Origin of the sequence: Bacillus thermotolerans (assembly GCF_000812025.2) — a bacterium.
In the GTDB taxonomy this organism is placed as follows: Bacteria; Bacillota; Bacilli; order Bacillales; family Domibacillaceae; genus Quasibacillus; species Quasibacillus thermotolerans.
Genome location: NZ_JWJE02000035.1, coordinates 1 through 40,597, shown reverse-complemented (window position 1 = coordinate 40,597; position 40,597 = coordinate 1). Strand labels below are relative to the sequence as shown.

Genomic DNA, 40,597 nt, shown 5'->3' with positions numbered 1-40,597 from the left:
TGGATTGATAATAAACTCAGCACCGTCTTCCTGTATGGTTCCGCCTTGAATATTGATTTTTTCCTCTGTATCAAATGTTCTTTTTAGTAAGGCATAAATATTCATAATTTCCCCTCCTGTTTATTAATTTAAAATATTCGGAATGTTTTTTACAAAAAATTTACTGTCCAATGAACTTTGGCTTGCGCTTTTCTACAAACGCGCCAATCCCTTCTTTGGCATCCTGTGATTCAAACACCTCTCCAAAAAGCTGTGCTTCCCTGTCTGCTCCTTTATAATACTCGGCTGATTTGGCAAACCCGAGCAGTTCAATGGCTGCTTTCATACTGACCGGGCTCTTCTCGGCAATCTTATCAGCCAGCTCGCGGGCTTTCGAAAATAGTTCTTCTTCCGGATAAGCATGGTTAGCCAGCCCCCATCGAACAGCTTCCTCACCCGTTAGCGGCTCGCTAGTCAGCAATAGCTCTGCCGCTTTTGCTGTACCTACATAGCGGGGCAGCCTTTGTGAGCCCGCAAACCCTGGCACCAGTCCGAGAGAAAGCTCAGGAAGGCCTAGTTTGGCGCGCTCTGAGACAAGACGGATATGACAGCTCATTGCCAGCTCCAATCCTCCGCCTAGTGCCGCACCATGTATCGCTGCGATAATAGGCTTGGAAAATGATTCAATTCGTTCAAACACCTGCTGGCCTCGCACGGCAAGCTTTGAGAACTCCTCTCCTGTCTTCACGGTTGTAAATTCTTTAATATCAGCTCCGGCAGAGAAAAACTTCCCCTCTCCTCTTAGCAAAACGACCCTTATCTCTCTATCCTGCTCTAATTGATTGAGCGCTTGCTCAATGTCAGTGATCAAAGAGCTGGAAAGAGCGTTAGCAGGGGGCCGCTGGATAACCATTTCAGCCACCCGGCCTCTTCTTTCCAAAGATATGTATTCCAATTTACCATCCTCCTTCTACCACAATTACACTAGTGTGCTGAAAACCCATTAAGCAGCATGTTCCCCACCTCAGGAGCCATAGCTGTAAGATCATACTTCTGATCATTCATCACCCACGTAGTGGCGGTTTCATCCATCGTTCCAAAGATCATTTGCCTGGCCAGCAAAAGGTTAAGAGATGCGCGGAATTCGCCATTTTCTATCCCGCTTCTAAGAATTTCGTCAATTAGCTTCAAATAGTTTTTTAATACGTTATTAATCTTTAGACGAAGCTCTTTATTCGACTGACGAAGCTCCAGCTGAGTTACCACTGCTAGATGGCGGTCGGCAGACAGCATATTAAAATGGCTTTCTACCAATACCAATAACTTCTCCGAAGCTGTCTTTTTTCCTGCCAGAATTTTTTGAGTTTTTTCGACAAAGCTTCCCATTTTCTCTTCGAATAGAGAAATTAAAATATCCTCTTTGCTTTTAAAATATAAATAGATGGTGCCGTCAGCAACACCTGCCTGCTTGGCAATTTTTGATACTTGTGCATGGTGGTAGCCATTTTCTGCAATTACCACTACAGCTGCATTGATAATTTGATGATATTTTGGTTTGTCTCTTTTCAATGATGCCCCTCCTGACTACACTGCGCAAAGATGAATGACTATTCATTCATAACTTTATATTATCTTTTTTTATAAAAGGAGTCAAGAGGTGCACCGTTGTTTAGATCAGCTTGTTTTTTCTATATTTTTCTTTTCTTCATCCACTAGTACCCGTCTTAAGATCTTTCCCACAGCTGTCTTCGGAAGCTCATCCCGAAACTCATATATTTTTGGTACTTTGTAAACGGCCAAATTCTCTCGCATATACTGATCAAGCTCTTCTTCCGTAACGATGTGGCCCTCTTTTCGGACAATAAAAGCTTTAACCGTTTCCCCGCGGTAAGGGTCAGGTACCCCAATGACCGCTGCTTCCTGGACTGCCTCGTGCTCGTATAATACCTCCTCTACTTCACGAGGGTAAATATTATATCCTCCCGCAAGGATGACATCTTTCTTTCTATCGACAACGAAGAAATAACCATTTTCATCCATGTATCCAACATCTCCTGTTAAAAGCCATCCATCTTTAAAAGTTCGCTCTGTTTCTTCAGGTCTGTTCCAGTAACCTTTCATCACCTGTGGCCCTTTAATGGCAATTTCCCCCACCTCACCTGGAGGTAAAGCTTTGCCTGTTTCCAAGGACAAAATTACTGCATCCGTATCGGGCCAAGGAACACCTACACTTCCTTTTACACGCTCTTCACCCCAGAGGAAATTAGAATGAGTGACCGGAGATGTTTCCGATAATCCATACCCTTCTACGAGCCTCCCCCCTGTCACTTTCTCAAACCTTTGCTGAATCTCGGCCGGCAAAGGAGCTGAACCACTGATACAGCACTGAATGGAAGATAAATCGTATTTCTGTAAAGATGGCTCATTTAATAAAGCAATATAGATGGTTGGAGCTCCCGGAAATAGAGTGGGACGCTGTTTCTGAATGGCCTTTAAAGTCATCTTCACATCAAACTTGGGAAGAAGGACCATCTTGTAGCCTTGCATAATAGATAAAACCATGACAGCCGTCATGCCGTATACATGGAAAAACGGGAGTACGCCTAAAATAATCTCTTCTCCCTTTTTGCATTTATACATCCAGGCCGCACACATAGAAGTGTTAGCTATTAAGTTCTTGTGCGTAAGCATCACTCCTTTAGGGAAGCCTGTTGTTCCTCCTGTATATTGAAGCAGAGCTAGGTCTTCTTCTGAATGAACAGTCACATCGACTGCTTCAGGGGCTTCCGTCTTCATAATAGTTAGGAAATCATGGTTTGTTCCATGCTCTTCTACATGCACTTTTAAACCAGTTTGTTTTTGTTGTATAAATGGATAAATAATATTCTTTGGGAAAGGTAAATAATCTTTGACAGCGGTTACAATAATATGCTGGAGGTCGGTGTTTTTCATTACTGAGCGGACCCGGGGGTATAGGATGTCTAAGGTGATAATGGCTTTGGCACCAGAATCTTTCATTTGATATTCGATTTCTCTCTCTGTATACAGGGGATTCGTTTGAACAACAATTCCGCCTGCATATAGTGTTCCAAAGTAACTAATAACTGCCTGAGGACTGTTTGGAAGCATAATTGCTACTCTATCACCTTTTTCAATACCAAGCTTTCTCAAATAGCGCCCTATCTTCAAAGCGGACTCGTACACTTCCTGAAAAGAAAGGTCTTTTCCCATAAAGTGAATAGCCGTCTTCTCGCCATATAACTCAGCAGCATGGGTTAAATAGGAATGCAGCGGCTGCTCATCATATGAGAGGTGGGTTGGTATCTCCTTTGGATAGCAGGAAAGCCAAGGCCTTACGCTCATCTCCATTCTCCTCCTCTTTATTTTAGAATATTTTAAATATTATAATCAATTATAAGCTAATTGCTTGCTAATGCCAATATCAATCATATGTATGCACAAAATAACCGGCTCATTCCTGAAAAAACAATGAGCCGGCTTTTGCTTTAGTCTTTTGCTAAGGTAACATATAAGGTTGTCCTTTGATTGCTGTCGTTTCTAAACGACAATGTTTCCTCTCCTCGGCAATGTACAACCGTTCCCTTTTCTGCCTGAAAGCTCTCTTTGTTAATCATAAAAACTCCGCTCCCTTCCCAGACAACAGCATACACGTCGGCATTAGGGTGCGGGTGTGGAGGGAGCGATTGTCCGGGCTCAAAGTTCAGCAAAAACACTGTGGACTTTTCCCCCTTCATTATTATCTTTTTCGAAAATGTTTCCTCTGAGAAAGCAATAAACTCTTCAAGCGACTGCTTATTCATTAGCACATCTCTCCTTGGATTGTTTTTTATTTTCCTCGTCCAGAAGCATACAGTAAGAGAAAGGCCGCTTCCCATGCCCATCCGCTCTTTCAGCCTCTATGAAATCTTTTTCCCCAATCCATCATCAAGTACAATTGGCTTCTTCCCGCTTTCAGCTGCCGCCAGCTTTTTCTTAAGTCCTGCAAAGAAGCCGACAATAATAACTGCCGTAATCACTGCAGCTCCGATATAAGAGGTGTTCAGTGACAAGCCGAACCCGATTTGTGCATTCAAAATATAAGTAAAGGTGGCCATCGTGATAAAGGCGGCCGGAACAGCTGCAATCCAGAAGTTTTTACGCTGCAGTGCAAGGTACATAGCTCCTACCCACAACGCAATCATCGCAGTGGACTGGTTCGCCCAAGAAAAGTAACGCCATAAAATGTTGAAATCCACTTGAGTTAATACAATAGAGATAACAAACATCGGGATAGCAATCCACAGGCGGTTGCTGATCTTCTTCTGAGCAGCGCCAATATAATCAGCAATAATCATACGTGCACTCCGGAAAGCTGTGTCACCTGATGTAATCGGTAATACAATCACTCCGAGAACAGCAAACGTACCAAACAGCGCACCTAAAGTAGTAACAGATACTTCCTTAACGACACCTGCTGGTCCTGCCGTAGCCAGAATTTCATTAAGCGTCGCTCCATCAAATATAGACATAGCGGCAGCTGCCCAAATCATGGCGATAATCCCTTCAGCAATCATCATACCGTAAAAAATGAAACGTCCTTGTGACTCTTGTTCTGTCGTTCTTGAAATAATTGGGGACTGTGTGGCATGGAAACCCGATAAAGCCCCACAGGAAATCGTTAAGAATAATAGCGGAAAAATAGGAAGATTATCCGGGTGCATATTTGTAAATGACAGCTCTGGAATTGGCTGTCTTTGAATAATCAATGCAGCACCAATTCCTACGGCGCTGATAAGCAGAAGCGCACCAAAGAACGGATAAAGCCGGCCAATGATTTTATCTACAGGCAGCAAAGTAGCAAGCAAATAGTAAGCAAAGATAATAGCAACCCATACACCTACCGTCAGACTATTCGGTGTCAAATCAGCTAAAAGCGCAGCTGGAGATGTCACAAAGACCGTACCAACAAGTATAAGCAGCAAAATAGCAAAAGCATTGACAACATGCTTAAACGCTTTTCCAAGAAAGTTCCCTGCAAGCTCAGGCAAGTGGGCTCCCCTGTTCCTCAGGGAGATCATCCCTGTTAAATAATCATGCACGGCACCGGCGAAGATAGCTCCAAAGACAATCCACACAAAAGCAACCGGCCCATAAAGAGCTCCCATAATAGGCCCAAAAATAGGTCCTACACCAGCAATATTTAGAAGCTGAATAAGCGAGTTGCGCTTTTTATCCATCGGCACATAGTCAACTCCATCAGCTAATGTATAGGCCGGTGTCTTTCGGTCCTCCTTCATGCCGAATACTTTTTCTACATACTTTCCATACGTAAAATACCCCACAATTAACAATACAATAGAAGCAGTGAATGTAATCATTTCTTCTCCCCCCTCGAAAGAAAATAAATAACAGTAGTTGCATTATAACAAATATTTTTAATTTTTTGTTGTAACACAATTTTTATTCTCTCCTCTATTTATCCGCATTCAAGGCTCTTGTATATATACAAATAAAAAAGCCTTCCCCGAAAACCGGGAAGGCCTTCCTCAAGAGGCAAGTGATAAGTAAATAATGCCAACTAAAAGAAAAACACCGCACAATACAAGCAAAACCTTTGCTAATGTTTCCATATTTTTAAGCTCCTTCTTACATTAAAGCTGCGCCAATCACATACGACAGGCCAACCGAGATCACCATCGAAATGAAGCCGACAGCACGATTGTCTTCTTCGATTTCTTTGTCAATTTTAAAGCGGGGAGTAAGAAATTCAAATATGAAGTAACCAATCAATAGCAAAATAAAGCCAAATGCTCCCCAGCCCACCATCGTCAAAACACTGTCATTGTGAGCAATCGAGTGACGAAAAATATTAGAAAGACCAAATATCTTCCCGCCTGTTGCCATCGCTACCGCCATGTTACCCTTCTTTATCTCTTCCCAATTGCGGTAGCGCGTTACAAGCTCAAACACGGCTAGTGCCAAAATCATGCAGATAATAACTACACTATAATAACCAGCCAAATGTACGAAATCATTTTCCCAAAACTCATTCATGACAAAAAGCGCCTCTTTTCCCCTGCATGCTTATTACTGAAGTTCAACAACCGTTACACCGAGTCCTCCTTCGCCAGCTTCACCAGGACGTGTCCGCTTAACAGCACGATGGGATTTCAAATAATCCTGTACTCCTTTTCTAAGCGCGCCTGTGCCTTTTCCGTGAATGATTGATACACGCGGATAGCCAGCAAGCAATGCGTCGTCAATGTACTTTTCTACCCTCGCAATCGCCTCTTCGTAACGCTCACCTCGCAAGTCCAGCTCAAGGCTTACGTGATAATCCTTGCCCCGTACAGTTGCGAGCGGTTTTGCTTCAGCTTTCTTCTCTGATTTAATCCATTCCAGATTGCTTTCGTCGACTTTCATTTTCAAGATGCCAATCTGTACGTTCCACTCATGATCTCCAGCTTTTTCAAGCAGTGTACCTTTTTGTCCGAAGCTGAGCACCTTGACCTCGTCCCCCGGTCGGAGCGCTCGCTTAGAAGGAGCTGCTTTTTTCTTTGGCGCTTTCTTTCCTTCTGGTGCTGCTTCTGATAAGCGCCGCTTTGCCTCAATCAGCTCATGTTCTTTTACATCCGCTTGCTTTTCCAGCCTCATTGTCCGAAGATCCCGAATGATCTGCTCAGCTTCTGATTTTGCTTTTTCAACAATTTCTTCTGCTTTTTGGCGAGCTTTCTCATTCAGCTCTTCCTCACGTGCATAGTACGTCTGCATCTGCTTTTGCAGGTCTTTATGAAGCTGTTCAGCATGCTTCAGAAGCTCACGTGCTTCCTGTTCTTCTTCTTCTGCTCGTTTGCGAGCCTGCTCTAGTGAGGCAATCATTTGATCGACTTCGTTCGTGTCCGCGCCAATCAGCTGACGGGCCTGTTCGATAATTGTTTGATTAAGTCCAAGCCGGCTTGAGATTTCAAACGCATTGCTTCGTCCTGGGACCCCAATAAGCAGCCGATAAGTCGGGCTTAGTGTTTCCACGTCAAACTCTACACTTGCATTAATGACTCCTTCACGGTTATAGCCGTATGCTTTCAATTCAGGATAGTGGGTTGTAGCAATGACACGCGCTCCCCGGTTATGCACATCATCCAAAATAGCCATAGCTAACGCCGCACCCTCCTGAGGATCCGTTCCCGCTCCAAGCTCATCAAAGAGAACAAGGCTTTGCTCATCGACCCCTTTTAAAATATCAATGATATTTACCATGTGGGAAGAAAACGTACTTAAGCTTTGTTCAATTGATTGCTCGTCGCCGATATCAGCAAATACTGAACCGAATACTGCTGTTTCCGAGCCGTCAAGCGCAGGAATCGGCAAGCCAGCTTGTGCCATCAAAGTGATGAGACCTACCGTTTTCAGAGCAACTGTCTTCCCGCCTGTATTAGGACCTGTAATAAGGATAGTAGTATAGTCCTTGCCGATCTCTACATCATTTGCCACTGCCTCATCCACCGGGAGCAGCGGGTGACGAGCCTTATTTAGCTGAACATACCCCTGGTTGTTCACAATTGGCTTAGAGCCTTTAAACGAGCGGCCAAACTTTGCCTTGGTGAACATAAAGTCAAATTCACCGAGCAAAACAGTTAAATACCTTACATCTTCACCGTTTTCCGCTACTTCCGCCGTTAATGAAGTGAAGATGCGCTCGATCTCCGTTTGTTCTTTAAGCTTTAATTCGCGGATCTGGTTATTCATTTGCACAATGGATTCTGGTTCAATGAATAAGGTCTGACCAGAGGAAGACTGATCATGGACAATACCGCCATAGTGTCCTCTGTATTCTTGCTTAACAGGAATGACATATCGGTCATTCCTGATAGTAATGATAGCGTCAGAAAGCATCTTCTGGGCATTTTTCCCACGAATCAAGCTTTCAAGTTTTCCTCTTATCCGGCTTTCATTTGTACGTAGCTGCTGACGGATGTGCCGCAGCACATCACTCGCTGAATCGAGCACACCGCCATGCTCATCTACCGTATGTTTGATCTGATGCTCCAGCGCTGTAAGCACCGGCAGATGTTCAGCCTTTTCAGATAGAATGGGCAGTTCCTCTTCTTCTTCTACCAAATCGGCAATAAACTGTTTCAGCAGACGGCCGGCATGAATCGTACTTGCAATTTGAACAAACTCCAACCCGTTCAGCATGCCGCCAATCTGAGCCCGCTTCACTTGCGGCCGTACATTGAATATACCGTCAAGCGGAACATGCCCCTTCACACGCAGTACCTTCATAGCTTCGTCAGTTTCCTCCTGAAGACGCACCACTTCTTCAAACGAAACAGAAGGGGATAGCTGCTCTGCCTGTTCCCGTCCTAAACTGGAAGCGGCATATTCAGCTAACCGCTGCTTAATTTTGTCAAATTCAAGCGTTCTTAATACTTTGTTATTCACGTAACAGGAATCCCCCTATTTTTTCTTATTTCGGTTAACAAACGCCAGGAACTCTTCGATTCCATACGTATTGATCACTGTCTCAGGACGGAGCCAGCCTTTCCTTGCTGCCTTTGTGCCTACTTCCATAAATTCTAAGTGTTCCGTCGCATGTGCGTCGGTATTAATGAATATTTTCACACCAGCCTCCTGCGCCTTTCTTAAGTTCTCTGCTGATAAATCAAGACGATGAGGGTTCGCATTCAGCTCAAGTGCTGTATTTGTTTGCTTAGCTAGCGTAATTAATTCATCCATATCTACTTCATACCCTTCACGGCGGCCAAGCAGGCGACCGGTGGGATGAGCAATTAAGTGGACATACGGATTCTCAAGCGCTGTTCTCAAACGATCCATAATGGTTTCCTTAGGCTGTGAAAAACTTGAGTGGATGGAAGCAATCACGAAGTCCAACTGACTTAATACATCATCATCGTAATCAAGCGTGCCATCAGGAAGAATATCCATTTCAATTCCCGAAAGAATTTCAATATCGTTATATCGTTCATTTAGACGGCGTATTTCTTCATTCTGCTTAAGAAGCCGTTCAACGGACAGCCCATTGGCAACCTTCAAAAAGCGCGAATGATCGGTAATTGCCATGTATTCATATCCCTTCGCCCGGCAAGCTTCAATCATCTCTTCCAGCGAATAAGCTCCGTCCGACCAGGTTGTATGCATATGAAGATCTCCACGTATATCACTCAGCTTAAGTAAGCTGCCCTCATCAGTAAACGCTTCTACTTCGCTGCCATCTTCCCGGATCTCGGGCGGTATCCACGGCAAACCAAAGTAATGATAGAATGCCTCCTCCGTTTGAAAGGTTTTCACTTCCCCGGTTTCAGTCGATTCCACCCCATATTCACTGATTTTCTCTCCCCGTTCTTTCGCCAGCTGTCTCATGCGGACATTGTGGTCCTTAGAGCCGGTAAAATGATGAAGAGTAGATGCAAACTCCTCCTTCGAAACAATGCGGAAATCTACTCCTACATCCCATTCACCTTCAAGTACGAGAGAAACCTTCGTTTCACCTGACGCAATAACCTCTTTAATGCGAGGCAAAGCCAGTAACTGCTCTTTAACAAGCAACGGGTCGCCTGCAGCTATAATAAAGTCTAAGTCCTTAATCGTTTCCCTCAGACGGCGAAGGCTGCCCGCACGCGAGAACTTATGAATCCCTTCCATACGAGAAAGCTCTTCTTCAATCCACTCAGCCAGCGGCAGCATATAAGAGACCGGCAGACGCTCCGGACGCGTACCTGCTTCCTGGATAGCAGCAAGAATCTTCTCTTCTGTCTTCGCACCAAATCCAGCGAGTTCACGAACCTTGTTCATTTCACACACAGCTTTTAAGTCGTCCATGTTTTGGACACCCAGCTCCTTATACAGCTTCGCAATCTTCTTGCCGCCAAGCCCTGGCAGCTTTAATAGCGGAATCAGCCCTTCCGGAACACCCTGCTGAAGCTCCTGCAGAACAGCTGATTCTCCTGTTTCCTGATATTCCTTAATGACTGCGCTCGTCCCCTTTCCGATCCCAGGAAGCTTTGTTACATCGTCTATTTCTGACAAACTGCGATCATCTGCTTCAAGGGCAGCAGCCGCTTTTCGAAACGCGGACACTTTAAATGCATTCTCTCCCTTTAACTCCATATATAAAGCAATTCTTTCTAGTAAACGAATAATATCTTTTTTATTGATCATGTCTATCACCATGCCTTTTGAGTCGGTCCATTTCTCTTTTTAATAGTAACAGAAAAGCCAGGCAAAACAAAAACTTCCCTTTCAGAAAGAGAAGCGATCTAACTGGTCCAGTAAATTGAAATTTTTGAGCGTCTCCGATAAATAAGGAGTTCGGTGAATCATGTAATCAGCTACAAAAGAATCAGCTATCGCTGTTGAGATTCCATTCGGCAAGAGCGCTACAAGATAAAGCAGGACGAACAAGACAAGGTATACTTCAACAAAGCCCAGAAGTCCGCCTCCGATCTTATTTACCTCTCTTAAAATAGGAATACCCGCCAAGCCATTCAGAAAAGAAGCAAGAATCGACAAAGCCACCTTTACAATAATAAAAATAAGAATAAAAGCGAGCGCTCCGTAATAAAACGACTCAAAACCTGAAGATAAGAAGATGAGCCGTGACTGCTCATCAATCGGCGGGGCCGGGATCCATTGTTCAAGCAAAGGGGCTACTTGCCCTCGAAGAGCAAGGGCCGCAATAATAGCAATGAGGGAACCGCCTATGTGGAAAAACTGCAGAACAAATCCGCGCCGTAATCCCACAACGATCCCCATAAACAAAAAGAAAAGCAACACGATGTCTACCATATATGTCAATCCTTTAATTTCATTAATTCTTCTTTTAATAGTTCATTTTCTTCCTTCAGCTTTACACAATCATTGACTGCGTTGACAGCAGTTAACACTGCAATCTTATTTAAATCAAGTACAGGGTTCAATTGTTTAATCTCATTCATTCTTTCATCCACTAAACGAGCGACACGGCGCATATGGCTTTTCGATTCCGTGCCGATCATTGTATAATGATGACCGTATATCTCAACCGTAATTCGGTTCTTCTGTTCATTCGACATGGAAAGCCCCCGTTCGTAAAAATCTTTTTTTATCATATCACGAAAAGTTGCAACCATAAAGGAGAATGCCCAATGAGCCACACTGTATTAAAGGTCAATTCTAGTACGCTGTCGGAAATGATTCGACATTATGCACCGCACGCTAAAGACAAGCTTCCACCCGGAACTGCATTCACAGCAAAGACACCCACCTGTGCTATTACCGGCTACCGATCAGGAAAGGTACTCTTTCAAGGAAAAGGCGCGGAACAAGAAGCCGCTAAATGGGAAGGCACGGCCGCTAAGTCCTCTCCCTCTTTAAAGAAGCCCCCCTCTTCCGTTGCTTTGCCGCCCCATTTCTCCCAAATGTCTGTCATCGGAAGCGATGAAGTCGGCACCGGTGACTTTTTCGGACCGATCACCGTTGTCAGTGCCTATGTGCGCAAAAGTCATCTGCAGGAGCTTCAAGCATTAGGTGTACGCGATTCGAAAAATTTAACCGACGTTCAAATTGCAAGCATCGCAAAGAGAATATCGAAAATAATTCCATACAGTCTGCTCATTTTAAGAAATGAGAAATACAATACCCTTCAGCAGAAGGGAATGTCCCAAGGAAAAATAAAAGCCTTGCTTCATAATCAGGCATTGCTCAACTTGCATAAGAAAATATCTCCCGAAAAGCCAGAAGCTGTGCTTATTGACCAATTCGCCGAAAAAAATACTTATTACCGCTATTTAAAGGATGAAGCTAGCGTTTTTAACGAAAATGTCTTTTTTAGCACAAAAGGCGAGAGCGTTCACCTATCAGTAGCTGCGGCTTCTATTATCGCCCGTTACGCTTTCGTGAAAGAGATGGAGGCATTAAGCCGAGAAGCCGGCTTCATTCTCCCTAAAGGAGCTGGCAGTCAGGTAGATGCGGCTGCGGCCCGGTTGATCCGTGAAAAAGGCGAAGCCGTTCTCCCGCACTTTACAAAAGTGCATTTTGCGAATACAGAAAAAGCTAAAAAACTTGCTTATAAGCATTGATACCCTCTTTATTGTGTATCTCGAACTTCTTTTTTAACGAAAAAAACAGATTTTGGTAATAGAAAAAGCTGTTCCTAAAACCTCGGTTAACCGGGCTCTGGAACAGCTTTTCCTGCTTCTTTAGCTTCTTAATTCAGCACCTGCTTGATCTCTTAATGCTTCTAGCACATGATCATGTACTTTCACTACCTCTTCATCTGTTAACGTTTTGTTCGGATCAAAGTATTTCAGCGAGAAGGCAATTGATTTCTTGCCTGCTTCTACGTGCTCGCCCTCATACACGTCGAATACGTGAACTTCCTTCAGCAAGCTGCCGCCAGCCTCCCGGATAATCTGCTGGAGTGCCCCTGCTTGTACATCAGCATTCACAACAAGGGCAATATCACGTGTAATAGACGGGAAGCGCGGAATTGGTTCGTAGGTAACTCCTTCTGTTTTAGCAGCGAATACTGGACCGAGCTTCACCTCGAATACATAGGTTTCTTTTACATCTAGCTCCTTCGCTTTCTGAGGATGCACCTGGCCGACGAGGCCGATGCGTTCTCCGTCTAATACGACAGCTGCTGTCCGGCCTGGATGCATGCCGTCTGCTTGAGCCCTCTCAAAGCTGATTCGCTCTGCAAGACCAAGCTTAGCAAATAATCCTTCCAGTATGCCTTTTGCCACGAAGAAATCAACAGCTTTCTTCTCACCTTGCCATTGGTTTTCTTCCCATACACCTGTTAATGCTCCAGCTAAGTGCTCTTCCTCTCTCGGCAGTTGTTCACCAGCTTCTTTCAAGAACACACTGCCTACTTCATACAAACCAAGTGAGTCAATTTGACGGGCATTATTATAAGAAATGGCCTCCAGCAGCTGAGGGAGAATGCTTAGGCGCAAGTAAGCTCGCTCTTCACTCATTGGCATGGCCAGCTTGATTAGCTCACGTGTCTCAAGCGCATACTCCTTCGCTTTTTTCTCACTTGTTAACGTATACGTAATCGCCTGGTTTAAACCTGCTCCCTCTAAAAAGCGGCGAACGGCCCGGCGTTTTTTCTGATAGTCTGTTAATCCCCCTGGATATGTAGCCCCTTCCGGCACGGTTGTCGGCAAATTATCATACCCGTAAAGGCGTGCCACTTCTTCCACAAGATCTTCCGGAATAGTAATATCGCCGCGGCGTGTTGGTACTGTAACGATAAATTGATCATTATCTGTTTTTACGCCAAACTGCAAACGACGGAAAATATCTTCTACTTCTTCTTTCTGCAGCTCCATTCCCAACACACGGTTCAGCTTTTCCAGCGTTAAAGTAACTACTTTCGGCTCCAGGTCAATGTCACCGGCAATAACACTTCCTGCCAGCACTTCACCGCCAGCATACTTCGCCATCAGCTCGGCTGCTCGGTCCGCTGCTGCCTGGAGACGATTTGGATCTACACCTTTTTCAAAACGGGCACTCGCCTCTGAACGCAGACCGTGATCCTTGGATGCTTGACGTACACGCTGGCCGTCAAAATAAGCAGACTCAATTAATACATTTGTTGTGTCCTCGACTACCTCAGAGTTTGCGCCGCCCATCACACCGGCTAGTGCGACCCCTTCTTTGCCGTTCGTGATCAGCAAATGTTCGGAAGAAAGTGTTCGTTCCGTATCATCGAGAGTGACAAAGGTTTCTCCGTCTTGAGCACGGCGAACAACAATTTCCTTCGTACCTAGACGATCGTAGTCAAACGCATGAAGCGGCTGACCGTACTCCAGCAGCACGTAGTTTGTAATATCAACCACGTTGTTATGCGGACGAATGCCTTCTGCCATAAGGCGTGTTTGCATCCAAAGCGGAGACGGACCAATTTTTACGTTCTTTACTACACGGGCTATGTAAATTGGATTATCCTCTTTGGCTTCGATGCTGACTTTAATCCAGTCCTCCGCACGCTCGCCAGCTTCCTCAAATTCAATGTTCGGCAGCTTTACATCTGTATCGAGAATGGCTGCTACCTCATACGCGACTCCAAGCATGCTTAATGCATCTGAGCGGTTTGGCGTTAACCCCAACTCAAGCACTTCATCATCTAGATTCAACTGTGCCAGAGCATCCTCTCCCGGTGTCACATCATTTGGGAATACAAAGATACCTTCCGCATACTCTTTTGCTACCAGCTTGCTCTCAATGCCAAGCTCCTGTAATGAGCAGATCATGCCGTTTGAGGCTTCGCCGCGCAGCTTAGCCTTCTTGATTTTGAAATTTCCCGGAAGGACTGCTCCTACCTTTGCTACTGCTACTTTCTGATCTTTATCGACATTAGGGGCACCGCAAATAATCTGCACCGGCTCTTCTTCCCCGATGTCTACTTGACATACATTCAACTTATCTGCATTCGGGTGCTTTTCCTTTTCAAGAACGTGACCAATCACGACACCTTTTACGCCCTCGCCAAGCACCTCTATTCCTTCTACTTCAATGCCGCTTCTCGTAATCTTTTCAGCCAGCTCCTTCGCCGGCATGCCGCCGAGGTTCACATACTCACTCAGCCATTTATATGAAACAAACATTCGTTAAACCTCCTCTAAATTATTCATGCTCCGCAAATTGCCTTAAGAATCGTACATCATCTGTGTAGAAGTGACGGATGTCATCAATGCCATACTTCAGCATAGCAATCCGGTCCGGTCCCATACCAAAGGCAAAGCCTGTGTATTTCTTTGAATCAAATCCAGCCATCTCCAGTACATTTGGATGCACCATGCCGGCTCCCAATACCTCAATCCAGCCAGTATGCTTGCAGATGCGGCAGCCTTCGCCTTTACACATACAAGATACGTCTACCTCTACAGACGGCTCTGTAAATGGGAAAAAGCTAGGTCGTAGCCGGATTTCACGGTCTTCACCGAATAGCTTCTTAGCAAAAACTTCTAGAGTACCCTTTAAATCACTCATGCTGATGTTCTCGTCCACAACCAGCCCTTCAATTTGTGTAAATTGATGTGAATGAGTCGCGTCATCATTATCGCGGCGATATACTTTACCAGGGCAAATAATCTTTACAGGCCCTTGACCTTTATACTTTTCCATCGTGCGCGCCTGCACAGGAGATGTATGGGTGCGCAGCAACAGCTCCTCAGTAATATAGAAAGAATCCTGCATATCACGTGCCGGGTGTCCCTTTGGCAGGTTCAACGCTTCAAAATTATAATAATCTGTCTCTACTTCTGGACCTTCTGCTATGGAATACCCCATCGCAATAAATAAGTCTTCAATTTCTTCGATGACTTTCGTCAATGGATGTGCATTGCCCATTTCCACCTGGCGGCCCGGCAGTGTGACATCTACGGTCTCTTTTGCCAGCTGCTCTTCAATGGCCTTTTGCTCCAGTTCAGCCTGCTTTGTCTCAATAGCCGAAGACACGGCGGCTCTTACTTCATTCGCTAATGCTCCCATTTTTGGACGCTCTTCCGGAGAGAGCTTTCCCATGCCTTTTAATACTTCTGTAATTGGTCCTTTCTTTCCTAAATAAGCAACGCGGATGTCATTCAGCTGCTTTAAATCTTCTGCTGACTCCACCTTCGCGAGCGCTTCTGTTTGTAGCTCTTTTAATTGCTGCTCCACGTGTAAATCCTCCTTTATATTGGCAATAAAAAAAGCCCCGTCTCCCGGAAAGGGACGAGGCTTTGGTCGCGGTACCACCCTTTTTAACATGCTTGTTCATGTTCGCTTCATTGTGTTAACGGTTCTTCACCGGGGCATCTTTACACCTTTTAGGCGGTCCTGATGCCGGCTCGAGAGGTGAACGCTGCTCACTGCTTCCTAAAAGTGCTTTCAGTCTAGGGCACTTTTTCCCTGAAAGAAACTCCATGCGAGTAGCTCTTCTCTGTCCTTGCCTTTCCATCTATGCAATTATCGTTATTATAGTAAAGGTTTGTCGAAAATTCAAACGTTTTTCAACGTGTGTTTAAAATGATAAAGCAAAATACCTGCAGCGACAGCTACATTCAATGATTCACTCTCTCCGTAAATGGGGATGAAGACATTACTATCCGTTTCTTTCAACAGCTCTGGATTGACTCCGCTTCCTTCATTTCCGACAAGGAGAGCGAAAGAATCCGTAATGGCTGCTTGCCGATAATCAGCGGCCTGCTGCAGAGCTGTGCCGAGAATAGGCACCTGTTGTTCCTTCAGCTGCTGAATGGCTTCTGTAAGGGGCATGGATACAACCGGTAAATGAAAATGGCTGCCTTGAGCAGAGCGCAGCACCTTTGGGTTGTACAAGTCGGCACAGCCTTCCCCGAGTATCACTCCGTCTATCCCTGCTGCATCTGCCGTGCGGATCATCGTCCCTATGTTTCCAGGATCCTGGACAGCATCAATCAATAAATATGCATGGCCTGTAAGGGACTCTTCCGTCTCCCTTTTGCGACATACTGCAAATACTCCTTGAACAGTTTCCGTATCACCTAACGCTTTGGCTACATCATGCGTGATGACGGTCATATCTACACCGTCCATATTCCAGTGAGCTGGCAGCACAACCTCTTCAGAAACGATGACTTCTACAATATGCTCTTTTTGAGATAGAGCCATCTCGACTAAATGGAAGCCTTCAATGAGATATTGTCCTGTTTTTTCTCGTTCTTTTTTCGTAAGCAGCTTTTTCCATTGCTTGACTTTCGGGTTCTTCACTGATTGAATAAATTTCACATTAATTGGCTCCTCTTTTCATTTTCCATGATTATTATAGCCTAATTTTTTCGCATAATAAATCCACAGCTGGAGAACATAAGCATGATTACTGCGAAAAGGAGCGAGTCATATGAATTTCAACTTGCGTAATGCGGTATTATCCAACGTTTCCGGAAGCTCTCAGGAGCAATTGGAGAATACAATCGTGGACGCTATCCAGCGCAATGAAGAAAAAATGCTGCCGGGCCTAGGCGTCTTGTTTGAAGTATTGTGGAAAAATGCCGATGAACAGGAAAAGCAGCATGTCCTGCAGACATTAGAAAAAGGATTAAAATAAACAAAAAAACCCGGGAGTGGCCCCGGGTTTTTTTGTTTATTCTAGTCTTCCCAATCCTCCCACTGCTGCCACGGGCGCTGCTGATACTGCCATCCGTAACGAGGGCCTGGATAATATGGGGCAGGATAATACGGGTATGGAAAGTACGGGTATGGATAATATGGGGAATGATACCTTGGTCTTCTCGGCCTTCTTGGTCTTGAGTACGGGAAAGGGTAGTAGTGTGGAGGCTGCTGTCTCTCATCCATCATTGTTCCTTGATTCAACTCCTCATGTTCTAAAAGCTGTTCAGTTTCAAACGGACTATCTTGATAATACAAAACGAAAAACCTCCTTTGTTTTCCTTACCCTTTACCTTATGCAAAACCCCTTTTCCTCGTGTTTCCTCTGTTCAAATTAGGCTGTTGACCTAATGCTTGAATGTACTACAACAACATATAGGCAGCTGCTCTGTGACAAGCTTCCTAACATGCTAAGCTGAGGATACCTTATTCATGTAGTTTCTACTTTCTAATCCCACCTGCCCTTCGTCTGAGACTTAAAATGCTCGTATGGCCGACCGGTTCATCGTATTATTCTATCAACTGGGCAAGCACTGATTGCTTACAAGGTACTTAGCGGTCTAAAAAGCCGAAAAATACAAAGCCTCCCACCTGTACAAAAGCGGGAGGCTTTGTATTCATCAACTGTGAGACAAGAATGCAGTTGGTTTATGCATTACTTTCATTTCTTCCTTCCTCATCATAAGCAATCAACACAATATTTTCCCCTATTTCTTGTCTTAGTTCCTTCTCTAAAGATTGTATTTTATCCAGTTGCTTACCTTGCAAATCAGCAACCGGAAAACGTTCATAGACACTCATCTGACTGGTCTCCTTTCATTTATAGGTGCCTGTTATTATGTCCTCTCCTCCCCCGTTTATACAAGAGAATACTCTATTGTATAGACGGCTGCCTGTTTATATATTTCGACAAAAATAGAAGTTTTCTCTCGGCAAATAAAGGGAAAAAGATACAACCTGTAGTATAGATTTAATGAAGAGGAAAAGTCGCACACCGAATAAATCGTAAAACATTGTCTATAATGGACAATATTCAAATTGATAATCAGGGGGTGTCACGTCTGTGAAAGAAGAGTTAGACGCTTTTCACCAGATTTTTACAACCACAAAAGAAGCCATCGAGCGTTTCATGGCTATGCTTACTCCAGTTATCGAAAATGCGGAGGATGACCACGAACGGCTGTATTACCATCACATCTATGAAGAAGAAGAACAACGGTTATCCCGCCTCGACGTATTAATTCCACTCATTGAGAAATTCCAGGATGAAACCGATGAGGGACTTTTCTCTCCAAGCAACAATGCTTTTAACCGCCTGCTTCAGGAATTGAACCTTGAGAAATTCGGATTGCATAACTTTATTGAGCATGTCGATTTGGCTTTGTTTTCTTTTACTGATGAGGAACGTCAAACATTGCTGAAGGAACTGCGGAAAGATGCCTATGAAGGTTATCAGTATGTAAAGGAAAAGCTTGCGGAGATCAACGCCCGCTTTGATCACGATTATGCTGACCCTCATGCTCATCACGACGAACATCGCGACCATTTGGCTGACATGCCTTCAGCCGGTTCTTCACATGAGGAAGTTCAACCCGTGGCTCACAAAAAGAAAGGCTTTACCGTTGGCAGCTTAATTCAATGAATTCCGCTTAAATATTACCGCTAGCTCAAAAAGGAGGAAAAGTGAATGAATAAATCGCAGCTTTATCCAGATTCTCCATTAACAGACCAGGATTTCAACCAGCTTGATCAGACCGTCATTGAAGCAGCCCGCCGTCAGTTAGTCGGCCGCCGCTTTATCGAGTTATATGGACCGCTTGGAAGAGGAATGCAAAGTGTATTTAATGATATCTTTATGGAGAGCCATGAAGCAAAAATGGACTTTCAAGGCTCTTTTGATACGGAAGTAGAATCCAGCAGACGCGTCAACTATACTATTCCTATGCTTTACAAGGATTTTGTACTGTATTGGCGCGACTTGGAGCAGTCTAAAGCACTAGACATACCGATTGACTTTTCCGTTGCTGCCAATGCAGCTCGTGATGTGGCTTTTCTAGAGGATCAGATGATTTTTCACGGTTCCAAGGAATTCGATATTCCTGGATTAATGAATGTCAAAGGCCGCTTGACTCATTTAATTGGCAATTGGTACGAGTCTGGAAACGCCTTTCAAGACATCGTTGAAGCAAGAAACAAATTACTTGAAATGAACCATAACGGCCCCTATGCACTTGTATTATCCCCAGAGCTGTACTCTCTTCTACACCGTGTACATAAAGATACAAATGTACTAGAGATCGAGCATGTACGCGAGCTGATTACAGCCGGTGTGTTCCAGTCACCTGTACTGAAAGGAAAGTCTGGGGTGATCGTCAATACAGGGCGCAACAACCTTGATTTAGCTATTTCAGAAGATTTTGAAACAGCTTATCTAGGAGAAGAAGGAATGAACCACCCCTTCCGAGTGTATGAAACTGTCGTCCTTCGAATTAAACGCCCAGCGGCTATTTGCACGCTGATTGATCCGGAAGAATAAAGGGTGCCGAGGGATGAGTCACGATAGAAGACTGACTGTTGGTTCTCTCCTGCCCAATCAGCCAAGGCCTGTTGCTGTCCCTAAGGCACCAAGTGTTGTACAGCCATCTAAACAGCCACTACCTGAAAAAGCAATTATCCGTCTGGAGCAAAACGGCCGCTCTTTCTCTGTTCGACATGTGAAAGGAAACTTATTGACCGAGGGGTTAAGCCAAGGTCTTCCTCTTCAGTATAAATGCCGAAAGGGAACATGCGGTGTCTGTACAGTGAAGGTGACGGATGGAGCTTCCCGGCTTTCTCTGCCTAATCAGCAGGAACATAAAAAGCTTCAGGGCAATATAAAATCCGGCTTCCGCCTGGCATGCCAGGCAAATATGGAATAAATGAAAAAGACTGAATGAGAAGGACTAGTTCACAACTAGCCTCTCCTCATTCAGCCTCTTAAGCGTGCATGCGGTCACTTAAGTGGACCAGCTTTTCTTCCACCTGGAAAGGAAGCGTCACACCGCACCGCTTTAATTCTTTTACACTGATGTCCCTCACAATTTGCAGGGCTTCTTTTTTGAATGTATGAGTCACAAAACCTTCATTGACTTCACAAAGCTTTTGTAAATATTGAATAGATTCACTGAGCAACATTCTTTGAACATATATGTTGTCCATTTGGCAGATCAGCTTATGAGCTAATCCTTTAATAACAGCAATTTGGTTAACATGTGTCATAATATTCTGCCCTTTTTCATCAATGAAAGAGAGAGACACATATTGCCCTTTTGATAGATCAATATTCGTAAATACAGGATACTGATAAACCTCACCGGACGACAACTGAATGGAATCTGCTTCTGCTACTCCGCCCACCTTGCGCTTGTTCGAAACAACTGTATGAATGTCTTTTAAACCATGCAGCATATTCAACATCTTCTTCCCCCCGTTGCTCATTCTTTGGTTATTTCCTCATTTACTACGTTATTTATATTACCTTCATTTTAAAGAAAATGAAAATCATTGTCAATTAGTTTCTTTTTAAAAACCTGCCTTTTATCGGAATATATAAATAGTTCGCATCACGAACTTTTTTAGTGTAAAAACCGCCAGCCTATGGTAAACTCTATAAAGTGTGACTGAACGGTCAAAAAGAAAACTCATTAGTTAGGAGAGAATAATGAACGAGAAAAAACAAAAAATACTACTCACAGCTATGAAGCTTTTCTCGAAGCAAAGCTTCCATCAAACGTCCATGCAGCAAATAGCAGAAGCCTGCAGCATGTCTAAGGGAAGCTTATATACTCATTTCAAGTCAAAGGAAAAATTGCTGTTCCATATCTTTTCCTATTACTATCAGTTACTCGACGAGCGTCTCGCTATGGCTAAGGAAGAGGACGACACACCACGTGAAGCCTTTGTACGGGAGATTGCTGTTCATATTCAGCACCATTGTGAGTTTCAGGAGTTTTTCATCATGCAAATGAATGAAGTAAGGGGGTTAGAGGACGGTTCGTTAAATCGATATATCTATGAAGAGAATACTCGACTTCTGCAAAGGACAGAAAAACGAATGATCGATGTCTTCGGTGAAAAAGCAGTTCCCTATGCTTTAGATTTAACGGTTTCGTTAAAAGGATTGCTCACCTCATATATGCGAAGTGTGTGGGAAGAAGGATCGTCCTGTAATTTTCATACGCTCGCTGATTTTTTATTTATTCAGCTCGAGGCTGCCGCGCATTCCTTAATTAAGAAGAAGGCTAAGCCCTTCTTTACAAGCACACCATCACGGGAATATGCTAACTGGCGGGAAAAAACACCCCACCCTTTACACACTGTTCGGAAAATGAAGGAAGCAGCCATCGCGGCACAGGAGGGTGACCTGATAATAGAATCTATTAATATCTTAGAGACCGAGCTAAGGCAGATTAAGCCGCGTCCTGCTCTTATAGAGGGAATGATACGTAATTTAAAGGAAAGTGAGAACATCTCTGCTTTAGCGGGTAAACTAGAAGAAACGATCGGCAAGTATTCTAAACGGCTTTAATTTAATTAAACTTAATAGAAGGAGGCAGAGAAATATATGTCATCAAAGAAAGTACAAAGATTTCCTCTTCTGATTTTAATGATTAATATGTTTATCGTCATGACGGGCATAGGGCTTGTTATTCCTATTATGCCAACTATTATCCACAATTTTGATGCCGGTGGTCAGGTTTATGGATTGCTGATTGCTACATTTGCTTTTGCTCAATTTATCTTCTCGCCTCTCGCTGGTGATTTATCTGACCGGGTTGGACGAAAAAAGGCAATCATACTCGGTTTAATTTTGTTTTCGTTTTCCCAATTTCTATTCGGATTTGCGACGCAGCTTTGGCTGTTATTTGTCTCTCGTATAATTGGGGGGGTTGGCGCAGCCTTTATGATCCCTGCCATGATGGCATTTGTTGCGGACGTCACTACATTGGAAACACGCGCAAAAGGAATGGGTCGCCTGGGAGCTTCCATGTCATTTGGTTTCGTGGTAGGTCCTGGGATTGGTGGGTTCCTTGCTGCATATGGGTTGCATGTTCCCCTCCTTGTCGCTGGAGTGGTATCGGCTCTTGCAGCTGCTCTGTCCACCTTCTTCCTTAAGGAACCTGAACGCCCAGCTATGGCTCTTCCATCCAAAAGACGTGATCCGCTTCTAAAACAAATGGCTCTTTCCGTGAAAAAGCCTTACTTTGTTTTGCTGGTCATGATGTTTACTCTTTCCTTCGGTTTAGCCAATTATCAATCGACGATTAGCCTGTTTGCAGATATTAAATTCAACTTTAGCCCCGCCGATATTTCTGTATTGATGATCATCGGCGGATTAATCGGCGTTATTATTCAGGCGTTTGTGCTTGACCGGGCATTAACAAAGTTTGGCGAAGTACGGGTAATGGTCACCATGCTCATTATCGCCACCGTCTCAATGCTTTCTATACTGCTGGCAACCGGCTTCACATCGGTGTTAGCTATTTCAGCGGTATTCTTTACTGCTGCTTCACTGCTTCGTCCATCGATTAATACGACAATCTCAAAAATGGCCGGTGACGAGCAAGGGTTTGCCGCTGGTATGAACAATGCCTATATGAGTATCGGAAATATGGTTGGCCCCGCTCTTGCCGGTGTATTGTTTGACATGAATATGGCTCTTCCTTACATCTTCGGTGCCATTATTATCTTTATCACGCTGCTCATTTGCATAAAGTGGTCAAAAGGTTTAAAGAATAAACAAAGAGTACAAACCAGTTCTCAGCCAGAAACTACACGGCTGTAATATAGAAAATGGCGGACAGATAGTACCTGTCCGCCATTTTTTATTTCGCTACGTTGTAAAGAGCGTCTACTTCATAACCTTTTGCATTATAGTAATCAATGATGCCGTAATAAATTGCTTTTGCAACAGCTGTACGCCAATACTCAGACTTTAGCTTCTGGTTATCGCTCTCTTGATCAATAAAACCAAGTTCAGCAAGGGCAGCCGGCATATCATTGTACTTGAGCACATACAGTTTGCTTGTTTGCTTAACCCCTCGATCCTGCAAATTCCAAGCCATCAACATGCGCCGCTGAATCTTTTCTGCCAGGAGCTTGCTGTCAGATACATATTGATTCGTCGCTGAGCTTGAATAGTAAAAGGTTTCCGTTCCGTTTGCTGATCCATTAAAAGCATTAGCATGGATACTTAAAAACAAGTCTCCGCCTTTACTTTTGGCGAAATTTGTCCGGTCTGATAAAGATGGAAACGTATCACCTGTGCGGGTCATGTGAACCTGCAGAGGCGTTTTCTTCAACAGTTCATTCACCTTTAAGCCTGTATCAAGCACGACATCCTTTTCCTTCAGCCCAAAACCGACCGCACCGGGATCTTTTCCTCCATGTCCTGGGTCGAGAATAACCACCTGACTGGCAAGCCGCGGATCAACCTTATTCGTTACGCTTGGAGCTACTTGAGTATAGCTCGATGTGCTCTTTACCCGGAAGGCAGGATTCATAGTACGTGCCAAGAATACAGCAAAGTCAACACGAAGAATACTTTGACCAGCTCCAAATGTGCCGTCTTCCATGCCATTGGCAATACCTCTTGACATAAGAGCACTTGCTGCTCCTGTTAAAGTTCCCCCGTATGGGTATCCGAAAGCCTTTGAAATCATCACAGCCATTTCCCCGCGGGTCACTTTCTGTTCTGGCCGGAAATACCCTCCATCATACCCCGATAAAACTCCCCTTTCTACTGCTGACTGGATATAGCCGGAAGCAAAATTGCCAGAGGATACATCCTTAAAACTTGTGGAACGCTTTGTGCCGTTTAGCTGCAGCGCACGGCCGATGAATGCAGCTGCCTCTGCTCGAGTAACCGCTTGTTCTGCTCCAAATACAGAAGGAGATAATCCATTAGCAATCTTTCTTTCAGCTAAATAATTGACTTCCTTTGCTGCTCGGCTGGGAACATCCGCAAAGCCGCTCGCCTCTGCGGACGTATAAAAACTAAATGAAGAAATCACAAGAGAAAAGATCAGCATGACAATCGTGACGTTTTTTTTCATACACCTTCTCCTTCGTCTGTTATATTTTCATATGAAAAGCTACCTTCATTAGCAGCTTAAAAACATTTATCTTTTTACTAATTATTTCTTCGTCACTAATCGACTGCTTTTGCACCCTTTTTCTCTTTTGTCATACTTATTAAATATTTGTAACATAAATGAAATAAAAATAGGCAGAGAGTGATCTGCTCTCTGCCTATTCTTCTCTCTATTAACTATTTCGGCTTCTTCGGCGGTAAGACTCTTCATAGGCAAACCGTCGAAATTGCAAAATTTGGTCTTCAGAGCATTTAATTCCTTCTGGCAAAACAGTGGGATCGAAAAGCAACTCTTCACCCGCAGCACGTTCCTTTTGAATAGAAAGACGGCCAATCATCAATACTCTTCTCTCTTTTGGCCATTCTTTTGTTGGATCATCTGTTGGGTCCGTTTCCTTTCCAAGTTGAACCTTTAACCGGAAATGAACCATATCAGACGCCAGCCTGTTCTCCAGCTCTTGTTCAAAATAATCTTCCGGCTTCCCTGCCGCCTCTAGGTTTGACATGGCTGCTTCTCCTGCCTCCGGTTCGAGTATATACTTAACGGCTTGGCGGTGACCCTCCTGGTTGACAAAATAAAAGGCGTGAATGGAGTGATAGCGGCCCTGCGCAAAGCTGAGCGGTGGTTTTAGCTCCTTCCATATCCTGAATACCGAGCGGCTTTCTGGATATTTCGTTAGCCATTTCACTAAAGCTCGAAGGTTCGGCCGTCCGTTCTTGCCTGACCTTAACGCCTTGAGGAAAGAAACAAAAGACTCTGGCGTTTTTGAAATAAAAAAAGGCACCGTGGTGGCAACAATATTCGTTATTTCACCGTTTGGAAGCTGGAATTGAACCGCCAACCCTTTAGCTGGCGACAAAGCATCTGATAAAGTCGGATCTGGTGCTACATTGGAAAAGCGAACAATGGCCGGTATTTGTGCCGTTTGTAAATGAGGAGCTGTCGTGAGAGAAGAGGCTTGGCCATTTGGTGTGAAGACAGCCTTGTAGGATACCCCTTTAGCGTGCGCTCTTCTATACCCTGGGAAGGCTCCCATGATCCCTTCAATGGCATTCACTGACTCAGCTGCTAGTTGTGTTTTCTCGTATTCACTATTCATAGCGGCCTCCTTTTTAGCATCATACCCCTTTTTCTCTTGCTCATGCTCATGCTCCTTCCATTATACTTAGTGCCTCATGTAGAAGGCATTCTTCTAGAACCTTGAGAAAGAGGTTTAGCTCATAATTCTCTTTACTCGGCACATCCTATAAACGAAAAGGAGGGATCATGACCATGAGCAAACCGAAACAAAGCAGAAACCATTATGCTTCAAATCATACTGGATCACCGCCAACTAACTTTGAGGGAAATAAGGGAAAGAAAATGCAGGACAAGTCTGGTCAGCACGCACAAGTGATTCAAACAAAAGGAGAGTAGCTTCCCTCCTTATGACACCTTCCGTTCATATACTATGCCTGCAAAAAAACAAAAAAGCCGGTCGCCCGGCTTTTTTGTTCATGGTTCCCTGCTTAATAAGCTCGACTGAACCGCACATGAAAGGTTGTTCCCTTTTCACTTGTCGTAAAGTCTAGTTTAGCATTATGCCGCTCAGCCACACTGTAACAAATAGCTAGGCCAAGTCCGGTTCCCGTATCCTTTGTAGTAAAAAATGGTGTACCAATAGTATCCTTGTGTTCCGGTTTAATCCCTTTCCCTTCATCTTCAATTTCTAATATGACTTCTTCTTTTTCCATATAGGTTTTGACTGTTAATGTGCCCCCAGATTTCATTGCTTCCAGGCCATTTAATGATAAATTTAAAATCAACTGGCTGATTTCCTTTTCATCCAAATATAATTCTGCACAATCTTCTAATTCCAGTAAGACTGTTTTTCCCGTTCGCAAGGCTTCTGCTTGTATCAGTGGATGGAGCATTTCAATGATGGAGTTTAATGGCTGTAGTTTTTTATGGCTAACCTTATTTTTAGCCAAATTGAGAAATTCTGTGATGATGGAATTGGCTCTATCTAGTTCACCTATCATTAAACTAATAAATTTGGGAGTTAAGTTCGCCGGGTCGCTTTTGGATAATTCCAAAAATCCTCTAACTGTGGTCATGGGGTTTCTAATTTCATGGGCAATACCTGCCGCCATCTCACCGATTAGATATAAGCGATCTAGGCGAGCTACTTGATTCTCTAATTCCACTCGTTCCGTTACATCTGTAATGACGATAAGGGCGCACTTCTCCCCTCGAATCTCAAAGGATTCTGTTGAAAGCCAGCCTTGACGGATTTCTCCTGTTTTCATTTCATAATGGATCTTCATGTTCGAGATCGGTTCTTCTGTATCTAACTGAACTGGACTTTCTCCTATCTGTCCATCATTTGCCCGCACATTTGGAAGATCGTTAGTTTGCCCAACCACTTCTTCATACTTATAACCTGTATATTTAAGCCAGCTCTCATTTACATCTATATAAGCACCGTTCTCTAGTGAGCGAATGGCAATAAGGCAAGGACTTGATTGAAATACCTTGTAAAAGTGCTCCCTTGATGCCCGCAAATCTTCGGCTATCTTTTGCCGCTCTTCTACCTCTTCCTGCAGCTTTTTATTGGCCTCCCTCAGTTCCTTTGTCCGTTCCTCCACTAACTTCTCGAGCAGCTTGTATTGATTTTTTTGTTCTTCTTCTAGTTTTTTGCGCGCTGTGGTGTCACGGATGGAGCAAACGAAAAGACGCTCGTCCTCTATTTGGGCTTCGCCAATCTGGAGATCTACTGGAAAGCTGGAATGATCTTTGCGTCTAGCCAATTCCTCCAATACCTTTCCTGTCCGTTTCTTTATATAGTCTGTTGGCAGAAAAAATGCTTTTGGCAGCAAAAGGGAAAGATGCTGTCCGATCAATTCATCCATGGAATAGCCAAACATCCCTTGTGCCGCTGGATTGACAGAAAGAATATAACCTTCTGCGTCAAAGGTAACAATTGTATCCAGCAGCGTCTCATTGATGACTTTCGCTAATTCTTCATTCTTTTTTAAATCAGATGTAGCCCGCTCCAGCTTCTTATTTACTTCTTTCAGCTCTAACTGGCTCTTTAATTCACTTTGTCGCTGAATCTTTTCTTGATTCTCGTGGATTTTTACGAATTCCTTCACCTTTAGCTTAAGAGATTCCGGATGGAAGGGCTTCATAATATAGTCCACTGCCCCTAAGCTGTATCCTTTTAACATGTGTTCCGTCGTTTGGTTAATAGCTGTTATAAAAATAATAGAAATATACTTGGATTTCTCTCTCGTCTTAATTAACCTGGCTGTTTCAAATCCATTTAGTCCCGGCATTTGAACATCCAGCAGAATGACGGCAAAATCTTCTTTAAGTACCCATTTTAACGCTTCTTCCCCCGATGAAGCGCGCACTAGGCGGTAATCAGGAGACTGAAGCACTGCCTCTAAGGCTAATAGGTTTTCAGGATGGTCATCAACAAGTAAAATGTTAACCTTCCCTGAATGGCGGGAACCTGGCGCTCCCTCGTCACTTTCTAATGATTTAACTGTCGTTGATACTAACTCATTTGATCTTTCGATATAGTTTTTCAATCGGATCAACTTCCTCGTATGAATTTACAATATTTGCGAATTTTATCCCTTCTTTGCTCCCTAAACCAAGAATCCCCGACGGACTTAAACTATTGTGAAGCAGATGATATACACGATTCTGGAGGATTTTATCAAAATAAATTAGTACGTTTCTGCAAATAATTACGTGAAACTCATTAAATGAGCGATCGGTAGCTAAGTTATGCTGGGCAAACACCACATTCTTCGTTAAGAAGGGATGGAATACAGCATGGTTATCTTTAGCCGAGTAATACTCAGAAAATGCCGTCGTCCCGCCTGCCGCTAAATAATTCCTCGTGTACAGCTGCATTCTATGCAGAGGGAATTCTCCATTCTCTGCTTCTTTTAACACCTCTTCATTCATGTCCGTCGCATAAATCCTTGTTTTCTCATATAATCCCTCCTCGTGCAGGAGGATAGCCATAGAATAAACCTCTTCCCCAGTCGAACAGCCGACATGCCAAAGACGAATCGACGGCTGCTCTCTCAAGTATGGAACGACTTTTGTGCGAAACGCCAGAAAAAAACCGGGGTCACGGAACATTTCCGTTACATTAATTGAGAAGTCGCGAAAAAGCTTTTTCATCGCGGTGGGGTCATGAAGAACGCGTTCTTGCAGGCTTGAAATGGTGGCAATATTCTCAGCACGCATTCGATTCCAGATTCTCCTGTTTAAAAAGGGGCCTGCATAGTTACGAAAATCGTACCCATAGTAGCGATAAATTCCCTCAAGCAACAAATTGATTTCGATAGTTTCCAGCTCTTTCTCCGCTTCGATTTTATTGTTCATCCTGTTCGTCACTCTACCCTTTTCTTTATCTATACAGCCAGACACGCATGGTTGAGAAAAGCTGCTCTAAATTCACCGGCTTACTAATATAATCGGAAGCTCCAGCCTCAATGCATCTCTTACGGTCATCCTTCATTGCTTTGGCTGTGAGTGCAATAATAGGCAGCTGTTCAAACTCTGCCTGCTTCCTGATCAGGCGGATAGCTTCAAACCCATTAATTTCCGGCATCATAATATCCATTAACACAAGATCAATGTCTGGGTTTCCATTCAGCATATCAATGCCTTCTCTTCCGTTTTCAGCAAACAGCACATCAACATGGTAACTTTCCAAAGCTGTCGTTAAGGCAAAAATATTACGCATGTCATCATCGACGATTAAAATTTTCTTCCCTTCCAGCAGAGCAGTCTTACTGTTTGACCGTTTCTCGCTGCCTGCTGCATGGCTCTCCTTTATCGGCGGGGGTTCCTCTATTTGAGGAGGTAAACCGGCCGCCACCTCGGCTGATGCAGCTGATTGCTCCGGCTGCTGATGCGGCTGGTCCTGCGGTACACGCAGTGTGAAGGTACTGCCTTGATGCTCAGCACTTTGCACCTCAATGGAACCGCCCAGCAAATGAGCAATCTCACGGCTAATGGAGAGTCCTAAGCCAGTTCCTCCGTATTTGCGGCTTATTGTACCATCAGCCTGTTTGAACGCCTCGAATATCTCTTCCTGTTTATGTTTAGGAATGCCGATGCCTGTGTCCTTCACAATAAAGGCAATATCAGCTTCCGTATAAGGACCTCTTGCTGCCTTGTTTTGAGCCTTTTCTACACGTAAGGACACTATGCCTTCATGCGTAAATTTAAATGCATTAGATAATAAATTCATCAGCACCTGCTGCAGGCGCTGTTTGTCCGTGTAAATAGTTTCCGGCAATTCATCTGCAAGCTGAACACTCAGCTGAACGCCTTTCTCCCTCGCTAATGGGGCGAATTGTGTTTCGACAAAGGTTTGGACATCCTTGATGTTGACATCCTCAAAGATAACCTCCATCTTGCCCGCTTCGACCTTCGCTATATCGAGAATATCGTTAATAAGGCGGAGGAGATCATTTCCAGAAGAGAAAATAGTTTTGGCATACTCTACTTGTTTATCAGTTAAGTTCCCACTGGCATTCTCAGCTAACATTTGAGCCAGAATCAGAAGACTGTTCAATGGTGTTCTCAGTTCATGAGACATGTTAGCAAGAAACTCTGACTTATATTGAGAATTAAGCGTTAGCTGCTGAGCCTTTTCCTCAAGTATGAGCTTTATTTTCTCTAATTCTTTTGTTTTCTGCTCGGAGTTTTCATATTGCTCCTCCAGCTGCTCATTCACTGTCCGCAGTTCTTCCTGCTGCAGCTGAAGCTCTTCTGTTAAGCTTTGGGATTCTTCAAGAAGCTTCTCTATCTGCATATGTCTCATAATGCTCTTAATGTTGATACCAATTCCGCCCATAACCTCTTTAAGGAGCTGCTTCTCTCCCTCCTTAAACGGTTCAAGGGTGGCAAGCTCAATGACAGCTAATACCTCCCCTTGAAACTCGGCTGGAACAACCAGTACATTAGCCGGGGAAGCGGAGCCAAGTCCAGATGTAATACGAATATAATTTTCGGGTACATGATCCATCAGCATGGCGCGTTTCTCCAGTGCACACTGACCGATAATCCCCTCTCCAAGGCGGAAGCTGTCCTTAGCCGGGTCTTCATGGTTATAAGCATAAGCAGCCTGCTTCTGGAATGTTTCTTCTCCGTCCACGCTTGTCCTTATATAAAAAACGCCATACGAAGCTCCAACCATTGGTGTGACCTTTGTAATAAAGCGCTGGGCCAATGTTTCAAGGTTATCTATTCCAGGATACATAGTAGCCACTTCAGCCACCTTCGTTTTCAGCCAGCTTTGCTCTTCTGCCGCATGCTTCAGCTTTTCTTCCTCTCTCGCATGGGCCTCCAGCGTTCCTGCCATCTCGTTGAACGCGACAGCAATATCACCAATTTCATCCTTCGAGCTGATATCGATACGCGGCCACTTATTTGATTTCCGGAAAGCTACTTTATTCATTACAGTCGTCACTTTATTTAAGTTTCCAGTAATGCTTCTCATCGTCCAAATCGCCATGCCGACACCAATAGCAAATCCGACAAGAGCATAAATAACAATCATTTTCTTAAGCAGACTGTACATATCACTCGATTGATTCAGCTTTTCTGCTGCGGTCTGCTGCTGAAGGACCTGCAGTTCCTTTGCTACTTCCATCATTTCTTCTCTCGCCGAGCGCCCCTCGTACCAATAAAGAGTCTTTAAGGCTTCCATATTCCCTTCTGCTCTCAGCTGATCTGCCTCTTCTTCTATGGCTTCATATGTTTCACTCATCTCTTTCAGCCTCTGAATCAGCTCTTGGGAACTTTCACGGCTATCAAGTCTTTCAAGAGCAGCAATAGCCTTGTGAATATTGGAAATCGCTTCCTCCTTATTCTTGTCTAGCTGATCTACCAGCTCTGGCGGCGGGTCTGCAATCGTTCCTATCGACTCCCTGCTAAATGTTCCCATTTGACTCTCTATTGTATTCGCTAAGTAAAGCATCTCATAATTGTCTACCACTTCCCCCGTATTTTTATCAAGCTGTTCCATAACAAATATAAATACGAGATAGGAAGTAATAAATAGCCCAAAAAGAAATCCAAACCCTATATAGAGCTTCGTTTTAAATTTCATTTTTACTTTCCCCTATCCAGTTTTGACGTCCATGAATAATTTTTACAAAAAACAAATATGCTCTTTGTTGATTGTACAACATATATATGATAAGACGAATATTACTAATTTTCAAACAGTTTTTTTCAATATACCTGATCAAAAGGTTGATGACTGATGGATCTTCTTGCCAAAGAAAACAGAAAATAATCGAGTCATCGCGTTATGTAACCCTCTTCATTCGACTCGAACCGGCACCTTCCCCTCCAATATATAGACGGCTCCATTTCCTGAATTTGCTTTATGAATTTAACTTAGCTCTTAAGTCAGCTGCTCCATTCTCTCCACTAATTGCTGAATAATCGGCGAATTCTTTATCCACATAACTACGCGCACAAAATGGAAAGGAGCAGTCATAGCGATCACAAACAGGATGGAGAAGAAAGCAGTGATCACTACATACTTTGTTTTGCCAGCTTCAGCAGCAGCCATCGCCTTAAAGGCGGTTACAGCTCCCGCCAGCATAAAGATAAGCCCAATAACAAACAGATACTCTACAAAGTTACTAAGGAGAAAAGACAGTGCTGTAAACAGCAGGCCGAGAAAGAAAAAAGCAGCAGCTGACAGACTGTAAATTTGCATGCACTCACCTCTTTTTCTCATTGTACATGACAAACAGCAGTATATAAATAAGAAAAACAGGAGCCCTGCGGACATCCTGTTTTTCTCTTATTTATTTTATTAAGCATGGAATTCTAATCCATCATATGCCGGTTGAACAATTCCAGCGCGGATCACATAATCGCCAAAATGCTCTCCATCTTCCCTTTCTTTCGCATAGCGCGGAAGAAGCTCCTGGAGTACTGCAAGAATCTCTGCTTCTCCGATATTCTCTTTATACAATTTATTCAACCGGTCCCCAGAGAAGCCTGCTCCTAAATACATGTTGTATTTGCCTGGTGCCTTGCCAATGAAAGCAATTTCTCCTAATGCCGGTCGGGAGCAGCCATTCGGGCAGCCGGACATGCGGATAGTGATTTCTTCTTCGTGAAGACCACTTTCTTCTACAATTTGATCAATTTTATCGAGAAGCTCAGGAAGGTATCGTTCCGATTCTGCCATAGCGAGCCCGCACGTCGGAAGGGCCACACACGCCATGGAGTTTCTGCGCAAGGCTGAATAATGCTTGCCGTCGGTCAATCCGTACTTCTCAATAAGACCTGTAATTTCCGCTTTTTTCTCACCCGCTACGTTGGCAATAACTAGATTTTGATTTGGTGTTAACCGGAAATCACCAGTGTGTACTTTAGCAATCTCCCGCAAACCTGTCATTAATGGATAATCTTTCAGATCTGTTACACGTCCATTCTGAACAAACAGGGTAAAATGCCACTTGCCATTGCTGCCTTCTACCCAACCATAGCGGTCACCGTTATGATCGAAATGATACACGCGTGCTTCCTGGAGCTCCCATCCAAGACGGCTATGAAGCTCTTCTTTGATGAAATCCAAGCCAAGTCTGTCAACGGTATACTTAAAGCGGGCGTTCTTTCTGACGGATCGGTTACCGTAATCGCGCTGAATAGTGATTACTTTCTCAGCTACTTCTACCATCTGGTCAGGTGTACAGAACCCGATCACTTTAGCTAATTGAGGATAAGTGTTTTTATCTCCATGAGTCATTCCCATTCCGCCGCCGACAGCTACATTGAAGCCGACAAGCTTCCCATCTTCCACTACGGCAATGAAGCCCAGGTCTTGCGAGAAAACATCCACATCATTTGAAGGAGGAACAGCAATACCGATTTTGAATTTTCTAGGCAGGTAAAGCGGTCCGTACATCGGTTCTACCTCTTCCGCATCCGGTGTTCCTGCTACCTTCTCTTCATCAAGCCAGATCTCGTGATAGGCTCTTGTGCGAGGAGAAAGGTACTCACTTAGTTCTTTAGACCATTCATATACTTCTTCATGAATTTCAGATTGATATGGATTCGGATTACACATTACATTCCGGTTTACATCGCCGCAAGCCGCTAACGTATCCATCAGTACAGCATCAATAGCTTGGATAGTTTTCTTCATATTCCACTTTAAGACGCCATGCATTTGGAACGCTTGACGAGTCGTCAGCTTCAGCGTTCCATTTCCGTATTTCTGGGCAATATCATCCATCGCAAGCCACTGTTCTGGTGTAGCGACACCGCCTGGCGCGCGTACTCTTATCATAAATTGATAAGCTGGCTCCAGCTTTTGACGCTGGCGTTCATTTCTTACATCCCTATCATCTTGCAAGTAGCTGCCATGGAACTTCATCAAGCGATTATCATCATCAGGAATCCCCGCAGTTAACGGATCCGCCATTGTTTCCACCAGTGTTCCTCGTAAATAATCACTTTCTCTCTTAATACGCTCTACATCGCTTGGAGGCCCATCCGGAACCAAAGCTTTCTTTACTTCAATCATTGTGTTACCCCTTTCTATGCTCGAGCTTAATAGACATCACGCTGGTAACGTTTTTGCTTCTGCATATCAGCGAGATACGCTTCAGCCTGTGCCCTGCTCATATTTCCCTCTCGTTCGATCAGTTGAATCAATGTTTCATGCACGTCGCGAGCCATATTATTCTTGTCGCCGCATACATAGAAGAAAGCTCCTTCTTCCAGCCATTGGTAAAGCTCGGCGCTTTTCTCAAGCATTCGGTGCTGAACGTATACTTTCTCTTCTGTATCGCGTGAGAAAGCTACATCCATCTTCGTCAGTACGCCTTTTTTCAGCCATTGCTGCCACTCTGTCTGATAAAGGAAATCTGTCCTAAAGTGCTGATCTCCGAAAAACATCCAAGTCTTTCCTTGCGCCGCCATCTCTTCACGCTCTTGGAGGAACGAACGGAATGGAGCCACACCCGTTCCAGGTCCAACCATGATAACTGGTGTATCCGGATTATCCGGCAGACGGAAATTTTTGTTGCGCTGAATGAAGACCGGCAAGTGATCCCCCGGCTGCAGACGCTCAGCACATTGGATGGAACATACCCCTTTCCGGTCACGGCCGTTTGCATTGTACCGCACTGCTCCAATGGTCAAGTGCACCTCTTCCGGATTTGCCTTTAAGCTGCTTGCAATGGAATAGAGGCGAGGGGCCATTTTACGGAGAGCTGGAACAAGTGTTTCAGCCGATACCCCTTGCAAATTGAAATCCGTAATAACATCCAGCAGATCACGGCCGTCAATGTAAGCCCGGATCTCTTCACGTCCTGCTGCTACGAGCTTTTTAAGCTCTTCACTTTCTGAGATTTCAGCTACCTTCTCAAGCACCGGTTTAGTCAGCGGTGTAATTTCATAATGAGTAAGAAGTGCTTCTCTTAGCGGCTGTGTCTCCTGCTGTTTATTTACCGGAACTAATTCGTCCGGGTTCCATTTCATTGCTTCAATCACCTGGTCAACGAGCTCGGGGTCGTTCTGAGGATAAACCCCTAGGCTATCACCCGGCTCATATTCAAGATTAGAACCTTCTAAAAGCAGCTCCAGGTGTCGTGTTTCCTTATTAGAGCCACGGCCATTCAAATTAATATTCTCAAGGACTTCGGCTTTAAACGGATTTGCTCTGGAGTACACGACTTCCGTTTGTACAGCTGCTGCTCCAGCCGCCTGCGGAACAAGCTGATCAGAACCGTTAGATAAGCTCGCTGACTCCGTCTCAGCCAGGCTGCTTAGAACACCTTCTGTCCATTCTGCGGCTGCCTCTTCAAAATCCACATCACAATCAAAACGAGGATACAAGCGTTTACCGCCAAGCTCCTCCAGGCGTTTATCAAACTCTTTTCCTGTCTGGCAGAAGAACTCATAAGAGCTATCTCCAAGCGCAAGAACAGAGAACTGCAAGTCTTTTAATTGGGGAGCACGCCGGCCATGAAGAAACTCATGGAAGGACAGAGCGTTATCCGGTGGATCTCCTTCCCCATGTGTGCTTACAACGATGAAAAGGTTATGCACTTTCTTCAGGTTATTCGGCTTGAAATCACTCATAGCTGATGTCGTCACTTCAAAGCCGCGACCCTTCAGCTTTTCTGACAGCTTCTCTGCCAGCGCCTGTGCATTACCAGTTTGTGAACCAAATAGAACAGTCGCTTCCTTTGGCTTACTTTGACCAACTGCTTGAGAAAGCAGCTCAGCACCCGGCACTCCTTGAAAGGGAGCATCCGTTGAAGAAACGACATGCGGTGCGGCAAGATAACCGCTCAGCCATGCTTTCTGGGATTCCGTTAAAGTGGAGAGAAGACGATTAAGGAGTTCCACTTGCTCCTCAGTAAAAGGACTATTCATTACTTGAAGTTGCAACACTACCACCCCACAAATTTTTTTCGAAATGAATGAATTATCACAATTAATAATCTGTGAAAGAGCTGAACTATCATATACTGCGTCCTCTCTCTATTCACGAGACTATGTAACAACGTATAAGGCCTTTAATAACCCGATTAAACTGGTTGCAATAATTATGTTTATATTATATCTATAAATCCTATAAGTCAAGTAGGTTTTATAGAATTTTCTTGCAAAACAAAAAAAGCCCCAGTTGTCAAACTGGGGCGGTTTTCTTGCCTGTTAATCAAATTTGATTTTGTTTACCGCTTCTTGATCTAATCGCAAAATAACTTCTCCGATTAGCTTAACTGCATTCTCATAATCATCCCGATGAAGCATTGCTGCATGAGAATGAATATAGCGGGTAGCGATTGTAACCGATAGAGTCGGCACACCTCCGGCTGTCAAGTGAATCGAACCAGAATCTGTTCCCCCCCCGGCCATTGCATCAAACTGGTAAGGAATGTTTAGTTCATCAGCTGTATCTGTTACAAAATCACGCAGACCTTTGTGGGAAACCATGGAAGCATCATATAAGATAATTTGCGGGCCTTCTCCCATTTTCCCCATCGCCTCTTTATCTGAAATTCCTGGCGTATCACCTGCAATTCCTACATCCACCCCGAAAGCGATGTCAGGCTGAATCGTTTGTGCTGCTGTTTTAGCTCCACGCAGGCCGACCTCTTCCTGTACCGTGCCGACACCATACACGACATTATCATGCTGTTTGTCTTTCACGTATTTCATAACATCAATAGCAATAGCACAGCCAATTCGGTTATCCCATGCCTTTGCTAAAAGCATCTTCTCATTGTTCAAGACGGTAAATTCAAAATATGGAACAACCATGTCTCCTGGACGTATGCCCCATTCTTCTGCTTCTTCCTTGCTTGACGCTCCAATATCAATAAACATATCCTTAATATCTACCGGCTTCTTCCTCGCTTCGGCCGATAAAATGTGAGGAGGCTTAGAGCCGATCACACCTGTCACATCACCTTTGTTCGTTACAATGGTCACACGCTGAGCGAGCATCACCTGACTCCACCAGCCGCCAACGGTTTGGAAGCGGAGAAACCCCTTATCGTCGATTCGGGTAACCATAAAGCCTACTTCATCAAGGTGACCGGCGACCATAATTTTCGGCCCATTTTCATTACCAGCCTTTTTAGCAATTAAGCTCCCTAAATTATCAGTAGTGACCTCATCAGCAAAAGGTTCGATATACTTCTTCATAACCCCGCGCACTTCACGCTCGTTTCCGGGAATCCCTTTTGCATCTGTAAGTTCCTTTAACATCGTTAATGTATCATCCATTTTCGGCATCTCATTAACTCCTTTTAGAAAAATATGTATCTTGTTCCATTATACGTGCTTTCCTCATAACATTCAAAGCTGCGGCTTAGTATCCCTTTTGCTGCCGTTCATAATTAATATCATTTTTCACTTTATACGCTTGTTCCACCTCTTCTAGGGAAAAACCAAGCAAACGACCGAGAGCAAAGTAACCATTTAACAGCTCATTATAAGCAGTAAGGTTCTTCGTCTGCTTAAACTGAACAGCCGACTCATATACAGTTAAAAACTGTTCAACCGCAGATTCTGCTCCTTCATAATCTTCCATTAAGTAGGCCTTCTCTTCTAGTGCACATTCCAGTCCTATTGACAAAATAAAATGGACACCATCCACAAATTCCTCTAAAATCACTTCCCGCTCACTCGGGCCCTTCACACTCCAGAATTTAAAGCAGCGCGTTTCATTTGCTAGCTCTCCTGCTTCTACTAGAAAAGCAAGCAGCTTTTTATCCAATAAATCTTCTTCCTCTAACCCGTGCTCCTTTTCAATATATCCGTCCAGCGACTGTTGCATGCGGAATAATTTCGATAATTCCATTTGTTCTCCTCCACCTTATATTTATGACAAGTACGCAAGCAGGCCAAGATCTATAATCGCTAAAATAGGCATGCCATACACAAAAGCAGCATGCTTCGTCTTATGCCTATGTGTTTGCATAGCCACCCAGCACCCTATTGCACCGCCTATAATGGCTAGCAGCCACAACGTGCTTTCACGAGTCCGCCATTTCCTCTTCTTTGCCTTTCGTTTATCATTGCTCATCACGATGTAACCCACCATATTAATCAGCACGAAGTACGCCAGCATTCTACCACTCCCTTCCCTTAGTTTAACAAAAAAGACATTACATAAAAAATAAAGAAAAGTGAAGAGTAAGAAAAGAAAGTTGAATGAAAGCGGGTGAAATAGGAATGACACCAGAATCAAGGAATGTACCAGCGAATGAGGTTGATCCTCATTTTGATGGAAAAAGGGAGAGCATCATTGCTGATCCACTAGGTTCAGCTCAGATGGGTGTTCGTGTGGATCCCCAGCAATCCACGAACCCATTTCACGTGAAATCCTTACATGTCGATAAGGAAATGGAAAGATTTAAAGAATTTTTTGAGGGGAACACTGAATCACTACAAGATAAGCCTTAATTGATACCTTCAAAAAGAGAACACCTTGCAGCAGCCGCTCACTGGAAATAAACAAGACCACATAAAAACAGACCTGCCCAAGAGCAGGTCTGTTCCTTCATATTACTTATTTATTAAGTGCAGATTTAGCTGTTTCAGCTAATTGGTTGAATGCTTGTTGGTCGCTGATAGCCAAGTCCGCAAGCATTTTGCGGTTTACTTCGATGCCTGCAAGCTTCAGACCATGCATTAAGCGGCTGTAAGAAAGGCCGTTCATGCGCGCAGCTGCGTTGATACGAGTAATCCAAAGCTTACGGAAATCACGTTTCTTCTGACGACGATCGCGGTAAGCGTATTGAAGAGATTTCATTACTTGCTGGTTAGCTACTTTATATAAACGGTGCTTTGAACCGAAATAACCTTTGGCTAATTTAAGGACTTTTTTACGACGTTTGCGAGTTACTGTTCCGCCTTTTACGCGTGGCATATTGTTTCCCTCCTAATATTGTTCCGAGTCTTACTTAAGATTATCAAGCATATGGCGAATACGTTTGAAATCGCCTTTAGATACAAGCGCTGATTTACGTAGCTTGCGTTTTTGTTTTGTTGATTTATTAGCGAACAAGTGGCTAGTGTAGCCATGAGAACGTTTTAATTTACCAGAACCTGTTTTCTTGAAACGTTTCGCAGAGCCGCGATGAGTTTTCATTTTTGGCATTTCTTATTCCTCCTCAAGCTGATTACTTTTCGTTTTTGGGTGCTAATACTAAGAACATACTGCGGCCTTCCATTTTCGGCTTCGTTTCCACAGTTGCAACTTCTTGACAAGCTTCGGCAAAACGGTCGAGTACGCGTTGGCCGATTTCTTTATGAGTGATTGCACGCCCTCTGAATCGGATGGAAGCTTTTACTTTGTCACCTTTCTCCAAGAACTTCACCGCATTACGCAGCTTCGTATTGAAGTCATGCTCCTCAATTGTCGGGCTGAGGCGAACTTCCTTTAGATTGATGACTTTTTGGTTCTTACGTGCTTCCTTCTCTTTCTTCTGCTGTTCAAACTTGTACTTTCCGTAGTCCATAATACGAGCTACCGGTGGTTTCGCATTCGGTGCGACAAGCACAAGGTCAAGGTTGACACGAGTAGCGATATCAAGCGCTTCATTCTTTGACTTGACACCAAGCTGATTTCCGTTTTGATCAATCAGACGAACTTCGCGGGCACGGATCCCTTCGTTTACAATCATATCTTTGCTAATGATGAGCCACCTCCAAGGTTTTTAGAAATAAATATTCTTGCATTTCGTACACACAACAACTACCCGGCATTCTATTTTTAGGCACTAAAAAGTGCGGGTATAAGCATATACCCGCACAAATTGACCGCAAAAAGCCATTTTGTTATTTCATTCAAACCTGCCAACTGCTCATGCGTCAATCAGGTGAGAAGCGGGTGCTTCTGCTTGTGTGTATTTATTAACCTTAATGATTATATCATAATAGATATGGTTAGTCAACTCACCGTAGCAATTCAACATGAATTATCTTAACAAATGTAGATCAATTAATCAAGGGTTTTTCTAAGAATGTTTACTTCATTATAATAAAGTCTAAATAAATTATAAGCGATTTGTAACCAAAAAGGAGGGAGAACCTTGAAAAAACCAATTCATTTTGCTTTGCCTATTATACTTGCGGCCGGTCTTTCAGCCTGCTCCTCGGGGGAAGAAGCGGCTGAAGCTCCAGCAGAAGGAGGAGCTGAACAGGAACAGGCGATCGAGCCGCCGGTCGAACAGCCCTCTGAAGAAGCGAGCAACGGCAGCCCAAATACCGGCACTTCTATAACGATGGATGACAGCAACACTCAACGTTCTGAAGAGATTCCTTTCCGTTCCTTTGAACTGGAGGTAGATTACGAAGGTATGGCTAACAGCTATGAAGCTGATTACAGCAAAGCTGCGAACAATCTGACGACAGAGATTGACGATGAGGCAAACGGCCAACACCTGTCAGGGCAAGAAGCCTTTGATCAGTTACAGCCCATATTAAAAGATATGCAATTTACGGCGAATACACCAGAGGAAGAAGTAATACAGGAGGTTCTTCAAGCTTTTAACCTTCAGAATAATTACGAGGAATTTGAACTTGAAGCTGAACTTACTGATGGAAGCAGAGTAGAGGTTGAAGGATAAAAGCCAACAAAAGCTCCCCGCAGCTGCGGGGAGCTTTCACGTTGTTGAAAAACAACTTAGTCAAGAAAACCCTGGTGAATTCTCACCGGGGTTTTCACTTTTTTTGAATTGTTAAACGGAACCTTCTATAATATGAGAAGTGAGGTGGAGACCAATTTTCTGTAAAGAGCGGAGTTTGGCCCACTTTTTCAAGTTTTGTATGATGGCAGTCAT

General features: G+C 43.9%; 40 protein-coding genes, 1 pseudogene and 1 other annotated feature. Of the genes and pseudogenes, 10 read left to right on the top strand and 31 right to left on the bottom strand.

Annotated elements, in window-relative coordinates; all coding sequences use genetic code 11:
• The 11 genes and pseudogenes from QY97_RS20265 to zapA all read right to left on the bottom strand — a co-directional run.
• A pseudogene (locus QY97_RS20265) lies at positions 1 to 105 on the bottom strand (electron transfer flavoprotein subunit beta); the annotation flags it as partial.
• Positions 106 to 160: 55 nt separating this feature from the next.
• A complete protein-coding gene (locus QY97_RS13320) occupies positions 161 to 934 on the bottom strand; it encodes an enoyl-CoA hydratase (RefSeq protein ID WP_039238502.1) in 774 nt (257 codons plus the stop codon).
• Between the two features lie 29 nt (positions 935 to 963).
• Entirely contained in the window at positions 964 to 1,548 is a 585-nt protein-coding gene (locus QY97_RS13315) for a TetR/AcrR family transcriptional regulator (RefSeq protein WP_039238500.1), read from the bottom strand.
• Positions 1,549 to 1,653: 105 nt separating this feature from the next.
• Positions 1,654 to 3,342 (bottom strand): long-chain-fatty-acid--CoA ligase, encoded by a 1,689-nt coding sequence (locus QY97_RS13310; RefSeq protein ID WP_039238499.1) that lies wholly within the window; start codon positions 3,340 to 3,342, stop codon positions 1,654 to 1,656.
• A 143-nt stretch (positions 3,343 to 3,485) separates the two neighbouring features.
• Positions 3,486 to 3,800, bottom strand: a complete 315-nt coding sequence (locus QY97_RS13305; protein ID WP_039238498.1) for a cupin domain-containing protein — start codon at positions 3,798 to 3,800, stop codon at positions 3,486 to 3,488.
• A gap of 96 nt (positions 3,801 to 3,896) precedes the next feature.
• Entirely contained in the window at positions 3,897 to 5,357 is a 1,461-nt protein-coding gene (locus QY97_RS13300) for a carbon starvation CstA family protein (RefSeq protein WP_039238497.1), read from the bottom strand.
• A 268-nt stretch (positions 5,358 to 5,625) separates the two neighbouring features.
• Complete coding sequence (locus QY97_RS13295) at positions 5,626 to 6,033, bottom strand: DUF350 domain-containing protein (protein ID WP_039238495.1); 408 nt, start codon at positions 6,031 to 6,033, stop codon at positions 5,626 to 5,628.
• Between the two features lie 33 nt (positions 6,034 to 6,066).
• Positions 6,067 to 8,421, bottom strand: a complete 2,355-nt coding sequence (locus tag QY97_RS13290; protein WP_039238492.1) for an endonuclease MutS2 — start codon at positions 8,419 to 8,421, stop codon at positions 6,067 to 6,069.
• A gap of 15 nt (positions 8,422 to 8,436) precedes the next feature.
• Positions 8,437 to 10,158, bottom strand: coding sequence for a DNA polymerase/3'-5' exonuclease PolX (gene polX, locus QY97_RS13285; RefSeq protein WP_039238490.1), 1,722 nt, complete (start codon positions 10,156 to 10,158; stop codon positions 8,437 to 8,439).
• A gap of 81 nt (positions 10,159 to 10,239) precedes the next feature.
• Complete coding sequence (locus tag QY97_RS13280; protein WP_039238488.1) at positions 10,240 to 10,785, bottom strand: CvpA family protein; 546 nt, start codon at positions 10,783 to 10,785, stop codon at positions 10,240 to 10,242.
• A 5-nt stretch (positions 10,786 to 10,790) separates the two neighbouring features.
• Positions 10,791 to 11,051 (bottom strand): cell division protein ZapA, encoded by a 261-nt coding sequence (gene zapA, locus QY97_RS13275; protein WP_039238486.1) that lies wholly within the window; start codon positions 11,049 to 11,051, stop codon positions 10,791 to 10,793.
• A 72-nt stretch (positions 11,052 to 11,123) separates the two neighbouring features.
• Here zapA and rnhC point away from each other — a divergent pair, with 72 nt between their 5' ends.
• The gene (gene rnhC / locus QY97_RS13270) at positions 11,124 to 12,056 is read left to right on the top strand and encodes a ribonuclease HIII (protein ID WP_039238484.1); all 933 of its coding nucleotides are present in this window, start codon (positions 11,124 to 11,126) and stop codon (positions 12,054 to 12,056) included.
• Positions 12,057 to 12,176: 120 nt separating this feature from the next.
• Here the strand turns inward: rnhC and pheT are convergent, their stop codons facing one another.
• The 3 genes from pheT to QY97_RS13255 form a co-directional block, all read right to left on the bottom strand.
• On the bottom strand, positions 12,177 to 14,591 hold the full coding sequence (pheT, locus tag QY97_RS13265; protein WP_039238482.1) for a phenylalanine--tRNA ligase subunit beta: 2,415 nt from the start codon (positions 14,589 to 14,591) through the stop codon (positions 12,177 to 12,179).
• Between the two features lie 19 nt (positions 14,592 to 14,610).
• Positions 14,611 to 15,645 (bottom strand): phenylalanine--tRNA ligase subunit alpha, encoded by a 1,035-nt coding sequence (pheS, locus tag QY97_RS13260; protein WP_039238480.1) that lies wholly within the window; start codon positions 15,643 to 15,645, stop codon positions 14,611 to 14,613.
• Between the two features lie 321 nt (positions 15,646 to 15,966).
• Positions 15,967 to 16,734 (bottom strand): TrmH family RNA methyltransferase, encoded by a 768-nt coding sequence (locus tag QY97_RS13255; RefSeq protein ID WP_039238479.1) that lies wholly within the window; start codon positions 16,732 to 16,734, stop codon positions 15,967 to 15,969.
• 112 nt (positions 16,735 to 16,846) lie between these two features.
• Here QY97_RS13255 and sspI point away from each other — a divergent pair, with 112 nt between their 5' ends.
• Complete coding sequence (gene sspI / locus QY97_RS13250) at positions 16,847 to 17,053, top strand: small acid-soluble spore protein SspI (protein WP_039238477.1); 207 nt, start codon at positions 16,847 to 16,849, stop codon at positions 17,051 to 17,053.
• Between the two features lie 41 nt (positions 17,054 to 17,094).
• On the opposite strand, the gene QY97_RS13245 is transcribed toward sspI, so the two are convergent.
• Entirely contained in the window at positions 17,095 to 17,373 is a 279-nt protein-coding gene (locus QY97_RS13245; RefSeq protein WP_040037923.1) for a hypothetical protein, read from the bottom strand.
• A 390-nt stretch (positions 17,374 to 17,763) separates the two neighbouring features.
• Positions 17,764 to 17,916, bottom strand: coding sequence for a hypothetical protein (locus QY97_RS20690; protein ID WP_166701697.1), 153 nt, complete (start codon positions 17,914 to 17,916; stop codon positions 17,764 to 17,766).
• 262 nt (positions 17,917 to 18,178) lie between these two features.
• Between QY97_RS20690 and QY97_RS13240 the strand changes: the two genes are divergently transcribed.
• Genes QY97_RS13240 through QY97_RS13230 form a run of 3 tightly spaced genes read left to right on the top strand, consistent with a single transcriptional unit; the run spans position 18,179 to position 20,033 of the window.
• Entirely contained in the window at positions 18,179 to 18,757 is a 579-nt protein-coding gene (locus QY97_RS13240; RefSeq protein ID WP_039238473.1) for an IMEF encapsulin system ferritin-like cargo protein, read from the top strand.
• 45 nt (positions 18,758 to 18,802) lie between these two features.
• Positions 18,803 to 19,651 (top strand): family 1 encapsulin nanocompartment shell protein, encoded by an 849-nt coding sequence (locus QY97_RS13235; RefSeq protein WP_039238471.1) that lies wholly within the window; start codon positions 18,803 to 18,805, stop codon positions 19,649 to 19,651.
• A 13-nt stretch (positions 19,652 to 19,664) separates the two neighbouring features.
• The gene (locus tag QY97_RS13230; protein ID WP_052717249.1) at positions 19,665 to 20,033 is read left to right on the top strand and encodes a 2Fe-2S iron-sulfur cluster-binding protein; all 369 of its coding nucleotides are present in this window, start codon (positions 19,665 to 19,667) and stop codon (positions 20,031 to 20,033) included.
• A 58-nt stretch (positions 20,034 to 20,091) separates the two neighbouring features.
• On the opposite strand, the gene QY97_RS13225 is transcribed toward QY97_RS13230, so the two are convergent.
• Entirely contained in the window at positions 20,092 to 20,571 is a 480-nt protein-coding gene (locus QY97_RS13225; protein WP_039238468.1) for a hypothetical protein, read from the bottom strand.
• Positions 20,572 to 20,815: 244 nt separating this feature from the next.
• Between QY97_RS13225 and QY97_RS13220 the strand changes: the two genes are divergently transcribed.
• On the top strand, positions 20,816 to 21,682 hold the full coding sequence (locus QY97_RS13220; protein WP_039238466.1) for a TetR/AcrR family transcriptional regulator: 867 nt from the start codon (positions 20,816 to 20,818) through the stop codon (positions 21,680 to 21,682).
• 36 nt (positions 21,683 to 21,718) lie between these two features.
• Positions 21,719 to 22,939 carry an MFS transporter gene (locus QY97_RS13215; protein ID WP_039238464.1) on the top strand — a complete coding sequence of 407 codons (1,221 nt, stop codon included), beginning with the start codon at positions 21,719 to 21,721 and terminating at the stop codon, positions 22,937 to 22,939.
• 40 nt (positions 22,940 to 22,979) lie between these two features.
• On the opposite strand, the gene QY97_RS13210 is transcribed toward QY97_RS13215, so the two are convergent.
• Entirely contained in the window at positions 22,980 to 24,209 is a 1,230-nt protein-coding gene (locus QY97_RS13210) for an N-acetylmuramoyl-L-alanine amidase (RefSeq protein ID WP_039238462.1), read from the bottom strand.
• A 211-nt stretch (positions 24,210 to 24,420) separates the two neighbouring features.
• Entirely contained in the window at positions 24,421 to 25,347 is a 927-nt protein-coding gene (locus tag QY97_RS13205; RefSeq protein ID WP_039238460.1) for a catalase family peroxidase, read from the bottom strand.
• Positions 25,348 to 25,520: 173 nt separating this feature from the next.
• On the opposite strand from QY97_RS13205, the gene QY97_RS13200 reads away from it, so the two are divergent.
• Entirely contained in the window at positions 25,521 to 25,664 is a 144-nt protein-coding gene (locus tag QY97_RS13200) for an acid-soluble spore protein N (protein ID WP_039238458.1), read from the top strand.
• Between the two features lie 92 nt (positions 25,665 to 25,756).
• On the opposite strand, the gene QY97_RS13195 is transcribed toward QY97_RS13200, so the two are convergent.
• The 9 genes from QY97_RS13195 to QY97_RS13155 all read right to left on the bottom strand — a co-directional run bounded on the left by QY97_RS13195 (position 25,757) and on the right by QY97_RS13155 (position 37,881).
• Complete coding sequence (locus tag QY97_RS13195) at positions 25,757 to 27,823, bottom strand: PAS domain S-box protein (RefSeq protein ID WP_052728976.1); 2,067 nt, start codon at positions 27,821 to 27,823, stop codon at positions 25,757 to 25,759.
• Positions 27,795 to 28,634, bottom strand: a complete 840-nt coding sequence (locus QY97_RS13190; protein ID WP_039238456.1) for a CheR family methyltransferase — start codon at positions 28,632 to 28,634, stop codon at positions 27,795 to 27,797. Before QY97_RS13190 ends, QY97_RS13195 begins: the two co-directional genes overlap by 29 nt.
• Before the next feature lie 25 nt (positions 28,635 to 28,659).
• Entirely contained in the window at positions 28,660 to 31,374 is a 2,715-nt protein-coding gene (locus QY97_RS13185) for an ATP-binding protein (protein WP_039238454.1), read from the bottom strand.
• Positions 31,375 to 31,674: 300 nt separating this feature from the next.
• Positions 31,675 to 31,995 carry a hypothetical protein gene (locus tag QY97_RS13180; protein WP_039238452.1) on the bottom strand — a complete coding sequence of 107 codons (321 nt, stop codon included), beginning with the start codon at positions 31,993 to 31,995 and terminating at the stop codon, positions 31,675 to 31,677.
• A gap of 99 nt (positions 31,996 to 32,094) precedes the next feature.
• A complete protein-coding gene (gene cysI / locus QY97_RS13175; RefSeq protein WP_039238451.1) occupies positions 32,095 to 33,816 on the bottom strand; it encodes an assimilatory sulfite reductase (NADPH) hemoprotein subunit in 1,722 nt (573 codons plus the stop codon).
• Positions 33,817 to 33,842: 26 nt separating this feature from the next.
• Positions 33,843 to 35,690, bottom strand: coding sequence for an assimilatory sulfite reductase (NADPH) flavoprotein subunit (locus QY97_RS13170; protein ID WP_039238450.1), 1,848 nt, complete (start codon positions 35,688 to 35,690; stop codon positions 33,843 to 33,845).
• Between the two features lie 267 nt (positions 35,691 to 35,957).
• The gene (locus QY97_RS13165; protein ID WP_039238448.1) at positions 35,958 to 37,043 is read right to left on the bottom strand and encodes a M42 family metallopeptidase; all 1,086 of its coding nucleotides are present in this window, start codon (positions 37,041 to 37,043) and stop codon (positions 35,958 to 35,960) included.
• A gap of 76 nt (positions 37,044 to 37,119) precedes the next feature.
• Complete coding sequence (locus QY97_RS13160) at positions 37,120 to 37,611, bottom strand: dUTP diphosphatase (protein WP_039238447.1); 492 nt, start codon at positions 37,609 to 37,611, stop codon at positions 37,120 to 37,122.
• Positions 37,612 to 37,632: 21 nt separating this feature from the next.
• On the bottom strand, positions 37,633 to 37,881 hold the full coding sequence (locus QY97_RS13155; RefSeq protein WP_039238445.1) for a DUF1294 domain-containing protein: 249 nt from the start codon (positions 37,879 to 37,881) through the stop codon (positions 37,633 to 37,635).
• A gap of 104 nt (positions 37,882 to 37,985) precedes the next feature.
• Between QY97_RS13155 and QY97_RS13150 the strand changes: the two genes are divergently transcribed.
• Positions 37,986 to 38,216 carry a hypothetical protein gene (locus QY97_RS13150; RefSeq protein WP_156994618.1) on the top strand — a complete coding sequence of 77 codons (231 nt, stop codon included), beginning with the start codon at positions 37,986 to 37,988 and terminating at the stop codon, positions 38,214 to 38,216.
• Between the two features lie 106 nt (positions 38,217 to 38,322).
• On the opposite strand, the gene rplT is transcribed toward QY97_RS13150, so the two are convergent.
• From rplT to infC, 3 genes are read right to left on the bottom strand one after another with little or no spacing between them, the layout of a single operon-like run.
• The gene (gene rplT / locus QY97_RS13145) at positions 38,323 to 38,682 is read right to left on the bottom strand and encodes a 50S ribosomal protein L20 (protein ID WP_039238441.1); all 360 of its coding nucleotides are present in this window, start codon (positions 38,680 to 38,682) and stop codon (positions 38,323 to 38,325) included.
• A 30-nt stretch (positions 38,683 to 38,712) separates the two neighbouring features.
• On the bottom strand, positions 38,713 to 38,913 hold the full coding sequence (gene rpmI, locus QY97_RS13140) for a 50S ribosomal protein L35 (RefSeq protein ID WP_039238438.1): 201 nt from the start codon (positions 38,911 to 38,913) through the stop codon (positions 38,713 to 38,715).
• A 22-nt stretch (positions 38,914 to 38,935) separates the two neighbouring features.
• Positions 38,936 to 39,454, bottom strand: coding sequence for a translation initiation factor IF-3 (infC, locus tag QY97_RS13135; protein ID WP_217490945.1), 519 nt, complete (start codon positions 39,452 to 39,454; stop codon positions 38,936 to 38,938).
• A gap of 76 nt (positions 39,455 to 39,530) precedes the next feature.
• Positions 39,531 to 39,663, bottom strand: a sequence feature (ribosomal protein L20 leader region).
• 184 nt (positions 39,664 to 39,847) lie between these two features.
• On the opposite strand from infC, the gene QY97_RS19610 reads away from it, so the two are divergent.
• Entirely contained in the window at positions 39,848 to 40,384 is a 537-nt protein-coding gene (locus tag QY97_RS19610) for a YusW family protein (RefSeq protein ID WP_052728975.1), read from the top strand.
• The last annotated feature ends 213 nt before the right edge of the window (positions 40,385 to 40,597 follow it).

Coding starts and splice junctions, on each gene's coding strand:
- QY97_RS13310 (WP_039238499.1), bottom strand. CDS start 3,342: ATGAGCGTAAGGCCTTGGCTTTCCTGCTATCCAAAGGAGATACCAACC.
- QY97_RS13305 (WP_039238498.1), bottom strand. CDS start 3,800: ATGAATAAGCAGTCGCTTGAAGAGTTTATTGCTTTCTCAGAGGAAACA.
- QY97_RS13300 (WP_039238497.1), bottom strand. CDS start 5,357: ATGATTACATTCACTGCTTCTATTGTATTGTTAATTGTGGGGTATTTT.
- QY97_RS13295 (WP_039238495.1), bottom strand. CDS start 6,033: ATGAATGAGTTTTGGGAAAATGATTTCGTACATTTGGCTGGTTATTAT.
- polX (WP_039238490.1), bottom strand. CDS start 10,158: ATGATCAATAAAAAAGATATTATTCGTTTACTAGAAAGAATTGCTTTA.
- QY97_RS13280 (WP_039238488.1), bottom strand. CDS start 10,785: ATGGTAGACATCGTGTTGCTTTTCTTTTTGTTTATGGGGATCGTTGTG.
- zapA (WP_039238486.1), bottom strand. CDS start 11,051: ATGTCGAATGAACAGAAGAACCGAATTACGGTTGAGATATACGGTCAT.
- rnhC (WP_039238484.1), top strand. CDS start 11,124: ATGAGCCACACTGTATTAAAGGTCAATTCTAGTACGCTGTCGGAAATG.
- pheT (WP_039238482.1), bottom strand. CDS start 14,591: ATGTTTGTTTCATATAAATGGCTGAGTGAGTATGTGAACCTCGGCGGC.
- sspI (WP_039238477.1), top strand. CDS start 16,847: ATGAATTTCAACTTGCGTAATGCGGTATTATCCAACGTTTCCGGAAGC.
- QY97_RS20690 (WP_166701697.1), bottom strand. CDS start 17,916: ATGAGTGTCTATGAACGTTTTCCGGTTGCTGATTTGCAAGGTAAGCAA.
- QY97_RS13235 (WP_039238471.1), top strand. CDS start 18,803: ATGAATAAATCGCAGCTTTATCCAGATTCTCCATTAACAGACCAGGAT.
- QY97_RS13230 (WP_052717249.1), top strand. CDS start 19,665: ATGAGTCACGATAGAAGACTGACTGTTGGTTCTCTCCTGCCCAATCAG.
- QY97_RS13225 (WP_039238468.1), bottom strand. CDS start 20,571: ATGTTGAATATGCTGCATGGTTTAAAAGACATTCATACAGTTGTTTCG.
- QY97_RS13220 (WP_039238466.1), top strand. CDS start 20,816: ATGAACGAGAAAAAACAAAAAATACTACTCACAGCTATGAAGCTTTTC.
- QY97_RS13215 (WP_039238464.1), top strand. CDS start 21,719: ATGTCATCAAAGAAAGTACAAAGATTTCCTCTTCTGATTTTAATGATT.
- QY97_RS13210 (WP_039238462.1), bottom strand. CDS start 24,209: ATGAAAAAAAACGTCACGATTGTCATGCTGATCTTTTCTCTTGTGATT.
- QY97_RS13205 (WP_039238460.1), bottom strand. CDS start 25,347: ATGAATAGTGAATACGAGAAAACACAACTAGCAGCTGAGTCAGTGAAT.
- QY97_RS13200 (WP_039238458.1), top strand. CDS start 25,521: ATGAGCAAACCGAAACAAAGCAGAAACCATTATGCTTCAAATCATACT.
- QY97_RS13190 (WP_039238456.1), bottom strand. CDS start 28,634: ATGAACAATAAAATCGAAGCGGAGAAAGAGCTGGAAACTATCGAAATC.
- QY97_RS13185 (WP_039238454.1), bottom strand. CDS start 31,374: ATGAAATTTAAAACGAAGCTCTATATAGGGTTTGGATTTCTTTTTGGG.
- QY97_RS13180 (WP_039238452.1), bottom strand. CDS start 31,995: ATGCAAATTTACAGTCTGTCAGCTGCTGCTTTTTTCTTTCTCGGCCTG.
- cysI (WP_039238451.1), bottom strand. CDS start 33,816: ATGATTGAAGTAAAGAAAGCTTTGGTTCCGGATGGGCCTCCAAGCGAT.
- QY97_RS13165 (WP_039238448.1), bottom strand. CDS start 37,043: ATGCCGAAAATGGATGATACATTAACGATGTTAAAGGAACTTACAGAT.
- QY97_RS13160 (WP_039238447.1), bottom strand. CDS start 37,611: ATGGAATTATCGAAATTATTCCGCATGCAACAGTCGCTGGACGGATAT.
- QY97_RS13155 (WP_039238445.1), bottom strand. CDS start 37,881: ATGCTGGCGTACTTCGTGCTGATTAATATGGTGGGTTACATCGTGATG.
- QY97_RS13150 (WP_156994618.1), top strand. CDS start 37,986: ATGACACCAGAATCAAGGAATGTACCAGCGAATGAGGTTGATCCTCAT.
- rplT (WP_039238441.1), bottom strand. CDS start 38,682: ATGCCACGCGTAAAAGGCGGAACAGTAACTCGCAAACGTCGTAAAAAA.
- rpmI (WP_039238438.1), bottom strand. CDS start 38,913: ATGCCAAAAATGAAAACTCATCGCGGCTCTGCGAAACGTTTCAAGAAA.